At 63.6% G+C, this 56,812-nt stretch carries 55 protein-coding genes and 1 pseudogene (2 of these 56 cut by a window edge); 17 read left to right on the plus strand and 39 right to left on the minus strand.

The features are described 5' to 3' along the window. The 7 genes from NCR93_RS18490 to NCR93_RS18520 form a co-directional block, all read right to left on the minus strand. A protein-coding gene (locus NCR93_RS18490) for an amylo-alpha-1,6-glucosidase (protein WP_250497288.1) crosses the window boundary here: on the minus strand, positions 1-276 show its 5' end (the start). 1,662 nt of this gene lie to the left of the window's left edge; only the first 276 of its 1,938 coding nucleotides appear in the window; it begins with the start codon at positions 274-276; its stop codon lies beyond the left edge, outside the window. Positions 277-1,138: 862 nt separating this feature from the next. Continuing rightward, positions 1,139-2,419, minus strand: a complete 1,281-nt coding sequence (locus NCR93_RS18495; RefSeq protein ID WP_175979501.1) for a DUF445 domain-containing protein — start codon at positions 2,417-2,419, stop codon at positions 1,139-1,141. Between the two features lie 11 nt (positions 2,420-2,430). Beyond that, entirely contained in the window at positions 2,431-2,850 is a 420-nt protein-coding gene (locus tag NCR93_RS18500; protein ID WP_175979502.1) for an ACT domain-containing protein, read from the minus strand. Further along, positions 2,840-8,653: an excinuclease ABC subunit UvrA gene (gene uvrA, locus NCR93_RS18505; protein ID WP_175979503.1), complete on the minus strand. Its 5,814-nt coding sequence runs from the start codon at positions 8,651-8,653 to the stop codon at positions 2,840-2,842. Before uvrA ends, NCR93_RS18500 begins: the two co-directional genes overlap by 11 nt. Positions 8,654-8,830: 177 nt before the next feature. Further along, a complete protein-coding gene (locus NCR93_RS18510) occupies positions 8,831-9,721 on the minus strand; it encodes an alpha/beta fold hydrolase (RefSeq protein WP_008352942.1) in 891 nt (296 codons plus the stop codon). Positions 9,722-9,784: 63 nt separating this feature from the next. Continuing rightward, positions 9,785-10,909 carry a succinylglutamate desuccinylase/aspartoacylase family protein gene (locus NCR93_RS18515; RefSeq protein ID WP_175979504.1) on the minus strand — a complete coding sequence of 375 codons (1,125 nt, stop codon included), beginning with the start codon at positions 10,907-10,909 and terminating at the stop codon, positions 9,785-9,787. A 2-nt stretch (positions 10,910-10,911) separates the two neighbouring features. After that, on the minus strand, positions 10,912-11,682 hold the full coding sequence (locus tag NCR93_RS18520; protein WP_008352936.1) for a transporter substrate-binding domain-containing protein: 771 nt from the start codon (positions 11,680-11,682) through the stop codon (positions 10,912-10,914). A gap of 114 nt (positions 11,683-11,796) precedes the next feature. Between NCR93_RS18520 and NCR93_RS18525 the strand changes: the two genes are divergently transcribed. Continuing rightward, positions 11,797-12,720: a LysR family transcriptional regulator gene (locus tag NCR93_RS18525; RefSeq protein ID WP_175979505.1), complete on the plus strand. Its 924-nt coding sequence runs from the start codon at positions 11,797-11,799 to the stop codon at positions 12,718-12,720. Here NCR93_RS18525 and NCR93_RS18530 read toward each other — a convergent pair. The 9 genes from NCR93_RS18530 to NCR93_RS18570 form a co-directional block, all read right to left on the minus strand. Then, positions 12,705-13,208 carry a DUF6496 domain-containing protein gene (locus NCR93_RS18530; protein ID WP_008352931.1) on the minus strand — a complete coding sequence of 168 codons (504 nt, stop codon included), beginning with the start codon at positions 13,206-13,208 and terminating at the stop codon, positions 12,705-12,707. The two genes, NCR93_RS18525 and NCR93_RS18530, sit on opposite strands and share 16 nt — an antisense overlap. A gap of 73 nt (positions 13,209-13,281) precedes the next feature. Further along, complete coding sequence (locus tag NCR93_RS18535; RefSeq protein WP_239294391.1) at positions 13,282-15,093, minus strand: TadE/TadG family type IV pilus assembly protein; 1,812 nt, start codon at positions 15,091-15,093, stop codon at positions 13,282-13,284. Beyond that, positions 15,069-15,815: a TadE/TadG family type IV pilus assembly protein gene (locus NCR93_RS18540; RefSeq protein WP_239294390.1), complete on the minus strand. Its 747-nt coding sequence runs from the start codon at positions 15,813-15,815 to the stop codon at positions 15,069-15,071. Before NCR93_RS18540 ends, NCR93_RS18535 begins: the two co-directional genes overlap by 25 nt. Next, the gene (locus NCR93_RS18545; protein WP_008352927.1) at positions 15,812-16,306 is read right to left on the minus strand and encodes a TadE/TadG family type IV pilus assembly protein; all 495 of its coding nucleotides are present in this window, start codon (positions 16,304-16,306) and stop codon (positions 15,812-15,814) included. Before NCR93_RS18545 ends, NCR93_RS18540 begins: the two co-directional genes overlap by 4 nt. Continuing rightward, the gene (locus NCR93_RS18550) at positions 16,303-17,178 is read right to left on the minus strand and encodes a tetratricopeptide repeat protein (RefSeq protein ID WP_175979506.1); all 876 of its coding nucleotides are present in this window, start codon (positions 17,176-17,178) and stop codon (positions 16,303-16,305) included. The genes NCR93_RS18545 and NCR93_RS18550 overlap by 4 nt, the downstream gene beginning before the upstream one ends. Further along, positions 17,175-18,140 carry a type II secretion system F family protein gene (locus NCR93_RS18555; protein ID WP_175979507.1) on the minus strand — a complete coding sequence of 322 codons (966 nt, stop codon included), beginning with the start codon at positions 18,138-18,140 and terminating at the stop codon, positions 17,175-17,177. Before NCR93_RS18555 ends, NCR93_RS18550 begins: the two co-directional genes overlap by 4 nt. Then, a complete protein-coding gene (locus NCR93_RS18560; RefSeq protein WP_175979508.1) occupies positions 18,137-19,111 on the minus strand; it encodes a type II secretion system F family protein in 975 nt (324 codons plus the stop codon). Before NCR93_RS18560 ends, NCR93_RS18555 begins: the two co-directional genes overlap by 4 nt. Continuing rightward, positions 19,108-20,532: a TadA family conjugal transfer-associated ATPase gene (locus tag NCR93_RS18565; RefSeq protein WP_008352923.1), complete on the minus strand. Its 1,425-nt coding sequence runs from the start codon at positions 20,530-20,532 to the stop codon at positions 19,108-19,110. Before NCR93_RS18565 ends, NCR93_RS18560 begins: the two co-directional genes overlap by 4 nt. Next, positions 20,532-21,752 carry a CpaE/TadZ family protein gene (locus NCR93_RS18570; protein WP_008352922.1) on the minus strand — a complete coding sequence of 407 codons (1,221 nt, stop codon included), beginning with the start codon at positions 21,750-21,752 and terminating at the stop codon, positions 20,532-20,534. Before NCR93_RS18570 ends, NCR93_RS18565 begins: the two co-directional genes overlap by 1 nt. A 101-nt stretch (positions 21,753-21,853) precedes the next feature. Here NCR93_RS18570 and NCR93_RS18575 point away from each other — a divergent pair, with 101 nt between their 5' ends. After that, the gene (locus NCR93_RS18575; RefSeq protein ID WP_250532274.1) at positions 21,854-22,828 is read left to right on the plus strand and encodes an IS5 family transposase; all 975 of its coding nucleotides are present in this window, start codon (positions 21,854-21,856) and stop codon (positions 22,826-22,828) included. Positions 22,829-22,963: 135 nt separating this feature from the next. On the opposite strand, the gene NCR93_RS18580 is transcribed toward NCR93_RS18575, so the two are convergent. The 6 genes from NCR93_RS18580 to NCR93_RS18605 form a co-directional block, all read right to left on the minus strand. Then, positions 22,964-23,350, minus strand: coding sequence for a CpaD family pilus assembly lipoprotein (locus NCR93_RS18580; protein WP_175979509.1), 387 nt, complete (start codon positions 23,348-23,350; stop codon positions 22,964-22,966). A gap of 10 nt (positions 23,351-23,360) precedes the next feature. Further along, on the minus strand, positions 23,361-24,749 hold the full coding sequence (locus NCR93_RS18585) for a type II and III secretion system protein family protein (protein WP_372492487.1): 1,389 nt from the start codon (positions 24,747-24,749) through the stop codon (positions 23,361-23,363). Positions 24,750-24,994: 245 nt separating this feature from the next. Then, a complete protein-coding gene (cpaB, locus tag NCR93_RS18590; protein WP_008352917.1) occupies positions 24,995-25,957 on the minus strand; it encodes a Flp pilus assembly protein CpaB in 963 nt (320 codons plus the stop codon). A 12-nt stretch (positions 25,958-25,969) separates the two neighbouring features. Then, the gene (locus NCR93_RS18595) at positions 25,970-26,479 is read right to left on the minus strand and encodes an A24 family peptidase (protein WP_008352914.1); all 510 of its coding nucleotides are present in this window, start codon (positions 26,477-26,479) and stop codon (positions 25,970-25,972) included. A 32-nt stretch (positions 26,480-26,511) separates the two neighbouring features. Continuing rightward, positions 26,512-26,697: a Flp family type IVb pilin gene (locus NCR93_RS18600; protein ID WP_175979510.1), complete on the minus strand. Its 186-nt coding sequence runs from the start codon at positions 26,695-26,697 to the stop codon at positions 26,512-26,514. A gap of 473 nt (positions 26,698-27,170) precedes the next feature. Beyond that, on the minus strand, positions 27,171-27,602 hold the full coding sequence (locus NCR93_RS18605; RefSeq protein WP_008352912.1) for a low affinity iron permease family protein: 432 nt from the start codon (positions 27,600-27,602) through the stop codon (positions 27,171-27,173). Between the two features lie 54 nt (positions 27,603-27,656). Between NCR93_RS18605 and NCR93_RS18610 the strand changes: the two genes are divergently transcribed. Beyond that, positions 27,657-28,229, plus strand: a complete 573-nt coding sequence (locus NCR93_RS18610; RefSeq protein WP_008352911.1) for a DNA-3-methyladenine glycosylase — start codon at positions 27,657-27,659, stop codon at positions 28,227-28,229. A 4-nt stretch (positions 28,230-28,233) separates the two neighbouring features. Here NCR93_RS18610 and NCR93_RS18615 read toward each other — a convergent pair whose 3' ends face one another. From NCR93_RS18615 to NCR93_RS18630, 4 genes are read right to left on the minus strand one after another with little or no spacing between them, the layout of a single operon-like run. Beyond that, entirely contained in the window at positions 28,234-29,424 is a 1,191-nt protein-coding gene (locus NCR93_RS18615; protein WP_175979511.1) for an ABC transporter substrate-binding protein, read from the minus strand. Positions 29,425-29,455: 31 nt separating this feature from the next. Beyond that, a complete protein-coding gene (locus tag NCR93_RS18620; protein ID WP_249798690.1) occupies positions 29,456-30,163 on the minus strand; it encodes an ABC transporter ATP-binding protein in 708 nt (235 codons plus the stop codon). Next, complete coding sequence (locus NCR93_RS18625) at positions 30,160-30,945, minus strand: ABC transporter ATP-binding protein (RefSeq protein ID WP_175979512.1); 786 nt, start codon at positions 30,943-30,945, stop codon at positions 30,160-30,162. The genes NCR93_RS18620 and NCR93_RS18625 overlap by 4 nt, the downstream gene beginning before the upstream one ends. Next, on the minus strand, positions 30,942-32,822 hold the full coding sequence (locus NCR93_RS18630; RefSeq protein WP_175979513.1) for an ABC transporter permease: 1,881 nt from the start codon (positions 32,820-32,822) through the stop codon (positions 30,942-30,944). Before NCR93_RS18630 ends, NCR93_RS18625 begins: the two co-directional genes overlap by 4 nt. A gap of 201 nt (positions 32,823-33,023) precedes the next feature. Between NCR93_RS18630 and NCR93_RS18635 the strand changes: the two genes are divergently transcribed. The 3 genes from NCR93_RS18635 to NCR93_RS18645 all read left to right on the plus strand — a co-directional run bounded on the left by NCR93_RS18635 (position 33,024) and on the right by NCR93_RS18645 (position 36,087). Continuing rightward, positions 33,024-33,215, plus strand: coding sequence for a hypothetical protein (locus tag NCR93_RS18635; RefSeq protein WP_008352906.1), 192 nt, complete (start codon positions 33,024-33,026; stop codon positions 33,213-33,215). 147 nt (positions 33,216-33,362) lie between these two features. After that, positions 33,363-34,697 (plus strand): glutamine synthetase family protein, encoded by a 1,335-nt coding sequence (locus tag NCR93_RS18640; RefSeq protein WP_008352904.1) that lies wholly within the window; start codon positions 33,363-33,365, stop codon positions 34,695-34,697. Between the two features lie 13 nt (positions 34,698-34,710). Next, positions 34,711-36,087 carry an aspartate aminotransferase family protein gene (locus tag NCR93_RS18645; RefSeq protein ID WP_175979514.1) on the plus strand — a complete coding sequence of 459 codons (1,377 nt, stop codon included), beginning with the start codon at positions 34,711-34,713 and terminating at the stop codon, positions 36,085-36,087. Here the strand turns inward: NCR93_RS18645 and NCR93_RS18650 are convergent. Next, positions 36,071-36,967 (minus strand): LysR substrate-binding domain-containing protein, encoded by an 897-nt coding sequence (locus tag NCR93_RS18650; RefSeq protein ID WP_175979515.1) that lies wholly within the window; start codon positions 36,965-36,967, stop codon positions 36,071-36,073. The two genes, NCR93_RS18645 and NCR93_RS18650, sit on opposite strands and share 17 nt — an antisense overlap. Positions 36,968-37,034: 67 nt before the next feature. After that, entirely contained in the window at positions 37,035-37,988 is a 954-nt protein-coding gene (locus NCR93_RS18655) for a 2-hydroxyacid dehydrogenase (protein WP_175979516.1), read from the minus strand. 254 nt (positions 37,989-38,242) lie between these two features. On the opposite strand from NCR93_RS18655, the gene NCR93_RS18660 reads away from it, so the two are divergent. After that, on the plus strand, positions 38,243-39,625 hold the full coding sequence (locus tag NCR93_RS18660; RefSeq protein ID WP_175979517.1) for an MFS transporter: 1,383 nt from the start codon (positions 38,243-38,245) through the stop codon (positions 39,623-39,625). Positions 39,626-39,677: 52 nt separating this feature from the next. On the opposite strand, the gene NCR93_RS18665 is transcribed toward NCR93_RS18660, so the two are convergent. Further along, positions 39,678-40,313, minus strand: coding sequence for a TetR/AcrR family transcriptional regulator (locus NCR93_RS18665; protein ID WP_175979518.1), 636 nt, complete (start codon positions 40,311-40,313; stop codon positions 39,678-39,680). Between the two features lie 151 nt (positions 40,314-40,464). Here NCR93_RS18665 and NCR93_RS18670 point away from each other — a divergent pair, with 151 nt between their 5' ends. The 4 genes from NCR93_RS18670 to folE all read left to right on the plus strand — a co-directional run bounded on the left by NCR93_RS18670 (position 40,465) and on the right by folE (position 42,372). Further along, positions 40,465-40,896, plus strand: coding sequence for a YybH family protein (locus NCR93_RS18670; RefSeq protein ID WP_008352894.1), 432 nt, complete (start codon positions 40,465-40,467; stop codon positions 40,894-40,896). A 14-nt stretch (positions 40,897-40,910) separates the two neighbouring features. Continuing rightward, complete coding sequence (locus tag NCR93_RS18675; protein ID WP_008352892.1) at positions 40,911-41,354, plus strand: VOC family protein; 444 nt, start codon at positions 40,911-40,913, stop codon at positions 41,352-41,354. A gap of 72 nt (positions 41,355-41,426) precedes the next feature. Continuing rightward, a complete protein-coding gene (locus tag NCR93_RS18680; RefSeq protein WP_008352891.1) occupies positions 41,427-41,630 on the plus strand; it encodes a hypothetical protein in 204 nt (67 codons plus the stop codon). 91 nt (positions 41,631-41,721) lie between these two features. Then, a complete protein-coding gene (folE, locus tag NCR93_RS18685) occupies positions 41,722-42,372 on the plus strand; it encodes a GTP cyclohydrolase I FolE (RefSeq protein WP_008352890.1) in 651 nt (216 codons plus the stop codon). An 81-nt stretch (positions 42,373-42,453) separates the two neighbouring features. On the opposite strand, the gene epsC is transcribed toward folE, so the two are convergent. Together epsC and NCR93_RS18695 are read right to left on the minus strand one after the other, a co-directional pair. Continuing rightward, the gene (epsC, locus tag NCR93_RS18690) at positions 42,454-43,446 is read right to left on the minus strand and encodes a serine O-acetyltransferase EpsC (RefSeq protein WP_239294389.1); all 993 of its coding nucleotides are present in this window, start codon (positions 43,444-43,446) and stop codon (positions 42,454-42,456) included. Between the two features lie 111 nt (positions 43,447-43,557). After that, positions 43,558-43,791: a hypothetical protein gene (locus NCR93_RS18695; RefSeq protein WP_008352888.1), complete on the minus strand. Its 234-nt coding sequence runs from the start codon at positions 43,789-43,791 to the stop codon at positions 43,558-43,560. Positions 43,792-44,078: 287 nt separating this feature from the next. On the opposite strand from NCR93_RS18695, the gene NCR93_RS18700 reads away from it, so the two are divergent. Then, the gene (locus NCR93_RS18700) at positions 44,079-44,693 is read left to right on the plus strand and encodes a DUF3005 domain-containing protein (RefSeq protein ID WP_175979519.1); all 615 of its coding nucleotides are present in this window, start codon (positions 44,079-44,081) and stop codon (positions 44,691-44,693) included. Between the two features lie 75 nt (positions 44,694-44,768). Here the strand turns inward: NCR93_RS18700 and NCR93_RS18705 are convergent, their stop codons facing one another. Beyond that, entirely contained in the window at positions 44,769-44,921 is a 153-nt protein-coding gene (locus tag NCR93_RS18705) for a hypothetical protein (protein ID WP_008352886.1), read from the minus strand. A gap of 152 nt (positions 44,922-45,073) precedes the next feature. Here NCR93_RS18705 and NCR93_RS18710 point away from each other — a divergent pair, with 152 nt between their 5' ends. The 3 genes from NCR93_RS18710 (at position 45,074) to NCR93_RS18720 (ending at position 46,744) form a co-directional block, all read left to right on the plus strand. Next, positions 45,074-45,526: a hypothetical protein gene (locus NCR93_RS18710; RefSeq protein ID WP_175979520.1), complete on the plus strand. Its 453-nt coding sequence runs from the start codon at positions 45,074-45,076 to the stop codon at positions 45,524-45,526. Between the two features lie 107 nt (positions 45,527-45,633). Beyond that, entirely contained in the window at positions 45,634-46,236 is a 603-nt protein-coding gene (locus NCR93_RS18715) for a short chain dehydrogenase (protein ID WP_175979582.1), read from the plus strand. 82 nt (positions 46,237-46,318) lie between these two features. Beyond that, on the plus strand, positions 46,319-46,744 hold the full coding sequence (locus NCR93_RS18720) for a GNAT family N-acetyltransferase (RefSeq protein WP_034473104.1): 426 nt from the start codon (positions 46,319-46,321) through the stop codon (positions 46,742-46,744). Here the strand turns inward: NCR93_RS18720 and NCR93_RS18725 are convergent. The 5 genes and pseudogenes from NCR93_RS18725 to NCR93_RS18745 all read right to left on the minus strand — a co-directional run bounded on the left by NCR93_RS18725 (position 46,741) and on the right by NCR93_RS18745 (position 52,484). Then, on the minus strand, positions 46,741-47,679 hold the full coding sequence (locus NCR93_RS18725) for an SMP-30/gluconolactonase/LRE family protein (protein WP_175979521.1): 939 nt from the start codon (positions 47,677-47,679) through the stop codon (positions 46,741-46,743). The two genes, NCR93_RS18720 and NCR93_RS18725, sit on opposite strands and share 4 nt — an antisense overlap. Before the next feature lie 28 nt (positions 47,680-47,707). Continuing rightward, positions 47,708-48,761, minus strand: a pseudogene (locus NCR93_RS18730) (HipA domain-containing protein). A 103-nt stretch (positions 48,762-48,864) separates the two neighbouring features. Beyond that, the gene (locus tag NCR93_RS32135) at positions 48,865-49,017 is read right to left on the minus strand and encodes a helix-turn-helix domain-containing protein (RefSeq protein ID WP_372492479.1); all 153 of its coding nucleotides are present in this window, start codon (positions 49,015-49,017) and stop codon (positions 48,865-48,867) included. Positions 49,018-49,152: 135 nt separating this feature from the next. Beyond that, complete coding sequence (locus tag NCR93_RS18740; RefSeq protein ID WP_175979522.1) at positions 49,153-50,730, minus strand: aldehyde dehydrogenase (NADP(+)); 1,578 nt, start codon at positions 50,728-50,730, stop codon at positions 49,153-49,155. 224 nt (positions 50,731-50,954) lie between these two features. Then, on the minus strand, positions 50,955-52,484 hold the full coding sequence (locus NCR93_RS18745) for an MFS transporter (RefSeq protein ID WP_008352874.1): 1,530 nt from the start codon (positions 52,482-52,484) through the stop codon (positions 50,955-50,957). A 338-nt stretch (positions 52,485-52,822) separates the two neighbouring features. Here NCR93_RS18745 and NCR93_RS18750 point away from each other — a divergent pair, with 338 nt between their 5' ends. Next, on the plus strand, positions 52,823-53,542 hold the full coding sequence (locus NCR93_RS18750; protein ID WP_008352872.1) for a helix-turn-helix domain-containing protein: 720 nt from the start codon (positions 52,823-52,825) through the stop codon (positions 53,540-53,542). A gap of 165 nt (positions 53,543-53,707) precedes the next feature. Next, positions 53,708-55,006, plus strand: coding sequence for an SUMF1/EgtB/PvdO family nonheme iron enzyme (locus tag NCR93_RS18755; protein WP_175979523.1), 1,299 nt, complete (start codon positions 53,708-53,710; stop codon positions 55,004-55,006). Between the two features lie 18 nt (positions 55,007-55,024). Here NCR93_RS18755 and tatA read toward each other — a convergent pair whose 3' ends face one another. Both tatA and NCR93_RS18765 read right to left on the minus strand, forming a co-directional pair. Next, on the minus strand, positions 55,025-55,228 hold the full coding sequence (gene tatA / locus NCR93_RS18760; protein WP_008352869.1) for a Sec-independent protein translocase subunit TatA: 204 nt from the start codon (positions 55,226-55,228) through the stop codon (positions 55,025-55,027). Positions 55,229-55,462: 234 nt separating this feature from the next. Continuing rightward, positions 55,463-56,812, minus strand: the 3' portion of a protein-coding gene (locus NCR93_RS18765) for a TonB-dependent receptor (protein WP_239294388.1). It continues 867 nt past the right edge of the window; 1,350 of the gene's 2,217 nt are visible here — the last part of the coding sequence; its start codon lies off the right edge, out of view; the stop codon is at positions 55,463-55,465.

Genomic DNA, 56,812 nt, shown 5'->3' on the forward strand with positions numbered 1-56,812 from the left:
GGTCGTGTCGGGATAGAGGATGTCGGGGGCGTAGCGCTGCATCGTCAGAGGGATACGCGCGTTGCCCGTTTCGATCCATGCTTCCATGCCGTTGATGAGCACGACACGGCCGGCGGGCGGTTGAGTCGCCGTCAGCAGCAGCGCTTGGTAGCGACGTGTGCGCATCGTGCCGACCGTGCCGGAGGCGAAACCGCCGTAAGCATCGGGTTCGAGCCATTCGTCTTCCAGACGCGCAGCGTCGATCGGCGATTCATCGGTGCGTTCGATGCGTGTCATGGTTTTTGTTTTTTTGCTGGATTGCGTGTTCGTGGCGGCTCGGGGTTTCGCCGGATCCCGGTTTCGTGGCGGCTCGGGGTTTCGCCGGATCCCGCTTTCGTGGCGGCTCGGGGTTTCGCCGGATCCCGCTTTCGTGGCAGCTCGGGGTTTCGCCGGATCCCGCTTTCGTGTCGGTTCGGGGTTTCGCCGGATCCCGGTTTCGTGTCGGTCTATTAGCACTGCCCCTGTGCGGGGCGGCAGTCACTTTCTTTGCTGCTGCAAAGAAAGTAACCAAAGAAAGCAGCTTCCGATACGCCCGCGGTCACACGCAATTTGGGTAGTCCTCTCGTCCATCGTGGGCTGCCTAAAGAGTGCCCTCATCACAATCACCGGGCTTGGCTCGCGCACGGTCTGACTAGCTAGTAGTTACAACGCGCGGGTCCAGCAATCATACATCCGGCACAGCGCTACGCGCTGCCGCCCGGTATGCGAGGGAAACCAAAGGGCGGCGATTGCAGTGAGATGGAGACGTTAGTAGAGAAGCACATGCATCCCCGATTGACCGGTCGGCCGCGAAGCGGGCTGGAGCTATTTGGTGCTGAACCCGTTTGGTGTGTGGTGCGATGAGACGGACCGTGCGCGAGCCAAGCCCGATGGGGCCTATGAGGGCACTCTTTAGGCAGCCCACGATGGACGAGAGGACTACCCAAATTGCGTGTGACCGCGGGCGTATCAGGAGCTGCTTTCTTTGCTTACTTTCTTTGCAGCAGCAAAGAAAGTGAGTGCCGCCCCGCACAGGGGCAACGCTAATAGACCGACGCGAAAACGGGATCCGGCGAAACCCCGACCCGACACAATCACAGGATCCAGCGAAGAAACAAAATCAACCAAGAACCGCACTCACAGCGTGAATCAAAATCCCGACAGCGCCTCCCACAAGCGTCCCATTCACGCGAATGAACTGCAAATCCCGCCCAATATTAAGCTCAACATCCCTGACGAGCGTCGCATCGTCCCACTGCTTGACGGTGGCGGCAATATGCTTCGCGATCCCATCGCGCAACTCCGGCGCAAGCGCCTTCAAAGCATCGCGCATATGCTCGTTAATCGACTCGCGTAATGCCGGATCGCTGCCGAGCGCCTCGGCAAAACCGCCCGCCATCGCGACGACCTTCGCATGCAGCGCCGAATCCGGCCGCTTGATATCCGCATCGAGCCACGCGATGAACTCGTCCCACAGCCCGTTCACGTATGTCCGCAACTCGGGCCGCTCCAGCCACTCACGCTTGTGCTCGTCGATGCGCGCCTTGAACGCCGGATCCGTCTTCAACCGCTCGACAAACCGCTCCACGGCCGCATCGAAAGCCTTGCGACGCTCGTGCTCGGGATCGCTGCTTACATCGTGCAGCCATTGATTCGCGCCGCGCACGAGACCGGCCGCAAACTTGTTGCCAAGGTCTTCAGCATTCAGTCCGACGAATCCCAGCATACCGACGAGCTTCGGATACTCCTCGCCCGCCACCGCGACGATGCGCGTCGCGAGCATCTCCTGCACTTCGGGCTTGTCGAGCCACCCGGCCAGTTGCTTCAGGCCCTCATCGAGCAGCAACTGATGACGCCGGTCCGATATCAGCGTCGACAGCACGCTTCCCGTCGCGCTCGCCAGATCGAACGACTCCGCGCGACGGCGCAGCGTCTCGTAGAGCATCGACTTCACGCGCTCGTCATCGACGAAAGACAGCAGTTGCCCGACCGCGCCCACGGCCTTCTTGCCGAGCAACTCGGCATTGGCAGGCTCGGCCAGCCACATCGACAGACGGCTCGCCGGATCGAACGCATTCACGCGCGCGACGAGCGCATCGGTGCCGAGAAAACGGTCGCGAACGAACACGGCCAGGTTGTCCGCGACGCGCGCCTTGTTCGCGGGCAGGATCGCGGTGTGCGGAATCGGCACGCCAAGCGGATGCCGAAACAGCGCGACCACCGCGAACCAGTCGGCGAGCGCGCCGACCATCGCGGCTTCCGCGAACGACGACACCCACGCCCACGCGCCCGCATCGTGCTGGCTTTTCGCGAGCGCGAACAAGGCGCCGGCCGCGACGAGCAGCCCGGCGGCGAACCATTTCATTCTTCTCAGCGCGACGGCTTTGTCCTGCGTTTCCATCTATGTCGGTTTCATGGTTTTGATGAGGCCGAAAGCTTACCAGCAGCGCGTTGCAAATCCCGAAGGACTTCGACGGCGCGTTCGCCCTCTTCGACCGGAACGAAGATGTGATCGTGATACGCCGCCGCAATCACATTGCGACTGATGTTCGCCTCGCCGAGCGCACGCGCGAACGCCGCCGTCAAACTGACCGCGTTCAGATCCGAATGAACGGTCAGCGTGATCCAGGCCGCGCGAAAGAGCGGCGCGACGCCGGCCGCCTGCGCCGCGCTTTCTTCCATCACGACCGTCAATCCCTCGCGCTCGCGGAACGTCGCGACGATGCCCGCGCCGCTCGCCACCGCATCGTGCGGCAGCGACGTGAACACGTACGCGCCCGGCTGCAATTCGGGCTCCATCGACGCGATCAGCGTATCGAGATCACGCAGCATTTTCGGTCTCCCGCGTCCGCGCCAAAACCGGCCGCAGCGCAGCGCCGGTATGACTGCGCGGATGCGTCGCGAGCGTGTCCGGGTCCGCCGCCGCGACGATCGTGCCGCCATTCACGCCGCCTTCCGGGCCGAGATCGAGCACCCAGTCGGCTTCGGCGATCACATCGAGATCGTGTTCGATGACGATCACGCTATGCCCGCCATCCACCAGACGATGCAGCACGCGTATCAGCTTCGCGACGTCCGCCATGTGCAGGCCGACGGTCGGCTCATCGAGCACATAAAGCGTGTGCGGCGGCTTCTGGCCGCGCCGCGTGACGTCGTCGCGCACTTTCGACAGTTCGGTGACGAGCTTGATGCGCTGCGCCTCGCCGCCCGACAGCGTCGGCGACGGCTGGCCGAGCGTCAGATAGCCGAGGCCGACATCGCGCAGCAATTGCAGCGGATGCGCGATGCTCTGCATCGACGCGAAGAACTCGACGGCTTCGTCGATCTCCATCGTCAGCACTTCGCCGATGTTCTTGCCGCGCCATGTCACCGCGAGCGTTTCCGGATTGAAGCGCTGGCCGTGGCACACGTCGCACGGCACTTTGACATCGGGCAGGAAGCTCATCGCGATGGTCCGCACGCCCTGGCCTTCGCATGCCGGGCAACGGCCATCGCCCGTGTTGAACGAGAAACGCGACGGCGTGTAGCCGCGCGCGCGGGCTTCGAGCGTATCGGCGAAAAGCTTGCGGATCGTGTCCCACATGCCGATGTAGGTGGCCGGGCACGAACGCGGCGTCTTGCCGATCGGCGTCTGATCGACTTCGAGCACGCGATCGATAGCCTCGAAACCGGTGACGCCCGCGCAACCCTGCCACGCATGCGCGACATCGAACGTCGGACGCGGCGCTTCGCGCGCGAGCACGCTGGCGCGCGACCCGGCAGCGGGCTTGTCCGCTTGCGCGGCCTTGCGCGCGCGCCGCACCGCAGGCGACGACAACACCGAACGGCCGACGGCATCGAGCAGGTTCGTCATCAGCACGTCGCGCGCGAGCGTCGATTTGCCCGAACCCGACACGCCCGTAATCGCCACGAGCCGATTCAGCGGCATCGTCGCCGTCACGTTGCGCAAGTTGTGCAGCGTCGCGCCTTCGACCGTCAGCCATTGCTCCGGCACGGCGGCGCGCTTCGCGGTCGCCGCGCGCACTTCGCGGCGCGGCTGCAATGGATGCACGATCGGATTCGCGAGGAACTGGCCCGTGAGCGACGCCTTGTGCGCCGCGAGATCCGTCACGTTGCCCTGCGCGACGACCGTACCGCCGCGCTTGCCCGCGCCCGGCCCGATATCGATGATGTGATCCGCGCGGCGAATCGTGTCTTCGTCATGCTCGACGACGACGAGCGTATTGCCCTTGTCGTTCAGCTTCTTGAGCGCGGAGAGCAGGATCAGGTTGTCGCGCGGATGCAAACCGATGGTCGGTTCATCGAGCACGTAACACACGCCTTGCAGATTGCTGCCGAGTTGCGCCGCGAGACGGATGCGCTGCGCTTCGCCGCCGGAAAGCGTCGGTGCGGCGCGATCGAGGCTCAAATAGCCGAGCCCGACTTCTTCGAGGAATTGCAAGCGCCCTTCGATTTCACTGACCACGTCACGCGCGATATCCGCATCGCGGCCCTTGAGCTTGAGCGATGCAATCCACTCGCGCGTATCGCTGACGGTCCATCGTCCGACTTCCGTGATCGGATAATTGCCGAACGTGACGGCGCGCGCAACATCGTTCAGACGCGTGCCTTCGCATTCCGGGCAGGGCTGATCCACGATATCGTCCGGTTCCTGATCGACCGAGCCGATGCTCTGCTCGCGTCCGCGATCGTCCTGCGCGAAGAGCGTGTCGTCGAACGCGGCGCGCTGTTCGCGCGTGAGCTTCACGCCCGTCCCGACGCATGTGTTGCACCAGCCGTGTTTGCTGTTGTACGAGAACATGCGCGGATCGAGCTCCGGATAACTCGTGCCGCAAACGGGGCACGCGCGCTTCGTCGAGAACACGCGCGTTTCTTCCTTGCCGCGACGCGCGCCGTCGTGCCACGACCCATGCAGTTCATCGAGCGGCGCGCAAAGATGCATGACGCCCTTGCCGATTTCGAGCGTGTCGTCGAGCAAACGCCGCAGTTCCGCTTCGTTGTCCGCCGACACGACGAGATCCGCAACCGGCAATTCGATCGTATGTTCACGGAAGCGATCGAGCTTCGGCCACGGACTCACGGGCAGAAATTCGCCATCCACGCGCAGATGCGTAGTGCCGCGCGCCTTCGCCCATTTCGCGAGATCGGTATAGACGCCCTTGCGATTGACGACGAGCGGCGCGAGCAGTCCGACATGCTGCCCCTTGAAATCGCGCATGATCTGCGCGGCGATCGATTCGGAACTTTGCGACTGGACCGGCGTGCCATCGTGAATGCAATGCTGAATGCCGAGCTTCACGTACAGCAAGCGCAGGAAGTGCCAGACTTCGGATGTCGTCGCGACCGTCGATTTGCGTCCGCCGCGCGATAGGCGCTGTTCGATCGCGACGGTCGGCGGAATGCCATAGACGGCATCGACTTCCGGACGGCCCGCCGGCTGCACGATGGAGCGCGCATACGCGTTCAGCGATTCGAGGTAACGGCGCTGACCTTCGTGGAAAAGAATATCGAATGCGAGCGTCGACTTGCCCGAACCGGACACGCCCGTCACGACGTTGAACTTGTTATGCGGAATATCGACATCGAGCGACTTCAGATTGTGCTCGCGCGCGTTGACGATCCGCACCACGTTCTCGCCCTGCAACGCACGTCGCGCGCTCGCGACTTCCGCCGCGAGTTGCAGCGGCACGCCCGCGCGCTTTTGAGCCGCGCCGGGCGCCATCGCTTCTTCGTATTCGACCAGCGCGCGGCCCGTATGCGATTGTTCGCATGACGAAACATCGTCCGGCGTGCCGACGCATACGAGCTGCCCGCCGCCATCGCCGCCTTCCGGACCGAGATCGATGATCCAGTCGGCCGCGCGAATCACATCGAGATTGTGTTCGATGACGATCAGCGAATGACCGCGTTCGAGCAGGCGCCGCAGTGCCTGCATCAACTTCGCGATGTCGTCGAAATGCAGGCCCGTCGTCGGCTCGTCGAACATGAAGAGACGGCTTTCGCTCTTGCTGGTCTGCGACGTTTCCGCGAGAAAGCCCGCGAGCTTCAGACGCTGCGCCTCGCCGCCCGAAAGCGTCGGCACGGGCTGGCCGAGCTTCACGTATTCGAGACCGACATCGACGATCGGCTGCAGCACGCGCAGCACTTCCTTGTCGCCGGCGAACAGCGCGACGGCTTCGCTCACCGTCAGCTCGAGCACATCGGCGACGCTCAACTGACGATCGCCGCGCTCGATCTTCACTTCGAGGATTTCCGCGCGATAACGGCGTCCGTCGCAATCGGGGCAACGCAAGTAGACATCGCTCAGGAACTGCATCTCGACGTGCTCGAAGCCCGAGCCGCCGCACGTCGGGCAGCGTCCATCGCCCGAGTTGAAGCTGAACATGCTCGCGCTATAGCCGCGCTGCAACGCGAGCGGCGCCTTCGCATAGAGCTTGCGAATTTCGTCGAACGCGCCGACATAGCTCGCCGGATTCGAGCGCGCCGTGCGGCCGATCGGCGACTGATCGACGAACACGACGTCGCTCAAATGCTCCGCGCCCTTCAGGTCGCGATACGCGCCGGGCGCTTCCGTCGCCTTGCCGAAGTGACGCATCAGCGCGGGCGCGAGCACGTCCTGGATCAGCGTCGATTTGCCCGAGCCCGATACGCCCGTCACGCACACGAGACGTTGCAGCGGAATGTCGACCGTGACGTCGCGCAGGTTGTGATCGCTCGCGCCTTCGAGCGTGAGGCGCGGCGTGTTCGCATCGACGACGCGGCGATTCCAGTTCGACGCATGCGCGACATGCTTGCGGCCGCCGAGATACGCGCCGGTGAGTGTGTCGGTGACTTGAATGTCGTCGGGTGCGCCGTCATAGACGATCTGCCCGCCGCGCTCGCCCGGACCCGGTCCCATGTCGATGAGACGATCGGCCGCGAGCATCACCGACGGATCGTGCTCGACGACGACGAGCGTATTGCCCGCGTCGCGCAGACGATGCATCGCTTCGACGATGCGGTTCAGATCGCGCGGATGCAAACCGATGCTCGGTTCATCGAGCACGAACAGCGTGTTCACGAGCGACGTGCCGAGCGCGGTCGTCAGATTGATGCGCTGCACTTCGCCGCCGGACAGCGTGCGCGACTGGCGATCGAGCGTCAGATAACCGAGACCGACATCGCAGAGATATTTCAGGCGCGTGCGGACCTCGGCGTGCAAGAGCTTGAGCGCTTCGTCGAGCAAGGTCGATGGCAGCGTCAGCGAATCGAAGAAGCGGCGGATGCGCTCGATCGGCATCAGCATCAGATCGTGCACTGTGAGGCCCGGCAGCGCTTCGAGTTGCGCGCGCGTCCAGTCGACGCCTTCCGGCATGAAGCGATCGTGCGGCGCAAGCACTGCGTCGGCCTGTTCCTTCGTGCCGAGACGCCACAGCAGCGATTCGGTTTTCAGACGCGCGCCGGCGCACACCGGACACGTCGTATAGCTGCGATATTTCGACAGCAGCACGCGGATGTGCATCTTGTACGCCTTCGACTCCAGATAATCGAAGAAACGCTGCACGCCGTACCACTGGTTCTGCCACTTGCCCGTCCAGTCCGGCGAGCCCTTGATGACCCAGTCGCGCTCCTGCTGCGTGAGATCCTTCCACGGCACGCCGAGGCGAATGCCCGCCTTCGCGCCGTAGCGCACGAGATCGTCCTGGTTCTCTTTCCACGCGGGCGTCTGCAATGTCTTGATCGCGCCTTCGCGCAGCGTCTTCTTTTCATCGGGGATGACGAGACCGTAATCGACGCCGATCACGCGTCCGAAGCCGCGGCACGTCTCGCAAGCGCCATACGCGGAATTGAACGAGAACAGCGCCGGCTGCGGATCGGCGTAGCGCAGATCGCTTTCCGGGCTGTGCAGGCCGGTGGAAAAACGCCAGATCTCCGGCTCGCCTTCGTCTTTCAGCACATAGACGTCGACGCGGCCCGTGCCGCGCAGCAACGCGCTTTCGATCGCCTCCAGCGCACGCGAACGCTCGATGTTCTGCAAGCGAAAACGATCCGCGACGACATCGAGCATCTGCCGTTTGCCGCTTGCGGTTTCGACGTGGCGTTTCGCCTGCACGCGCGTATAGCCGCTCGCGGAGAGCCACTGCTCGACCTCCTCGTCGCTCGCGGTGTCGGGCAATTCGACCGGAAACGTGATCGCGAGACGCGGATCATCGGCCCGCGTGCGTTCGAGCAGTTCGGCGTAGATCGTCTCGGGCGTGTCGTGACGCACGCGATGCGACGTCTTCTTGTCGAAAAGTTCGGCGGCGCGCGCGTAGAAGAGCTTCAGATGATCGTTCAGTTCGGTCATCGTGCCGACGGTCGAACGCGAACTGCGCACCGGATTCGTCTGGTCGATGGCGATCGCGGGCGGCACGCCGTCCACGCGATCGACCTGCGGACGGTCCATCCGGTCGAGAAACTGGCGCGCGTACGCGCTGAAGGTTTCGACGTAGCGCCGCTGGCCTTCCGCGTAGAGCGTGTCGAACACGAGGCTCGACTTGCCGGAACCGGACGGGCCGGTCACGACCGTCATCTGGCCGGTGTGCAGGTCGAGATCGAGATTCTTGAGGTTGTGCTGACGTGCGCCGCGAATGCGGATTGCGTTATTCGATGCCAATTTTTCAACCGGTTCAATAAGTTAGGCGGCACCCTCGAAGTGTTCGACGAGGTCGCACGAGTGTTCGGAAGTGCGTGGCCGCCATAGCGATCAGTACTGTACACGCATACAGTGTTTGCCGCCAAACGTGTCGGAAGTGTCCGGTGACACTGCGCAAGGCGCTCGCCTGCTCGGCGATCACTTCAGATGTTCGATGACCGCATCCGCGACGGCATCCGGCGCCTCGCGCAGCGGAAAATGGCCGGCGCCATCGATAACGACGCGCCGATAGCCCGCCGTAAAGTAGCGCGCTTGGCCTTCCGAACTCGCCGGTTCGTCGCAGGCGTCCGCGCCGCCTTGAATCATCAAGGCCGGTACGCCGATGCGATCGATCGTCGCAAGCCGCGCGTACAGATCGGCGAGCGCCGGATCGGACGGCTGATCGCTCCGCCAGCGCCGGCGATACGCGTTCAGCGTGATCGGCACCCAGTCGGGATTGTCGAATGCGCGCGCCGTCGCCGCGAATTCGGCTTCGTCGAACCAGCCGGGCGGCGACCATGTGTCCCACTGGATGCGCGCGAAGCCTTTGGGATCGGCGGCGACGGCGTCCGGGCCGCCGTCGAGCGACATGAACCATTGGTACCAGAAGCGCCGCGCCTGCGAGAAGTCGGGCAATTCGAAGACGCCGCGCGGCTGATACGCCAGCGCGAGCGCGGCCATGCGGCGCACGCGCTCGGGAAACAGCGTGGCGATCGTGTAGGCGGCGCGCGCGCCCCAGTCGTGGCCGACGACATCGAACGTGGCGATGCCGAGCGCATCGGCGAGATCGACGGCGTCTCGCGCGAGCGCGACGCCCGAGCCGTCGCGCACGGCGTCGTCGCGCAGGAAACGCGTGCCGCCCGCCCCGCGCAACTCCGGCACCACGGTTCGATAGCCGGCGTCGTTGAGCCGCGCGGCCACGGCATTCCACGCGCGCGCCGCATCCGGCCATCCGTGGATCAGCAGCACGACGGGCGCGTCGGCGGGACCGGAATCGGCGTAAGAGATATCGAGCGTCAGCGTGCGCGCGTGGCGTGCGAAATCCAGCATGGCGAGACTCCTCGAAAGGGAGGAGTCATTCTAGCGAGCAGTGAAAACACGCGCTCGGCGCGCTCACGCCCCGATCAACACCCCGCTCCTGATCGCCTTCTCACCCGTTACGCGCCCCATCGGCGCGCCCGCGTACACGAAGCGGACCGCGCGTCGCATGTAGAACACGCCGTCGTTGGCCGTCGTGACGGTCGTCACCGAGTCGGTGACCGGATCGACGATATCGAACACCGGATCGCCCGCTTGCAGCCGCGCGCCCACTTTCGCGCGATACACGACGATTCCGCTCGCCGGCGCCGTCAGTTGCTGGCTGCCCGCGAGCGGCGTCGCGGCCTGCGCGAGCGGCGGCGCGTCCTTCGCCTCGCCTTCGATCACGCCGCGCGCGATCAGAAAATCGACGATGGCCTCCGCATCCTGCGACGCCGTGTCGTAATCGACATCGCGCTGGCCGCGATGCTCGATCGTCGCCGCAATGTTCGGCGCGCCGAGCGGCGTTGCATCGCCGAGGCGCTCGCGCAGCTCGTTCCACAAAAGCGCATGAACCTCGTCGAAAGATTGACCGCCCGAATCCGTCGCCAGCAGCACGCCGTTCGCGCCGAGATAGCGCGCGAGCGGCTCGATCGCGGGCCAGCTCGCGGGACTCGTGTAGATGTGCATCGTCGCTTCGAGCGAGCAATGCAGATCGAGCACGACATCCGCTTTCGACGCCAGCCCGAGCAGCGCAAGCCGCAGCGATTCGAACTCGTTCTTCGCGGTCGTTTCGCCGAGCATCTCGACGAGCGCGCCGCGCAGCAGACGCGCGTTGTGCGCGGCATCGCCGGACGATAAGCGCGCGCCCACGCGTTCGATCAGCGCGGCAGCGGACGGCATCGGAAAATTGCGGTTGAAGTTGTGGCCGCTGTTCGCCTCGAAGCGCCCGAGGAATTGCCCGAGCACATGCTGCGACAAGCCGATGGGATTCGCCACCGGCACCAGCACGATTTCGCCGCCGATGCGCCCTTCGGCTTCGAGCGCGGCGAGACGCTGCTTCAAGGTCCACGCGGTGAGCATGGCGGGGGTTTCGTCGGCGTGCAGCGACGCTTGCAGATAAACGCTTTCGCCATTCGCGGCATCGCCGAAATGAAAGCTGGCGAGTTCGCGCGACGTGCCGAGCGTCGTCGACACGAGCGGATGACGTTGAGTGTGCATGTTCAGTCGCCGTAGACGTCGAAATCGAAATACTTGCGCGCGATTCTTTGATACGTGCCGTCCGCGCGCATGTCGCCCACGGCCTTGTCGACCTGGGCCTTCAGCGCCGCATCCTCCTGCCGCAGACCCATGCCGACGCCGTGATCGCCCATCGACAGCGGCTCGCCGACGAACGCGAAGCCCGCGCCGCGCGGCGTCTTCAGAAAGCCGTGCTCCGCTTCGACGGAACCGAGCAGCGCGGCATCGATGCGTCCCGCGGTCAGATCGTTGAGCACGCCGTCCATGCTCTGATACGCGACCACTTCGACGCCGCCCGGCTGCCAGTTCTTCATCGCGTAGGTTTCGAACTGGCTGCCGCTCTGCACGCCGATGCGCTTGCCGCGCAAGCCCTGCGCGCTCGCCGTGAGCGGCGCGCCCTGCTTCGCGATCAGCCGCGAGCGGAACTGGAAGAGCTTGGTGGAGAAAGCGATCTGCTTCATGCGCTTGTCGGTGATCGCCATCGACGACATGATCCCGTCGATCTTGCGGGCCTGCAGCGCGGGAATCATCCCCGAGAACTCGAGTTCGACCCACTGGCAGCGCATCGCGATGCGGCGGCAGATTTCATCGCCGAGATCCACGTCGAAGCCCGCGACGTGGCCATCGGGCGTCTTCACGTCCATCGGCGGATAACCGGGATCGATGCCGAGGCGCAAGGTGTCGGCGTCTTTAGCGTGAACCGGCGCGGCGGCGGCGAGCGCGGCGGCGAGAAAAAGCGTGCTGAGTCTGAGCATGAACGCGGTGCCTCCTGATTGTGGCCACCGATGGTACGGGCCCAAAACGCTCGTAAAAAGAGGCGTTTTGCTTATCATGTTCAGTTTTCGAGATCACCGACGGAGACGCCGAACGTGGATCTGACTCTCACGCAGTTGCGCATGTTCGTCGCCGTCGCCGATGCGGGCAGCGTGCGCGCCGCCGCGCGCCGGCTCGACGTTGCGCAAAGCGGCATCACGCAGCAGTTGCAGAAGCTCGAAGCGATCGCGGGCGGGCCGCTCTTCGAACGCGACGTGCGCGGCGCGCGGCTCACGCCGATCGGCGAGCGCTTGCGTGTACGCGCCGACTTGATTCTGGGGGAATGCCGCAAGACGGAAGACGAGATGCGCCAGTTGCGCGGCGAACTGACGGGTCGCGTCGCGCTCGGACTCGCGGCCGAAGCGACGATGCGGCTTTTTCCCGCGCTGCTGGCGAGCTATCGGGAGCGCTGTCCGCGCATCGATGTGCATCTGACGAGCGCGACGTCGCGGATGCTGACTTCGTGGGTACGCGACGGCAGCCTCGATTTCGCGCTCGCGCTCATCGCACCGGGCGCGGACATCCACGACATGGAAACGACGCCGCTCTTCGATTCCGACGTCGCGGTGATCGCGCGGCGCGGTCATCCACTCGCACGTTCGCGCGCACTGGCCGACTTGCAGAACGCCGAATGGGTCAGCACACGCCAGCGCGGCGGCGGCGCGCCGGCCAACAAGCTATCGGCGCTCTTCGAGCACGCGAAGCTCGCGCCGCCGCGCATCGCCGCGACGACCGAAGCGGTCTTCGACACGCTGCATTGCATTGCGTCGAGCGATTATCTCGGGCTCGAACCCGCGAGCCTCACCGGACATCCGTTCTTTCGCGAGCACGTCGAGATCGTGCCGATCGCCGAACGTGCCGGAAGAACGCCCGTCTGCCTGCTGCGCCGCGCGGGCGTGCCGCTCACGCCCGCCGCGCAGGAACTCGCGACGATGGCCGTGTCGTACGCCCGGATGCTGCCGACTCAACGCGATGCGTGACGCGCATGCGAGCCTTTGGACTTCGCGGCCGCGTTCCTGCGGCGCGTCGCCCAGCCCTTCTTCGCGGCTGCCGAGCGATCCGCCGCCGAGCGCCGGCTCGCGGCTGCATGCGTCTGCCGCGACAGCGACTTGTGCGAAGCGGCCTTGGTGCTTTCGCGCTTGAGCACGCGCGTGGACGTTGCCGAGCGCTTCGCCTTCGACTCCGTGCTCGGGCTCTTCTTCGTCCGATGCGCGGCCTTGGTGTCCTGCGCGGCCTTCTTGCGTGTCGCCTCGGACGCCGTGCCCTTCTTCGGCGGCTTCATCTTCACGCCTGAGCGACGCGCCTCGGACAAACCGATGGCGATGGCCTGCTTCGCCGATTTCGCGCCGTGCTTGCCCTCGCGAACGTGATCGATCTGCTCCTTCACGAATGCGCCGGCTTGCGTGCTCGGGGACTTGCCTTCGCGTTTGGCTTTCGCCGCGCGCTCGAGAGTTTTCTTTTCGGGCATGTCGGACCTCCTTGGTGAAGTGGACTTGCCCTGACGAAGCGAGCAACGTGCGTGCCCGCCTCGCCCGAAAACCTTACTGTGTAAGACGCAGCACGCCTAGATTGCCCGCGATCTGCTGGAAGATCTGATTGAGCGTCGTGTTGCTCGGCGCGTGATAGTAGTTGCCGGGGCTCGCGCAGTTCTGCATCGTCGTCTGCGCGCTCACGCTGGCCGTATCCGTTCCGTAAGTGCCGAACGTAATCGAATAGATGATGATGCCGTCCTGCTTCATCGCCGAGCACACCGCGAGCTGGTACGTATTGATGTCGTCGACGGAGCCCATCGAGCCGGGGCCTTTGGGGAACACCGTGCTCGACGTCAGATCCGCGCGGCCCACGCCCGACAATCCGTTGAATGCCTGCGGCGGCATGAAGCCCGTCGATCCGCCCGGATCGTTCTCGCCGTCCGTCAGCACGATGACCACGCGCTGCAAGCCCTGCGTCGTCTCCGGGCGCGGCAAGGACGTGTCGGTCGAAATGAAGCCGTTGCCCGCGCCCGCCACATTGTCCGACCACGACGACTTCAGCATGCGCCAGCCCCACAGGAGACCGGTCGGGATCAGCGTCGAGCCGGCCGCCTTCATGTTGGTGATGGCGGTCGTCAGATCGCTCTGGCTCTTCGTGAGAAAGAGCGCAGGCGCGATGTTGCACGGACCGTTGGTGCCGTAGTTGGTATTGCCGTTCTGATCGTAGGTCGTGGTTGAAGTCGAATTGCTGCTCGAATTGACGTACCACTGGTCGTAAATCGCGGGCGGCGTTGCGCCCGAGTATGTCGTACCGCACGAAGTCGTCACGCTGCCGCTCGTGAGATACGTGAGCGGCGCGCCGACCGTGACGGTCGGGTTGCTGTTGATCGTGCAGGTGGTGATCTTGTTCTTCGTCGATTTGGTGTACGTGTAGACCGAGAAGCTGTTCTTCGGCACGTTCCAGAAGAAGGGCCTGAAGTTCGGCGACGACGCCGGCTCGTAGGCCTCCGCGCGCAGGTTGCCGCCCGCGTCGCGCGGCTCGACCGCGCAGCCGCCCCAGCCCGAACCCTTCCAGTTCTTGCTGGCGGTCATCGACATATGCTGGGCGTTGTAGTTGTCGAACAGCGGCGTGATCCACTTGCCGGTGGGCTGCAACGCATTCTTCACGTTGACCATCGTCGTGAACGGCACGAGGCCGACATACGAATCGGTCGTGGACGACTGGAAGATGCTGGTGACGAGATTCTGCGCGGCCGCGCGCAAGCCCGTGATCTTCGTGCCCGCCGTGTAGTCCTTGGTGTTCGCGTAGTCGGACATCGAGCCGGTATTGTCGAGCACCATCACCAGTTCGAGCGTGCTCTTGGGCAGGCGCAGCGCCGCGTTGCTCGCGCTGACGGTCGCCGTGTCGGGATTGGTCTGGTTGTTGCCGCTGTCGGAACCCGTGTCCGTCTTGGCCTTGCCGAAGAAGACCGGCGCGAGCAGCGGCATCGAGCCGGATGCCGAGAGCTTGATGGTCTGCCCCGTCGCGGGCGCGCCCGTCACCGACGCCGAGAAATTCGCGTTGGGGATGTTCAGCGCCAGATAGCCGGACGGCATGTTGACGTCGTAGAACGCGCGAGCGTCGGTCTTCCAGTTGGCGAGATCGGCGGGCTTGGTGGTGTCGTAGTGCGCGAGATCCGCGCCCGCCGAGAGCGTCGCGACGTCGAGCGCCATCTGCATGCGCGCCTGCGTCATTTCGTAGTGGATCGAGTCGATGGCCATGCACATCGAGCCGATCATCATGCTCGCGCAGATCGCGAACATCATCGTGACGGCGCCCTCGTCGCCGCACACCAGATTGCGCGCGCTGCGCGCGCTCAGAGGGCCGTGCTGCTTTCGCATTGCGATGTCGACAAGGTCGAGGATGGGTTCGAGAGCGCCAGCACCTGCCCGTTGCGCGGACGAACGAAGACGCGCTCGTAGATCGTCGTCTCGCCCGGTGCGCTGCGCCAGAACGGCGCGGTCATCGAGAACGGCGTGTAACGGTAGAAGACTTCGATCGCCACCGCCGAATCGCCGTAGCGGAACGGCCAGTTGCTCGGCACGACCTTCGTCGCCGTGACGCTCGACGTCATGCCCGTCGGCTGCCATTTCGGCTTCGCGCTCCACATGATCGCCGGCGTGCCCTTGGTCTGCGCGAGCGTTCCGCCCATCTGCGTGCAATTGCAGTTCACATTCTGGTCGCAGATCGCCGTGATGATGACGCCGCCCTTGCTGTCGAGCGTGTTCGGCTGCGCGAGCGTGACCGCCGCCGCCCAGATCGACGTGAGGCTGTTCGCGTTGGTCGCGTTGTTCTTGTCCGACGTGTCGTCGATGACGTTGCTCATCTGGCCGATCGAATCCGCGAGCGTGAACGCCGTATGCTCGACGAGACTCACGGCGCGCATGTACAGATACAGCTCGGTGAAGCCGAGCAGGATCAGCAGCATCACGGGCACGACGATCACGAATTCGATCGTCACGGCGCCGCGCTCCGAGCGCATGAGCCGTTTCGACACCGAGCGCGCGCGTCGCGTGACGGCCGCCGCGAACAGGGATCGCATCGTTGCGCTGACGGGCTTCATTTTTCGTTCTGCACGAGATAGTTGCGTTGGAAGGTCATCGAGTTGATGCCGAAGAGCTTCGGAATGCCCGAGAAGGTCGGCATCGTCACCGTGATCTGGTAGAGCACGACATCGCCGAAGCCGCCCATCGTGTCCTCGTAGTTGCCTGCGGAAATATCGTTGTACGAGTCGTACGCGTAGGTCTTGATATCGACGGTGCCGTTGATGTTCTTCCAGCCGCCGAGAATGTTGTTGACGATGCGCGCCGCCTCCTGGCTGCGCGTGCCGCTCGACGGATCGGTCGTCGTGAGCCCCGCGCGCGAGGCCTGCTGCGCCGCGTATTGCACGGAGGCGTCGACGATCATGTCGAGCGCGACTTCGACCGTGCCGAGAATCAGGATGAACAGCACCGGCGCGACGATCGCGAACTCGATCGCCGATACGCCGCGCTCGTCGCGCGCGATGCGCTTCCAGAAGCGGCGGTTTCCGAGCGACCGCGCGCGCAAGATCATTTCACGCTCGCCGTCTGGACCTTGGGCGTCGCGATCGCGGAGACGGCGACGCTCTTCGACGGCTGCGCGCTCGTCTGTCCGTCGCGCTCGCGCTGCAGTTCGTAGTAACGCAGGTTGTCGCGCACCGACGCCTTCGGCAAATCGCGCGACAGGATCGCGGCGGCGGCTTCATCGTTGCCGAGCAGGCCGTACGCGAGCGCGAGATTCTGGCGCGCTTGCGGCGGCGCGGCGGGAAAGCGCGTCACGTCGAGCAGCACGTTCGCGCCCTGACGCGGATCGCCCGACAGCGTGAGCGAAAGACCGAGATTCAGCGACAGCATCGGATCGCCCGGATTCGCGATCAGCGCTTCGCGCAGCAGCGCTTGCGCGCGCGCGTGATCGCCGGAGAGATCGAGCGCCGCGCCGAGGCCCGCGCAGGCGAGCGGATCGTTCGGCGTGATCGCGAGCACGCGATGATACGTCGCGATGGCGTCGGCGAAACGTCGTTGATGAATCGCCACGCGCGCGATGCCGATGAGCGGCGGCGTCGCCTTCGGATCGATCTGGCTCGCGCGCTGATAGTAGACGCCCGCGCGCGTGAAATCGCCGACGCCGTACAGCGTGTTGCCGAGACCCGTCAGGCCGGGCACGGACTTCGGATCGGCCTGCACGATCTTTTCGTACAGCGAAGTCGCGAGCTCGAAGTTGTTCGATTCGAGCGCCGTGTCGGCGATGCGCAGTTCGCTCATCGTGCTCGGCGCGGAGTTGCGCAGCACGGGGCGCGTTTCGGTCGCCTGGCGCACGGTGGTCGTGCAGCCGGTGGCGGCCAGCATGAGTGCGAGCATGGAGGCGAGTGCCGCGATACGCGCGGTGCGTTGGATGGATGGCTTCATTTATTTCCCGCGATGAACGCAAGCAACTGAATGACGGCAGGGCCCGCCGCGATCGAGATGATGGCGGGCAGAATGAACAGCATCATCGGCACGACCATCTTCGGCGCGAGCTTCGCGGCCTTCTCTTCGAGCGAGACGATATGCGCGAGACGCTCGGTGCGCGACAGCGTGCGCAGCGCCTGCGTGATGGGCGTGCCGTAGCGCATCGACTGCGTGAGCGTCGAGATGAGCGCGCGAATCGACGGCAGATCGATGCGCTCGGCGAGATTGTTGAGCGCGCGCGTGCTGTCGCCGGATAGCTTGAGCTCGTCGGCGGCGAGCGCGAATTCGTCGGAGAGCGGCGGGCAGATCGTCTTCAGCTCGTTGGCCACGCGCCGGATCGACACGCCCAGGCTGTTGCCCGCGTTCGTGCAGATGACGAGCAGATCGAGCGCATCGGGCAGGCAGCCGGCCATCATCTTGCGGCGGCGCGACGCCCGGAACGCGACCACGTACTCCGGCAGGATCATGCCGACGATGAACACCATCAGCATCGCGATGCCGCGTGCGGCCGGATACGCGCCGACCATCGGAATGCGCGAGCCGAGCATCACGGTGGCCGCCGCGCAGGCGAGCCCGCAGAAGAATTTCACCGCGAGCAGGATCGACACCGCGAGGTTGCTGCGATAGCCGCTGCGCACCATTTCCTTCTGCAGCTTGAGCCGATATTTCGCATCGAAGAACGGGATCTTGTCGCCGATGCGCGCGAGCCGGCGCATCACGCGCTCGCCGCGCGTCATCGTATCGCCGTCGTCGTCCGTCGCGACGTTGTCGGAGCGGTGCGTGGCCGCGGCCATGCGCGCGCGCTCCGCGATGCGCCCGCGCGTGCCGCCGTGCTTGGTCATCCACCAGATGGCGAGCGCGGCGAACAGGCCGAACAGCATCAGCAGATTGATGAGCGTTTCGAACTGGTTCTGGTTCATCGCGAGGTATCGAGTTTCGACATCTTGCCGATCACGATCAGGCCCACGACGATGGAAATCACGCCGAACGTGAGCACGTTGTTACCCGAATCGGTGTTGAACAGCACCATCAGATAGTCGCGGTTGAGCGCGTACATCGATCCCATGATGACAACCGGAATCGCCGCGAGAATCTTCGTCGTGATGCGCGCCTCGCCCGTCAGCGCCTTGGTTTTCTGGCGAATCTCGCGGCGCGTGCGAACGATGCCCGACAGGTTTTCCAATGTCTCGCCGAGCTGGCCGCCGGTTTCGCGCTGCAGCAGCAGACATACGCAGAAGAACGAAAAATCCGCGATCTCGATGCGCCGCATCGCCACCGCGAGCACTTCTTCCAGATCGAGGCCGACCTGCAGCGAGTCGGCCATCAATTGGAACTCGCTCTTGAGCGGCTCGCGGCATTCGCTCGCCGCGCTGCCGATCACCTGCGTCACGGGCACGCCCGCACGCACCGCGCGCACGATCATGTCGATGACATCGGGGAAGCCGTCGAGAAAGCGCTTGCGAAAACGCTCGACGAGAAAGCGGTACGACTGGGTCAGCGCGAGCGCCGGCAGGCCGATCGACACGAGCGGCGGCAGAAAATCCGGCATCGGCGCGAAACGGTTGACGATGACGGCGACGAGCTCGCCCGCGAGCGTCGCGACGATCACGATACGAAGGCCGTTCGCGCCCGCGACCGTGCGCAGGCGCGCGAGGCGCGGCCCGGTCCAGCGCGTGAAAGCGTTCTCGTGGCGATTGACGTGGAAGATGTCGAGATCGTGCTTGCTGGCCTTCGCCACGTTCGCGCCGCGCCCGGCGAACGATGTCTGCATGCGTTGGCGGATACGCGACGGCGGCTGATTGTTGCGCATGTCTTGCACGATGACGACCATCACGCCGAACAGCATCACGCAGACGAACGAAGCGACGGTGATGAGATTGACGAGGTTCATGGCTTCATCGCTTCCAGAAGCGCATCTTCGAGGCCGTAGTACGCGGCGCGCTGCGCGAAGGCCGGACGCACGGCGGCGGTTTCGAAGACGCCCTTCACTTCTTCGCTGTAGGCGCTCGCGTCGTAGCGGAACGTGAACAGATCCTGGGTGATGATGACGTCGCCTTCCATGCCGACGAGCTCGGTGATGCGCGTCACGCGCCGCATGCCGTCGCGCATGCGCTCGATCTGCACGATGAAATGCACGGCGCTCGCAATCTGACGGCGGATCGACAAGAGCGGCAGGTTGCCGTTCGCCATCATCACCATCGATTCGAGACGCGTGATGCCGTCGCGCGGCGTGTTCGCGTGGATCGTGGTCATCGAACCGTCGTGGCCGGTGTTCATCGCCTGCAGCACGTCGAACGCTTCGGGGCCGCGCGTTTCGCCGAGGATGATGCGGTCCGGGCGCATCCGCAGCGCATTGCGCACGAGATCGCGCTGCGTCACGGCGCCGAGACCTTCGGCATTCTCCGGCCGCGTCTCCAGACTCACGACGTGCGGCTGCACGAGTTGCAGTTCGGCCGCATCCTCGATCGTCACCGTGCGCTCGCCGTGGCCGATGAAATGAGACAGCGCGTTGAGCAGCGTCGTCTTGCCCGAGCCGGTCCCGCCCGACACGATGATGTTGAGGCGGCATGTGCTCGCGAGCTTGAGCACGGTCGCCATTTGCGCGGACAGGTTGCCCTGCGTCGCCATGCGATGCAGCGTGATGTTGCGCTTCGAGAACTTGCGGATGGAGATCGACGCGCCGTGGATCGCGAGCGGCGGCAGCACGACGTTTACCCGGCTGCCGTCGGCGAGACGCGCATCGACCATCGGACTGCTTTCGTCGACACGACGTCCGACGCCCGCCGCGATGCGCTGCGCGACGTTGACGACGTGCGCGTTGTCGCGGAACTTGCAGTTGGTCAGTTCGAGCCGGCCGTGCCGCTCGACCCAGACCTGATCGGGACCGTTGACGAGCACGTCGGTGATGGTTTCATCGGCGAGCAAGGGTTCGATCGGGCCGAGACCGAACATGTCGTTCAGCAGCTCGCCGACGATCTGCACCTGCTCCGCGATCGTGACGTTCAGGCGCTCGCGCTCCGCGACATCGAGCACCAGCGTTTCGACCGCAGGCTTCATCTGCTCGCGCGTCTTGCCGACGGCCGCCGACGGATTCATCGCCGCGAAGACGCCCGCGCGGATCGTCTTGAAGAGATCGGAGCGCACGAGCGCTTCGTTGCCGTCCGGCTGCTGCGAGCGCACGGGCGCAGGCGCGGGCGCGGCGGCCTGCTTCTCGACGAGCGAAAGCGGCGGCGCCTCACCTTGCGGCTGTCCGTTCGCGCCGTCGCGGGAATCGGACGGCGGCTCCGCGCGCACCTGCTTTTGCCCGAACATCACGCCCTCCGGAGCTTGAACTTGCTCAGGAACGAGCGCTCGACCGTCGCGTGCTGGCCGGTGAGGTCATTGGCGATGCGCGCGATAGTCTGCGTGAAGCCGTTCTGCGCGCGCTCGACCGGCGCTTCGCCAAGGTTCTCGGCGGTCGCGAGCGCTTTCGGCTCGAACTGCACTTCGTGCAGCACGGTGCGGCCGATCGCCGTCATGAAATCCGTTTGCTGCACCTTCCCTGCGGCCGCCGCGTTCGGATTGTTGAGCACCACGGAAGTCGGCGGATTGTTGTCGCGATCCTCGATGTAGCGCAGCATGCGGATCGTCTCGCGGGTCGCATGTACCGAGCGGTCCGCGACGAGATACACGCGCGACGCGTGATCGAAGGCTTCGGCGGCGAGCGGGCCGTTCGGATCGCCGATATCGAGAATCACGTAATGGAAGCTGTCGCACAAGAGCTCGACGACGCGGCGCAGCGCGCCCGGCTCGAACTGCTTCGTCGTGCCGTAGTCGATATCCGCCGACAGGATGAAGAGGCGGCTGCCGTTCGAGACCAGCGTGCGTTCGACATATTGCGGATCGAGACGATGCACGTTCTGCAGCACGTCGACGAGGCCGTTGTTGCTCTGCGTGCCGAGCATGCTGTTGGCGGCGCCGCCGCACATCTTCAGGTCCACGTACGCCACGCGGCGATGCGTGTCCTCGGCGAGATAACGCGCGAGATTGAGCGCGAGCGTCGTCACGCCGACGCCGCCGCGCGCGCCCGCGAACGCGATGGTCTTGCCGGCGCGCGCGAGCGTCACCGGGCTCACCTTGCCCTCGGAGACGTTGACGGTGCGCTTGAGCAGCTCGACCGTCAGCGGCTTGACGAGATAGTCGCGCACGCCGATCTTGAGCAGGCTGCGGAACAGGCCGACGTCGTTGCGCTCCCCGATCGCGACCACCTGCACCGAGGGCTCGCACACTTCCGCGAGACGGCCGAGGTCGGAGAGCGGCATCACCGATCCTTCCAGATCGACGAGCAGAAAGAGCGGCGATCGCTCGATCTTCGACAGATGCGCGATGGCGTCGTCCACGTTGCCGACGGCGATGTGAACGTGCGGCATCGCCTGTTCGAGCACGAAGCTCTTCAGGACCTGCTCGGTCTTGCGGTCCGCCACGAACGCGATGAAGTCGGCGATCCGGACGCCCTGCTTGCCTTTGAAGAAGCTGATCTCGGTGGTGCTCATGTTCTCGGTCCGTGAAGGCGCTAGGGCAACGCTGATTAAGTCCACCGCTTGTGCGGGTCAAGCGTTATAGAGCGCACAAGCAACGAGTAAGCCAAAAGACAATGAAACAGCAGACGCTCGCGATGGCCGCGGATCAAGGTGCGGGTTTCGAGACTCGGCGCAAACGCACGCGACGCGACGAGTTTCTCGACACGATGAACAGGATCGTTCCGTGGACCGAACTGTGCGCGGTAATTGAACCGTATTACCCGAAACGGGGTAACGGTCGCCCGCCGATTGGTTTGGAACGCATGCTGCGGATTCACTTCGTGCAGCACTGGTTCAATCTGGCCGACTTCGCTTGCGAAGAGGCTTTGTATGACAGCACCAGCCTGCGTTGCTTCGTGGGCATTGATCTGGGCTGCGAAGCCGTCCCGGATGCGACAACGCTGCTCAAATTTCGGCGCCTGCTTGAGAAGCACCAACTGGGTGAACGGCTCTTCGCGGAGGTGGGGCGGATGCTGCAAGCCAGCGGTATGAAGCTTGCCAGCGGCACGATCGTGGACGCGACGTTGATCGCCGCCCCCAGCTCGACCAAAAACAAGCAGCAGGCGCGCGACCCCGAGATGCATCAGACGCGCAAAGGAAAGCAGTGGTATTTCGGCTTGAAGTTGCACATCGGGGTCGATAGTCAAAGCGGCCTGGCACATAGCGCGGTGGTCACGTCGGCCAACGTGCACGACAAACATCCGCTGCCGAAATTGCTGCATGGGCAAGAGCAACGCGTCTATGGAGATAGCGCCTATGCGAGCCAGAAAGCGCTGATCCGTGACAAGGCCCCCAAGGCACGCGACTTCACCAATCAGCGTACGCGCCGCGCGGGTAAAGTTGACGAGGTAGCGCGCGGCAAGAATCGCAACAAGTCGAAGATCAGGGCTCGGGTTGAGCACGTGTTTGCTGTCGTCAAGCGCCTGTGGGGCTTCTCGAAGGTACGCTATCGCGGTCTGGCGAAGAACGCCAATCGCGCCTTCGTCGCGCTGGCGTTGAGCAACGTCTATCTCTCGCGCAGGCGATTGATGGCACAGGTACGCCCGTAATGGGCGAAAAGCGGGCCGCAGGCCCGTGCGCAACGCCCAGGTGGGCAAGAAATGCAGCGGCAAAGCTTCGCTCACGATAAACCCACCTGTGTTCGCGCCCAATTTGATAAATACAACGGCTTGTTCAGCGTTGCCCTAGTTCGAATCGCGCGTCGACGACTTGTCGAGCTGGAGGACGTGGCCGGTTTCGTAGCGGCGCATCGCGCTGGCGGCGGTCGCGCCGTCGGCGGGGCCGAGCGGCTGCGGCGCGACGATATCGGCCGGATGCGCGAGCTGCGCCGCGAGATTCGTGTAGGTCGCGCAGCCCCATTGCATCGACGGGCGCTGCCTGCCGGCATCGGAGAGAACGGGCGGGCGCGAGAGCGCCGCGCAATCGGGCGGCACGGCGCCGGTGCCGTCATAGCCGATCACCGATTCGTTGGGCATGTTGCGCGGCGGGTGGAAACACCCGGACAGGCCGCACGCGAGCGCGAGCAGCACGGCGAGGGTCGAGACGCGGGTCGGGCGAAGTGCGAGTTTCATGGCTGGGCGCTCAGTAGACGTAGCCCGCCGCGCCGACGAGACGCGGTTCGGATGCGGACGGCTGCGCGCCCGCCTTGCGCTGGAAGCTGTATTCGACGTCGCTCGAAGGCGAGATCAGCGAATCGAGCGGCGAACGCAGCTTCGCGGGATCGGTCGGCTCGACGAGATACGGCGTCACCATGATGACCAGCTCGGTCTTGTTGTTCTGGTAATTCGACGACGAGAACAGCTTGCCGAGCACCGGAATCGAGCCGATGCCGGGAATCTGCGAAACGATGTCGGTGGTATTGCTCTGCAACAGCCCGCCGATCGCGAAGCTCTGGCCGCTCGCCAGCTCGACGGTCGTATCGGCGCGGCGCACCGAGAGGCCCGGCACGGTCACGCCGCCGGTCGTCACGCTCGCGGTCGAATCGATCTGGCTCACTTCCGGGCGCACCTTCAGGCTGATGCGGCGTTCGTTGAGCACGGTCGGCGTGAAGTCGAGCTTGACGCCGAACTGCTTGAATTCGACCGAGATCGCGCCGTTGGTCTGCGAGACGGGAATCGGAAACTCGCCGCCCGCGAGGAAGCTCGCGGTCTGGCCGGACATCGCGACGAGATTCGGCTCGGCGAGCACGGTGAGCAGGCCTTCCTGATTCAGTGCGTCGATGAGCGCGCGAATGTCCGTATTGCCCGCCTTGAAGCCCGCGAGAACCGAGAACGCGTTGTTGGACGGCAGGTTGATCGGATACACGACGCCGCCGTTCGAACCGACGATCGGCTGGCTCAGATTCTGGATCGCGCGGCCCGCGAAGAGCCCGCCGAGCCAGTTGCCCGAATTGCCGAGCGCCTGCCAGTTGATGCCGAGCTGCTGCGTCACGTTGCGGTCCACTTCCGTGATGCGCACGCGCAACTGCACCTGCAGCGGACGGTCCACCGTCAGGCGGTTGATGAGCACTTCCTTGTCGGCGAGAAACGGCGTCAGCGCCTGCACGATCGCATCGGCATCGCTGGAAGTCGGCACCTGGCCGGAGACGAGCAGCGAGCCCTGGCCCGAGCTCGTCTGCAGGTTCAGGTTCGGAAAGCGCGCGGCGAGCATGTTGCGCACCGAGAGCATGTCGCGCGCGACGACCACGGTGCGCTGAAGCAGCGTCTTGTTGCCCGGCCCGAGCACATACAAGGTCGTCGTGCCGTTCTTCTTGCCGAGCACGAACACGGTCTTGGGCGAAGGCACATGCACGTCCGCGATCGACGGGTCGGCCACGAACACCGAAGTCGCATCCTCGGGCAGGCGCAGCATCGTGCCCTTGCCCGCGTCGAGCGTAAGCGGGCCGAGCGTGACGGCGGCGTCCGCCTGGGCGGCGAGCGCGGTCCGCGCAGACGCCGCGGCGCGCACGCGAGGCTGCTGCGCGAGCTGCATGGCGGGCGCGGCGTCATCGCCCGGCTTCGTGGACATGACCGGCTGCGCCGCCGCTACGGACCCCGCCAGCAGCGCGCCGGCGCACGCGAGCGCGATTCGTGCGTTCTGCACGGTTCGCGCGCTCCGTCTTTCGATGCTGCTGAAGTCCAACTGCGTTCTCATGAGATTCGATCCTGGCACTGTGCTGCCGTGACTTGATGCTGCTGCTCCATATCGGCGCCGCGTTCGGCCGCGGCGGACGATGCTCATCGGGCCGGCACGCTCGGAATCGGCGGCGCGGCGTCCGACGATCCGCCGACCTGCGCGACCGTCGCACCGGCTTCGCCCTTCTCCGATCCGCGATAGATCGTGACCGGACGCGCGGGCGCCGCCACGCGAACCGGCGCGCTGACCTGCGTCTGGCGCGAGCGCGGCAGATCCCGCACGGCGCGCGAGATGTCGCCGGCCCAGATCGGCGCGTGCTGCGCGGACGATGCAGGCGCCGCCGCAGTCGCCGATGCGTTCGGATCGCGCTTGTCGGTCGCGAAGCTGCGCAGCGCGAGCGAAAGGGAACCGAGGCGCGCCGCCACGGCGACGACCTCGCCCATGCGCGGCGTCACTTCGAGCGTCACGGTGCGGGCGCGCGCGATGGGCTCGCTGCTGTCGCCGTTGTTCTTGGGCCGCTTGATCTCCGAGCCGACGGCCAGCACGCGTACGTGCTCGACCACGGTTTCGCTCGATACGGCCATGTCCGGCGAATCGGTGCGGCGCTCCATTTGCTGCGTCAGCAACAGATCGACGTAATCGCCCGGCTGAATCAGACCTGCGTTGCCGGAGACGTCATCGACCGCGACGGACACGGCGCGCATGTCGGGCTTGAGCGTCGCGGCGAGAAAGCCGGGTGCGTTCGGCAAAAAGACATCGGCCGCGGTCAGCACCGCGCCGCTCGCGGCCGGATGGCGCAGCAGCGCGCCCTTGAGGTCGGGCGCGTTCTGCGCGCCCGAAATGATCGCGTTGGGCGGAATCTGGTTGGCGGGCATCGCCTTCCACGCGAGGTCTTCGTCGCGCAGAAGCAGGCCTTGGGGCAGATCAGCGGCGCTCACCTGCACCTTCTCGGTCGTCACGGGCTGATTGGCCGGGCGCGAAGCGCTCGCGACCACGACGCGCACGATGAGCGCGATGAGCAGCGCGCCGATCAGAAGCATGGCGAACTTGATGATGTTGGACATGAGCGCGCCGTCCTATCGGATCGCAAAGAAGGGCATGAGCGCCGGCAGCACGATCACGAGACCGCCGCCGAGCGCGAGGGCCACGCCGTACGGAACGCCGCGCGCGCCGGAGAACATCGCGAGCGCTTTCATGGGCATGAACCGTTGCACGGGGTCCATGTGGCGCGTCGCGAGGCTGATGAGGGACACGACGGTCCCGATCACGGAAATCAGGGTTAAGGCGGGCAAGGACAAAGCGAGTCCGGCCCAGAGAAAAATCACGGAGGCGAGTTTCGCATCGCCTCCGCCCAGCATTTTCGCCGCGAACAGCACGGCGCAGACCAGGAATACGCCAATCGCGAGCAGCAGATGCACGATGACATCGTCGACCGGCATGCGGCGCGCCAGCGCGTCGGCAAAGAAGAGCGCCCCGACGACCAGCACGATTTTGGTCGGCAGGCGTCGGGAGCGCACGTCGATGACCGCGAGCCAGAGCAGCACGCAGAGCACGATCAGGCGGATGGCAAGAGACAAGAGCTGCACGTTGGTCTCGTTGTTGTGTGGGCCGGCGCTTGTTAGTTCGCGCTGCTTTGTGCCGTCGTGACCTTGTCGAACAGGGTCGAGAACATCGTTCCGACACTGGTGCTGAACGTGCTCGCCATCGCGCCGAGCGCCAGCACGACGATGCCGGCCAGGACTGCATACTCCATCGCGCTGACGCCGCGCTCGTCGCGCACGAATGCCTTCATCAGTTTGCGCATTTTTCTTTCCTTCAAGGGTTTAGGTAGGTGTGGACCCGGCAAAAGGAATACCGGGCAGGACCCATCCTAGCCATTTTGGGAAGGAATAACTTCGCGAATTAAAGCCTGAAATGGCCTCTTTCCGAGGTTTAGAAAAACGATGCGCGCGCCCTTTGTCGGCAACAATCCGAAATACTTTAGAGAGTGGATTTTTTCTTTTTTTATTTTTAACCAATCGACAAGACGGGCGCCCTATCGTTTTAAGCAGATCCCGCAAACTTTAGAGAAACCGTCTACTGATTTCTGGCGAAATGCGCTCGTAAGAAACGGCTCGACAAAACCTGAGCGATCCGGAGCCAAGCGCGCGGCGCAGCGCGAACCGCGCCGCCGCGAAAACGCAAGATTACCTTTTATTACCTGCTTTTGTCACGCAGTTTGCGCAGCTCGCAAGATTATTATCCAGGGCCGCTCTTTCATGCCTTTCCATGCAAGCTTTATCCATCGCGCTTCTCGTCTTGTGGAAAAGAAGGCATGTCGATATCGCTGCTTGCCGAGCGGAAATTATCGCGCGCTTCTTGCGCGAGCTTTTCATAACGCTTGCGAAAAACCGTGAGTTCCTTTTCATCGAGCTCTTCGAGATCGAGCAGCGCGTTATGCGCCTTGTCGATTGCGCGAATCAGTTCGTCGAGCTTGATCTGCATCGCTGCGGTGTCGCGGTTCTGCGTGTTCTGGATCAAGAACACCATCAGGAAAGTGACGATCGTCGTCGACGTATTGATGACGAGCTGCCATGTATCGCTGAAGTGAAAGAGCGGTCCCGAGACGGCCCAGACGATCACGAGCACCACGGCGATGACGAAGGTCGATGCGCGGCCCGCTAATTGCGCGAGCGCATTCGAGAACCTGAGAAACCACGAAGTCTTCATTCGGCGTCTCCTGAGCTTGAGGATCTGCTACGGGGCGCGGCTAGAATACCGCTTGTGAACACGAAGCCCAAACCCATCGATTTCTACGCGCCGTCCGAGATCGTCGCGCAACGCCTGATCGGCGCGATCGTGACCGTCGACGGTATCGGCGGCCGCATCGTCGAAACGGAAGCGTACGACCGCGAAGATCCGGCCTCGCATAGCTTCTCCGGTCCGACGCCGCGCAATGCAGCCATGTTCGGGCCGCCCGCGCATGTCTATGTCTATCGCTCTTATGGCATTCACTGGTGCATGAATTTCGTGTGCCGCGAAGCCGGTCATGGCGCGGGCGTGCTGATTCGCGCGATCGAACCGCTCGTCGGCATCGATGAAATGCGCGAGCGGCGCGGCCTTGCGCCGATCAAACTGCTGTGTTCGGGACCGGGCCGCGTCGCGCAGGCGCTCGGCATCACGCACAAGAACAATGGCATGTCGCTGCTCGAAGCGCCGTTTCATATCGAGCCGCCCGAGGAAGAATGCGCGATCGTTCAAGGACCGCGCATCGGCATCAGCAAGGCGATGGACGTGCCGTGGCGTTTCGGGCTTGCCGGTTCGAAATTCGTCAGCAAGCCCTTTCCGAAGGATTGACGCTTCAGTCAGCCGGACGCAGCTTCTTCACTTCATCGTCCGATGGCTGCACGCTCGCGCCATCGACATAACGGAAGGACGTCATCACGCCCTTGCCGTCTTTCAGCCCGGTTACGCCGACATACGCGCCCATCGTCGATTGATTGTCCTCCTTGCGATACGTGATCGGACCGAACGGCGTATCGACAGGCAAGCCCTTGAATGCGGCCGCGAGCTTGTCGGCGTCGGGCGAGCCCGCTTTCTTCAGGCCGTTCGCAATCGACATCATCGCCGTATAGCCGACGACCGAACCGAGGCGCGGATAGTCGTGATACTTCGCCTCGTAAGCGGCGACGAACTTCTTGTTCGCCGGCGTATCGATCGAATACCACGGATAACCCGTCACGATCCAGCCGACCGGCGCTTCCTTGCCGAGCGGATCGAGATAATCCGGCTCGCCCGTCAAAAGCGATACGACCGCGCGATTCTTGAACAGGCCGCGCGTATTGCCTTCACGCACGAACTTGCCGAGGTCCGCGCTGAAGAGCACGTTGAAGATGCCTTCGGGCTTTGCATCGGCGAGCGCTTGCGTGACCGCGCCGGCATCGATGTTGCCGAGCGGCGTCGCCTGCTCCGCGACGAACTCGACATCCGGCTGCGCGGCCTTCAGCAAGCGCTTGAACGTGGCCACCGCCGATTGCCCGTACTCGTAGTTCGGATAGACGAGCGCCCAGCGCTTCTTGCCGAGCTTCGCGGCTTCGGGCACGAGCATCGCGACCTGCATGTAAGTCGAAGGACGCAGCCGATATGTGTACTTGTTGCCGTCCTGCCAGACGATCTTGTCGGTGAGCGGCTCGGCTGCGAGGAAGAAGATGCGCCGTTGCTTGGCGAAGTCCGCGAGCGCGAGACCCGTATTCGACAGATAACCGCCGAACAGCAATTTCACCTGCTCGCGCGCGACGAGCTCTTGCGCGACGCGCACCGTATCGCCGGGATTGCCGTTGTCGTCGCGCGAGACGACTTCGAGCTTGTTGCCGTTGATGCCGCCCGCCGCGTTGATCTCGTCGAGCGCGAGATTCCAGCCGTTCTTGTACGGCATGAGAAACGCGGGCTGCGCCTTATAGCTATTGATCTCGCCGATCTTGATGGTGTCGGCGTGCGCGGCGAACGCCATGCCCGCTGCGATGGCCGCGATAGTGAAGCGCATTGGCGCCATTGAATCTTCTCCTCTCCGTTTGAATGATCGTTTAAACACCGAGCAACTCGCGGCGCGCGGCATCGTCGCTCGCGAATGCGTGCATCGGGCCTTCATGGCGAATCTGCCCTTTTTCCAGCACATAAACGCGATCGCTGACGAGTTCCGCGAAATGCAGATTCTGTTCCGACAGCAGTATGGCGAGCCCTTCGCGCTTCAGTTCGAGAATCATATCGGCCATTTGTTCGACGATGACAGGCGCGACACCTTCCGATGGCTCATCGAGCAACACGAGGCGCGGATTGCCCATCAGTGTGCGCGATACGGTCAACATCTGCTGCTCGCCTCCGCTCATGCGGCTCGCGCGGCGATTGCGCATTTCGCCGAGATTCGGGAACACGCGAAAGAGCTTTTCGGGCGTCCACGATGGCGCATCTTCGCGCGGCGGCTGCCGGCCCGTGTCGAGGTTCTCCATCACGGTGAGATCGCCGAACACGCGGCGATCTTCGGGCACGTAACCCAGCCCCTTGCGCGCGATGCGATGCGGCGCCATGCCCGCGATGTCTTCGCCCATGAACGACACCGCGCCCGATATGCGCGGCAGAAGACCCATGACGGCTTTCATCGTCGTGGACTTGCCCGCGCCGTTGCGGCCCATCAGCGCGACCACTTCGCCTCGTCCGACTTCGAAGCCGACATCGAACAGTATTTGCGCGCGGCCATGGAACGCATTCAACGCATCGACTTTGAGCAGCGTCATGACGATGCCCCCGCATTCAACGCCGCACGCGGCGCATACGATGCGCCCGTGCCGAGATAGACCTCGCGCACGCGGGCATCGTCGCGGATCGCTTCGGCATCGCCTTGTGCGATGAGACGTCCGCGCGCGAGCACGATCAGCTTGTCCGCATGTGAAAAGACCACGTCCATGCTGTGCTCCGTGAACAGCACGCCGATGTTGCGCTCTCTCGCTAGACGCGCGGTAAGCGTCATCAATTCATTGCGTTCCTGTGGCGCCATGCCAGCGGTCGGTTCGTCCATCAACAAGAGCTTCGGATGATTTGCAAGCGCGATAGCAAGCTCGACGCGCTTCACGTCGCCGTATGCGAGCACCGCGCAACTGCGGCGCGCATGCATCGCCATGCCGACGAGATCGAGCAACGCCATCGCTTCGTCTTCCCTCCACGATTCGACGCGCCCGAACAGCCTGTAGATGCGCCGCTCGCGCGAAAGCAATGCCATCTGCACGTTTTCGAGTACGGTCATCGAACTGAAGGTCGCGGCGATCTGAAACGTGCGCGCGACGCCACGCCGCCAGATATCGCGTGGACGCATGCCCGCGATATCGTGACCGTCGAAGCGGATCGCGCCGGAAGTCGGCTTGAGCTGACCGTTGATCATGTTGAAGCACGTCGATTTGCCCGCACCGTTCGGACCGATGAGCGCGAGCAATTGACCGGCTTCGAGATCGAATGAAACGTCGTCGACGGCGTGCACACCGTCGAACGACTTCGAGAGATGCGCGACGGATAGCAGGCTCATTGCGCCTCCCTGAAAAAGCGCTCGCGCACGAAACCCGCGATGCCTTGCGGAAACGCGATGACGAGCACGAGGATCGCCGCGCCGAGCAGCGCTTGCCAGTAGTCGGTCTGACGCGCGACGGCATCCTGCAGCCAGGTGAACACGCTCGCGCCGACGATCGGACCGGCAAGCGTCTGGATGCCGCCGAGCAGGACCATCACGAGGCCGTCGACGGAGCGGCCGACGCTGATCGCTTCCGGCGAGATGTTGCCCTTCGAGAACGCATAGAGCGAACCCGCGAGCCCGCACACGAGCGCCGCGACGATGAACGCGGCCCACTGCACGCGCGCGACGTTCACGCCGATCGCTTCGGCGCGCAACGGCGAATCGCGACCGGCGCGCATCGCGAGACCGAGCGGCGAGAAAAGCATGCGCCGCAAAAGCCATACGCCGATGACGGCGAAGAAGAGCGTGAGGTAGTAGAACGCGACGGGAGACGATAGCCACGGCGACGGCCAGATGCCCAATATGCCGTTGCTGCCGCCCGTCACGGCATCCCATTGAAAGACGACGGACCAGACGATCTGCGCGAACGCGAGCGTGAGCATCGCGAGATACACGCCCGATAAGCGCACGCAAAACCAGCCGAACACGATCGCGCCGATGCCCGCAATCAGCGGCCCGAGCACGAGCGCGGCTTCCATTGGTAACGCGAATACCTTGAGAAACAGCGCCGCGCCGTATGCGCCGAGGCCGAAGTACGCCGCATGACCGAACGAGTGCATGCCGCCCGGTCCCATGATGAAGTGCAGGCTCGCGGCGAACAGCACCGCGATCATGATCTCGACGAACAGCACGGGCATGTACGGAAACGCATCGGCGGCGAGCGGCGCGAGCGCAAGCGCGATCACGGCGATGAACGCCGCGATCCTCATGTTTCGCGTGGCGGGTAGCAAAGGCCGGTCGGCGGGCGCGGCGGAACGTGCGATCGTCTGCGGACGGCCGAAGAGTCCCCACGGACGCAGCACGAGCACGACCGCCATTACGACGAACTCGGCGACGAGCGTGAACTTCGACAGCGAGAAGCCGACGCCCATGATCGTTATGTTCCCGATGCCGATGCACATCGCCTTAATTTCGGCGATCAATAGCGCGGCGACGAACGCGCCCGGAATCGAGCCCATGCCGCCGACCACGACGACGACGAACGCATTGCCGATGGTCTCCATATCGAGCGAAAGATTCGCCGACATGCGCGGCACCTGCAGCGCGCCGCCGAGTCCCGCGAGCATCGCGCCGACGAAGAACACGCCGGTAAAGAGCCACGCCTGATTGACGCCGAGCGCGCCGAGCATCTCGCGATCCGCGCTCGCCGCGCGCACGAGCGTGCCCCAGCGCGTGCGCGTGAGCGCATACCAGAGCATGAACAGCACAAGCGGGCCGATGACGATCAGCGCGAGATCATAGGTGGGCAACGCATGACCGAGCAGCTGCACCGCGCCTTCGAGATGCGGTGCGCGCGGGCCGAACAGATCTTCCGGTCCCCAAAGCCACAGCGCCGCATCGCGAATGATGAGCACGAGCGCGAACGTGGCAAGCAGATGAAACAACTCCGGCGCGCGATAGATGCGCCTCAGCACGCTCACTTCTATTACTGCGCCGATCGCGCCGACCAATAGCGCGGCGCCCGCGATCGACGCCCAGAACCCCGCGACGCTTTCGCCGAAGCGGCTCGCTAGGCTGTACGCGACATACACGCCGAGCATATAGAGCGAGCCGTGCGCGAAGTTGACGATGCGCGTGACACCGAAGATCAGCGACAGTCCCGAAGCGACGAGAAAGAGCGCAGAAGCATCGGCGAGGCCGTTGACGAGTTGAACGAGCAGGTTGGAGAGCATCGGCTCTGTGAGCATTTCGGCGGAAAGAGCCGACATTATCGATGAATTGCGCAACCTTCTCGTGGCGCGACAGAAACATCCCGCGTGAAAACCACTGGAAAAAACGTATTGACGGCGTTTATGTCTCGTATATGCTCGCTGAAGGGCAATTGTCGGCATGGGCAATCGCTCTGCAAATCCACTCGACCAACGAGTCTTATCGTGAAAGTCCAAAGCCCTCTGGCACGCAGGAGCCATCACTCCCGCGCCGATCGCTGCGGCAAGCTTCCCGATCGCCGCTTCCTGTCGGTTCTGACTGTCCTCTCCCGCCGCTGCGTGCGGCGTCGCAACGCGATTTCCGCGCGCGCGTTCATCGCCGTGCATTGCGTCGGCGCGGCTTCGCTGCTGCCGTAGCGCCTCCTCTCGTTTTCTTCTCCATCAGTTGTTGGTCCGCGCGCGTGCGCCCGCACGCGTGAACGCGCGCGTCCTGCTTCTTCGCGCATTCGCGATGCATCGCGAAGGCCGTGGACGCGTGCGCCCTATCGAAACGTGAGAACGAACATGGAACGCATCGACGAATTCCTGCGAAAACATCGCATCACCGAAGTTGAAGCGATCATTCCCGACATGGCCGGCACCGCGCGCGGCAAGATCATTCCGCGCAGCAAGTTCGAATCGGGCGAAGCGATGCGCCTGCCGCAAGCCGTGATGATCCAGACCGTGACGGGCGACTATCCCGTCGATGGCAGCTTCACCGGCGTCACCGATCCCGACATGGTCTGCGTGCCCGATCCCGCGACGATCCGCCTGATTCCGTGGGCCACCGATCCGACCGCGCAAGTCATCCACGATTGCGTGCATTTCGACGGCACGCCTGTCGCCATTTCGCCGCGTCGCGTGCTGCGCGAAGTGCTTCATAAATTCGCCGCCAAGGGCTGGCGGCCTGTCGTCGCGCCCGAACTCGAGTTCTTTCTCGTCGATATGAATCGCGATCCCGATCTGCCATTGCAACCGCCGGTGGGCAGAACGGGGCGCGCGGAAACGGGGCGTCAGGCGTACTCGATCGATGCCGTCAACGAGTTCGATCCGCTTTTCGAAGACATCTATGAATACTGCGAGATGCAGGAGCTCGAAGTGGATACGCTGATTCACGAAGTGGGCGCGGCGCAGATGGAAATCAACTTTCTGCATGGCGATCCGCTCAATCTCGCGGACCGCGTGTTTCTTTTCAAACGCACGGTGCGCGAGGCCGCGCTGCGCCACAAGATGTACGCGACCTTCATGGCGAAGCCGATGGAAAACGAACCCGGTTCGGCGATGCATGTGCATCAGAGCCTCGTCGATGACGAGACCGGCCGCAATCTCTTCACCAATCGCGAAGGCGAACCGACGGGACTCTTCTATAGCTACATCGCCGGCTTGCAGAAATACACGCCCGCGCTCATGCCGATCTTCGCGCCGTATATCAACTCTTATCGCAGGCTATCGCGCTTCATGGCCGCGCCGATCAACGTGCAATGGGGCTATGACAACCGCACCGTCGGCTTTCGCGTGCCGCACTCGTCGCCGCAGGCACGACGCATCGAGAATCGCATTCCGGGCGTCGATTGCAATCCGTATCTCGCGATTGCCGCCACGCTCGCCGCGGGTTATCTCGGCATGACGCAACATCTCGAACCGACCGAACCGCTCGCGAGCGATGGTTATCGCCAGCCTTATCAATTGCCGCGCAATCTCGACGAAGGCCTCACGCTGATGGGCGCTTGCGAGCCGCTTGCCGAAATGTTCGGCGAGAAGTTCGTGCGCGCCTATCTCGCGCTGAAGGAAACCGAATACGAAGCGTTCTTCCGCGTGATCAGTTCGTGGGAACGCAAGCATCTGCTATTGCACGTTTGAAGGAGCCGACAACATGAACGATCGAATCGATTCGACGGCGCATTACCGCGCGCTCGACGCCGCGCATCATCTGCATCCGTTCTCCGATATGGGCGCGCTCAATCGCGCGGGCAGCCGCGTGATCGTGAAGGCCGAAGGCGTGTATCTGTGGGATTCGGAGGGAACGCGCATCATCGACGGCATGGCGGGCTTGTGGTGCGTGAACGTCGGCTATGGACGCCGCGAACTCGCCGATGCCGCACTGAAACAGATGCAGGAACTGCCTTACTACAACACCTTCTTCAAGACGACGCATCCGCCGATCATCGAGTTATCGGCGATGCTTGCCGACGTCGCGCCCGCGAAGTTCAATCGCTTTCTTTATTGCAACAGCGGATCGGAGGCCAACGATACGGCGCTGCGCGCCGTGCATCGCTATTGGGCCGTGCAAGGACAAACGAAAAAACGCTATGTCATCGCGCGTGCGAATGCGTATCACGGCTCGACGATCGCGGGCGCAACGCTCGGTGGCATGCGCTATATGCACGAGCAGATGCCATCGAAGATGGAGCATGTCGCGCATATCGATCAGCCATACTGGTTCGGTGAAGGCGGCGCGATGAACGAAGAGGAATTCGGCATTGCGCGTGCGCGTCAGCTCGAAGATATGATCGTCGAACTCGGCGCGGAGAACGTCGCCGCTTTTATCGGCGAGCCGTTTCAGGGCGCGGGCGGCGTGATCTTTCCGCCATCGAGTTATTGGCCGGAGATCGCGCGCATCTGCCGCAAGCATGACGTGCTCTTGATCGCCGATGAAGTGATCGGCGGCTTCGGCCGCACAGGCGAGTGGTTCGCGCACGAGCACTTCGGCTTCGAGCCGGATGTCATCACGATCGCAAAAGGTCTTACGAGCGGCTATGTGCCGATGGGCGCCGTCGCGCTGTCGGATCGCATCGCGAATGCAATCGTGAATGGCGGCGAATTCAATCACGGCTTCACGTATTCGGGGCATCCGGTCGCGGCTGCGGTGGCCGTGGCTAACCTCAAGTTGCTGCGAGACGAAGGCATCGTCGCGCGCGTAAAGCACGATGCGGGGCCGTACTTTCAAAAGCGATTGCGCGAGGCGTTAAGCGATCATGCGATCGTCGGTGAAATTGCGGGCACGGGGCTCGTCGCCGGCATTCAGCTTGCCGAAGACCGCGCGACGAAAAAGCGCTTTGCCAATGGCGACGATATCGGCACGATATGCCGCGACTTCTGTTTCGCGGGCAATCTCGTGATGCGCGCGAGTCACGATCGCATGCTGCTTTCGCCGCCGCTCGTCGTCACGCATGACGAGATCGACGAAATCGTCGATAAAGCTCGCGCCGCCATCGATGCGACCGCGCGCGCGATCACGCACGCCGCGTAGCGAAGTACTCCGCCGCCATGTGCCTAAACGCCGTGACGGCGGGATTGTCTTGATCGGCACGCCACGCCATGCTCATTTCGGCCTGAACGGCGTTGCCCGCAATTTCCCTGAACTCGACACTGTCGTAATGAAACCGTTGCGACGATGCGGGCAGAATCGATACGCCCAGCCCTGCACGCACGAGCGAAAGAATGGTCGGCGTCTGATCGATGTATTGCGTGAAGTGCGGCTTCACTTCATCGGCGACGAGCATGCTCATGATGCGGTCGTAGAAGTATTTGCCGTGCGTGGGCGAATGCATGATGAAGGGCTGCTCGTGCAACTGCGTGAGTTCGAGCCGGTCGAAACGGCGCAGCGCGTGTCCCGCAGGCAATGCGACGATCATCGGCTCGCGGTCGACGAGAAGAAACTCCACTTTCTGCCGCGAAGGCAGCGGCCGCATGAAGCCGAGATCGATCGCGTTTGCCTCGAAGGCTTCGATCTGCGCGACGGAAATCATCTCGAGCAGCACGACGTCGATATCGGGCAAATCGCGCTTCGCAGCGACGAGCAGTTCGGGTATCAGCTCATAGCCCGCCGCGCCCGTGAAGCCAATGCGTACGCGCCCGGTCTTGCCCTTGCTCGCGCGCCTCACGGTGCTTTCGGCTTGCTCGGAAAGATTGAGCAGGCGCGTTGCATCGGCGAGAAACACGCGCCCTTCGGTCGTCAGCTTGACCGTGCGCCCGACGCGCTCGAACAGCTTCACGCCGAGGTTTTCTTCGAGCAGATGAATCTGTCTGGAAAGCGGCGGCTGCGTCATGTTGAGCAGCGCGGCCGCGCGCCTGAAGTTCAGTTCCGTCGCGGCCGCAACGAAGCAACGTACTTGTCCGAGATCGAGCATTCGTAATCGACGTTGAGGTGATGGCCGATCATTATATGTTCGCCCCGGACGCGTTCATGCGCGTGCGTCAGGTCGTGAGGCTGCCTTCGGGGCGCTGTCCCGCAAGAGCCTGAGCGAGACTCGCGAGCACCATCTCGCCCATCGCCGTGCGCGATTCGACCGTTGCGCTCGCGCGATGCGCCTGCAGCACGACGCGATCCATGCCGAACAATTCGGCCGGCACATTCGGCTCATCGACGAAAACATCCAGGCCCGCGCCCGCGATCACGCCACGCGACAGCGCTTCGACGAGATCGCTTTCCTTGACGAGCTTGCCGCGCGCGATGTTGATGAGATAACCGTCCTTGCCCAACGCATCGAGCACGGCCGCATTAACGATGCCCTTCGCTTTATCGGCTGCAGCGGCGAGCACGAGAATGTCGCTTTCGCGCGCAAGCGACAGCAGATCGGGCACGAAGCGATAGTCGATATCGTCCATCGCGCGTACATCGGTATAAGCGATCGGACAACCGAACGCGGCGGCGCGTAGCGCAATCGCGCGGCCCACCTTGCCGAGGCCCACGATGCCCACGCGCTTGCCGCTGAATCGGCGCGACAACGGAATCGCGCTCGGGCTCGGGTTGTTCACCCACTTGCCGGTCTTCACGAAATCGTTGCCGGGGCAGATCTCGCGCAGCGTGGTCAGGATGAGACCGATGGCGAGATCGGCAACATCTTCGGTCAACGCGCCGAACGTACCCGTCACCGGCAACCCGCGCGAGCGCGCGAATTCGAGGTCGACGGCATCGGTGCCGACGCCGTTCACCGCGATCACCTGCAATGCAGGCAAGCGTTCGATGAGATCGTTGGCGATGCCCGTATGTCCGCCGGTAATCACGCCGCGAATCGAAGCGCCGTGTTCGCGGATATACGCGTCCTTGTCTTCCTGCTCGAACAGCCGATGCATCGTATAAAGCGCATTCAGCTTTTCATTGATGGCCGGTACGAGGATGGGATTGAGTTGCAGAATGCTCGGCTTCAATTCGCGTGCTCCATGGTGTTCGTTGCGATGTGGAGCGGATCATGTCTGCTTTCGGCGATAACGTCCAATCCCAAAACGCTATCAATTGATCCACGAATCGACGCATTGCATGCCGCGCTTCGATCGATTCAATCCGGGAATCAGGTAATAGCAATAAAAGATTGGACGCTCTTGTCCACGCTCCCCACAATTCGAAGCATCGGAAGGCACATCGACAATAAAGCCTTGCACATAACATCGGAGACAACAGCGCAATGGACAACGCTGACGGCATCGTCGCTTCCTCGAAAGCGGAACCTGTTGCGGAGAAACACACGAAACACCGCTGGGTCGTGATGGGACTGATCTTCTGCATCTGGGCGATCGCGTGCGCGGATCGCGCCAACTTCGGCATCGCGCTGCCGTATCTGAAGAGGGAATATCACATCACCAATACCGAGGCCGGTCTCATCGTGAGCCTGTTCTCCTTCGCTTATGGCTTTGTGCAGATTCCCGTCGGCCTCCTCTACAAGCGACTCAGCGAAAAGACCACCGGCCTGCTGTTTTCCGTCTTCATGATTCTCACGTCGGTATTCACCGGATTGATGGGCACGACATCGTCGGTGTTTCTGCTGATGGCGTATCGCGTGGGTCTCGGCTTGTCGGAAGGACCGCTCGGCATCGGCTGCACCAACGTCATCAACCGATGGTTCCCCGCAAGGGAAAAAGGCACGGCCACCGGCCTGTGGATCGCCGCATCGAAGCTCGGGCCGCTGATCGTGCCGTCGGTGTGCATCATCGTGATCCAGTTGTGGGGATGGCGCGAGATCTTCTATGTGTTCGCGGTGCCGGGCATTCTGCTCGCCGTCGTATGGATGTTCTTCGTGACGAACTCGCCCAGCGAGAATCGCTTCTGCTCGCCCGCCGAGCGCCGCTACATCGCCGATGAAACGACCGTCGGCAGCAACGGCGGCAAGTCGCTGTCGCGCGCGCGCATGACGCCGATGCCCCGGCTCGACGCTATCAATCGCACGAAGCGCGTGCCGCAGCTCGAAACGATTCGCCAGGTCTTCGGCTCGTGGAATATCTTCGGTATCGCGCTGGGCTATGGCTGCATGATCGGCATCAGCAACATCTTCATCTCGTGGATTCCCACTTATCTCGTGACAGTGAAGGGCTTCGCTTCGGTGAAGATGGGCTTCCTTGCATCGGCGCCTTTCATCGGCGCGGTGACGGGCAACATGCTCGGCGGCATCATCTCCGATCGTCTGCTTGGCGGACGCCGCAAACCGATGATGATGCTCGGCGCGCTCGGCACCATGGTGATGACCTTCCTGCTGATCGATGCGCCCGACAGCGTCGCCTATCTCGGCGCGGCGCTGATGCTCGCGGGCCTGATGCTCGGCATCGGCTTCGCAGGCTACTCCGCGTATCCGATGGGTCTCGCAACCAAGGCCACCTATCCGACGGCGTTCGGCATCGTGAACTCGGTCGGACAAATCGGCGGCGCCTGCGCTCCGCTCGCGGTCGGCCTGCTGCTCGACAGCTATAACTGGACCGCGGTCTTCCTGTACATGGTCGGGACCGCGACGCTGTGCCTGCTCTTGTTACTCAGCGTGGTCGAACCGATAACCGACTCATCGGAACCGGCGAAATGAAATTCAGTTGATTCGATGATGCTTCGCGCCGCTCCTCGCGGCGCAATTTCTTTCAAAGACCGCTCTCGACCATATCGAGAAGCCGCTCGGCAAGCGGTTCGATCTGCGTGCGCTTCAGCCCCTGCAAAGGGCCTTCGATCAGCAAGAGCGCGAAGCCGTGCACCGCGCTCCATGCTAGATATTCCGCTTCGGGCCGGCGTTTCGCTTCGAGCGCGCCCGCCTCGACCATGTCGTCCAGCGCGCGGCTCAGCAACTCGAACGGATCGAGACCGCCCGGCCCCGCGCCATAGGTTTCCTCGTGTTCCGTCCATTCCGTTTGCGGCGCCGCGAACGCCGTGCGAAACAATCCCGCTTCCTTTTGCGCAAAACGAAGATATCCCGTGCCGATGGCGCGCAAACCCGCGCGCGCCGCATCGGCACGGCGGCGCTTCTTCGGGCGCGACGCGAGTTCCTCTTCCATTGCTTGCGCGACGAATGACAGCGCCGCCGAGCGTACCGCCGATAGCAATTCCTGACGGCTCCCGAAGTGACGATAGGCCGCGTTCGGCACGACGCCCGCCCGGCGCGTGGCTTCCCGCAAGACGATCGCATCGGGGCCGCCTTCGCGCGCGAGTTCGATTCCCGCATCGATCAGCGCGCGTCGCAAATCGCCATGTCGATAGGTGCTGCGCGGCTTGCCATTTGTCATTTTGATTCGTGTGACTTCGATTATGTGGACACTGTTCATTATCTCTGCTACTTTTTGTGGACGGTGTACACAACACAAAAAATAGTTCTGCATCGGTGTTTGCCGTTGCATTGTCACGACGCGGCGGCATCGTATGCGAAAGGAGGTTCGCATGGCGAATACAAATGATCGTACGGATCCGCATGACGATATCGCGCGCATCCGCGAAATGATCGAGGCGTGGCGGCAGGCAGTGCTGGCGAAAGACGTCGATACGCTCGTCAGCCACTACGCGCCGGATGTCGTCGTGTTCGACGTCGTGCCGCCCGCGTCGATCAGGGGCATCGAGCACTATCGCGAGAACTGGCGGCGCTGGTTCGACAGCATGAAAGCCCCGCTCTCATTCGAAATGCGGGAAGTGGAAGTCGCCGCGAGCGGCGATCTGGCTTACGCGCACTCCGTCAACCGCGTCGCCGTGGGCGAACAGGAGGACATCGTGCGCGCGACCGTGTGCTTCAGAAAGATCGATGGCGACTGGCGTGTCGTGCACGAGCACGCATCGGTGCCGCTCATGATGGATATGGACCCTGACGAAACGTCATAACTCAAGGAGCAGTCATGCAAGTGCAACCCTATCTGTTTTTCGAAGGCCGCTGCGAGGAAGCGATCACGTTCTATCGCGAGAACCTGGGCGCGCAAGTCGTCATGATGATGCGCTTCAGCGAAAACCCCGACGCCGGCAAGGCCGAAGCCGCGAGCGGTTGCGGCGTGCCGTCGGGATCGGAAAACAAGATCATGCATGCGGCATTCACCATCGGCGATTCAATGGTGATGGGCTCCGACGGCATGTGCAGCGGCAACACCGAGTTCAAGGGCGTATCGCTTTCGCTCACGGCCGATGACGAACAGCAGGCGGAAAAATACTTCAACGCGCTATCGAACGGCGGCCAGGTGCAGATGCCGATGACGCAAACCTTCTTCGCCAAGCGCTTCGGCATGGTGACGGACAAATTCGGCGTCAACTGGATGGTGCTCGGCGGCGTCGAAGGTCAGCCGCAATAAGCACGCGACGACCGTCCGGCTGGAACGCGGCTTGCGCGCCTTTCATCGCATCAATTCGAAAGGAGGCGCACCATGAGCAACTACGCCGGACGTTCTCAGGAAGACCGTATCGCGCAACGCAAGGGCAATAAGCAGACAGCGCAGGAACAGCCGGGCGGGAACATGGCCGAACCCGGCACGGAGCCGAACAAGGACCATAGCAGCGGCGTGCTGACGGAAGAAGGCAAGCAGGTGTGGCGCACGGGTTCGGGCATCGACGGTGGGGGAAAGACCTGACATCCGTATCGGCCTTCTGAAACGTGAAACAATGGCGGGGTGCCAAAAATATCGCATGTACTATTTGCACCTTGACTCATAGGAGCTTTCGATGAGCGCCCCGCGCAAAAACAATCTTTCAGGTTCGGACATGCCTGCTGATGGAGCCGATCGTCCGACCCGCGAGGAAGCCGAAGCCGCTGTCCGTGTTCTGTTGCGCTGGGCGGGCGACGATCCGCGCCGCGAAGGCCTGCTCGATACACCGGGCCGCGTCGTGCGCGCATATGAAGAGTTTTTTGCGGGCTATACGCAGAATCCGCATGACATCCTCGCTCGCACGTTCTCGGAAGTGCAAGGCTATGACGAAATGATCGTCCTGAAGGACATTCGTTTCGAGAGCTATTGCGAGCATCACATGGTCCCGATCATCGGCCGCGCGCATGTCGCTTATCTGCCGAACAAACGCGTCGTCGGCATTTCGAAGCTCGCGCGTCTCGTCGACGCCTTCGCGAAGCGTCTGCAGATTCAGGAGAAGATGACCGCGCAGATCGCCGATACGCTGAACGAAGTGCTGCAGCCGCTCGGCGTCGGTGTCATTCTGGAAGCCGCGCATCAATGCATGTCGACGCGAGGCGTGCACAAGGCGGGCGTGTCGATGGTCACCTCGCGCATGCTCGGCTCATTCCGCGACGATCCATCGACGCGTCGCGAGTTTCTTGCCATCGTCGGCAATCAGAACGCGTTCAGCGTGTCGAATACGTAAGGCCGCCGCAAGCAAAGCGCACGCGCGAACGCGAATGCAAGCAAACGCAAGCAAACAAAAAAGGGCCTCGCGGCCCTTTTTTCATGCGCCGAATCCGTTGCCCGGCGTGCCCGGTCCCGAACCTTCGCGAATCTTGCCCTGCGATACGTTGCTGCCCGGCGGCACGCTATGCGTGAGCCACACATTGCCGCCGATGACCGAGCCTTTGCCGATGGTCACGCGGCCGAGAATTGTCGCGCCCGCGTAGATGACGACATCGTCCTCCACGATCGGATGCCGTGCGTTGCCTTTGACGAGCGCGCCATCGCTCGTCGAAGGAAAGCTCTTCGCGCCGAGCGTCACGGCTTGATAGACGCGCACATGCTGGCCGATCACCGCCGTCTCGCCGATCACGACGCCCGTGCCGTGATCGATGAAAAAGCTCGGCCCGATGGTCGCGCCCGGGTGAATGTCGATGCCCGTCAGCGAATGCGCGATCTCGTTGATAAAGCGCGCGAGCAAGGGCACGCCGAGCTTGTGCAACGCATGCGCGAGACGATGATGCGTCATCGCCCAGACGCCCGGATAACACAGCAGGATCTCGGTGATGTGCTGCGCCGCCGGATCGCCGGTGAAAGCAGCTTGTATGTCGCTTACGAGCAGCGCGCGGATATGCGGCAACTGCGCGCCGAACTCGCGCGCGATCGCGAAGGCTTGCGCCGAGAGATCGGCTTCGCTCGTATCGCGATGTTCGGGCAGGAAGCGCAGCGCGCGGCGAATCTGTTCGCGCAACAGACGCAAGTTGGTTTCGAGCGTTTGCCCGACATAGTAGTCGACGCTTTCGTCGGTCAGATCGGGCGCGCCGTAATGCGTGGGAAAGAGCGCCGAGCGCAGGCCGTTGACGATCCCGACGATGGCCTCGCGTGAAGGCAGTTCACGTATGCCGAGCGGATGCCGCGTGCGATGAAGCTCTTCGCGCGACTGGCGCAAGTCCGCGACGATGCGGGCGAGGCCCCATTCCTGAGGCGTGTCGAGCGCGGTGTCGCGGGATGTTTCGAGCGGCGGTACTGCGCCGAACGTGGGCATGTTCTGCATGTCGGGCAAGAAGCGAGGGACGGATTAAACGACAAGCGTAACCGGTTTTGCGAAAGCCTGCCGTCCGGCCGATCGCGCACCCGCGTCCCCGATGCTCGCGCGGAACATCGCTCAGGCTGTGACGTTGCTTGCGTCGATCCAGCGCACGGCCCAGTCGCGCGCGTGCGCGATGGCTTCGCCTTCGTTGCGGAATCGCAGCTCCGAAGGAAAGAATCGGTTCGCGACGAGCTCGCCATCGCTCGATCGCGAGATCACCACGTACGGCTGGTAGCTGCCATCTCCGGCCCGGGCGGGCGCGCAGTTTAGAAGGTAGCCTCGATGTGAAAAGGCTGCATCGTGTTGCATGAGTCACCTGTGTGAAAGTGCCCTGCTCGTTCGAATCGCATTGCTCTTTTTCGACGGCAAGGTAACGCGCCCTCCTGATTGCTCGAGTTTCGCGTATTGCGCTTTGCCGCCGACAGGTTCCAAATAATACTTGCAGGAAATCGGCTTGGGGTCGAAAAAAGGCCTGAAATTTTAAGTATCTCCGAAGGCGCTCTCCGGCAAGGCTCGCGGTTCCGTCGCCAAATATCCGGAACGAGTCTTGCGTGAGGGCTTGGTCAATTCAGGTCCAACTGCAACGGAGCAATGCGATGAACAACGCTGAATCAAACGATCCGCAGAACAAGCAGAAGGAGCAGGTCGCCGACAGTCCGATCAAGACGCCCGGCGCGGAAACCGCTCACGTGAAGATGAGCGATGCGAACAAGGCCGCAGCGGGCGGCGAAGCGCACGCGGGCGCGGGCGCCGGTGCGAAGACGGAGACGACGAAGGCAGGCATGCATGTCGGCCCGCAAGGTCTCTATGAGAAGCCGCCGCGCGGCGTCGATGTCGCCAACGACGACGGACTCGACGACACCGTCGATGCCGACGCGAAGAGCATTCATGCGCGACGCGAAGCGGAAATGCTCGCGCGCGAGCCGGATTCCGTCATCACTTCGAATGCGACGACCGTGAACTTCGTACCCGAACCGGGCGATGGTCTCGGCGGCTTCGACAGCCGTCCCGGCCGCAATGGCGTGTTGCTTGCGCTGGAGCGGGGCTATCGCCTGATCGATCGCGGCATGGTCGCGCCGACGGTGCCCGAGGTCGAAGACAAGGTGCGTTTCGAAGGACGCGACCCGCACGGCCACACCTTGCGCGGACGCAAGCACTACGCGCTGAATCATCTGCGTCCGTCGCGGCTCTTCGAGCTCGAACGGAAATGAGCACGACCGCCGTCGCGCATAAGCAAAGAGCCGCATGGACTATGCGGCTCTTTTTACTTGCGTGGGCTTCGCGCGTTACTTTTTTTCTTCCTTCTCGTCATCGGTTTCGATGCGCGTCACGCCGCCCGTTGCAGGCGGATCGCTCGCGGGGAACGTGTCTTCGACTGCCTTGTCGAGATCTTCGTCGTCACGTTCCGAATGCGGATTCTGTTCCTTCAGATTGCCCATCGTCTGCTCCTTTGCTCGTTGCTGATCGACGTAATGCGAAGCAACGCGCGTTCCTTGAACGTGGCACGGCGTATGCTCACGGACACGGCGAACGAAGCGCCGCAGCGCAACATACATCGCCGGCGCACGAGAGTCGATAAAGGGGAAACCACATGACGACCCACGCATACGACGGTTACACGCAAGAGACCGAAGAGACCACGCAACTTGAACCGGCTACGCGCCACGCCGTTACGCCCGAGCAGCGCTTTACATCGGCGATCGCGTGTCTCGGCGCGGCCTGGGCGCTGTCATGGGCCGAGTTCGCATTGACGCTCGCCATCGGGCTTCCAGGCGATGCATCGAGCCATCCGCTCGCCGCGATGGTCGCGTCGCGGGTGCTCGTCGGCCTGCTCTATGTGTGCGTTGCATCACGCCTGCAATGGGCGCGCTGGCTGACCGTCGTGCTCGGATTCGTGTCCGTCGCCCTCGTCGCGCCGACCCTTGCGCTGCAATGGCATATCTTTCCGGCGGCCGCGTTCGTCTGCGGCGTCGGACTCGTCTGCAAGTTCGCGGCGTCGCTCTATCTTCTTTCGCCGATGCCAGGACGCCTCGCGACGCACTAGCCATTCGAAACTCGCGGTTTGCAATCCTTGAAGCGGACGCGGCTTTTTCGCGCGTCCGTCCGCTCGCACAATGCATGACCACCTTCAACGTCATCCATGCGAGCCCGATCATGAAAATCGCTGTCATTGGTGCAACCGGCACGGTCGGCCAGGCGGTCGTCGCCGAATTGAAAGCCCGTCACGAAGTCATCGAAATCGGTGCGACGCGCGGGGCGCATCGCGTCGATCTGCTCGATCTCGACAGCATCAGAAAGCTCTTCGAAACCATCGGCAAAGTGGATGCGATCGTCGCGACCGCCGGTCATGTGCACTTCGGCCCGCTCGTGAAGATGACGCCGGAGCAATTCCGTCTCGGTCTCAACGACAAGCTGATGGGCCAGGTCAATCTCGTGCTCACCGCGCGCGATTACCTGAACGACGGCGGCTCGTTCACGTTGACGAGCGGCATCGTCGGCGCGGAGCCGATTCGCGAGGGCGCGAGCGCGGCGGCGGTCAACGGCGCGATCGAAGGCTTCGTGCGCGGCGCGGCGATCGAACTGCCCCGCGGCCTGCGCATCAACGTCGTGAGTCCGACGATGCTCGAAGAGGCGCGCGAAAGCTTCGGCCCGTATTTTCGCGGTTTCGAGGCCGCGAGCGGCGCGCGCGTGGCGCTGGCGTACAGCCGCAGTGTCGAGGGCGCGGAGACGGGGCGCATCTATACCGTCCACTGACACTTGCGCGCGCGAAGTGTGCATGGAGCGCGACGCATCGATCGCTTATGCTCGGCGCTTCGAAAAACTCATGGAGCGCGCGATGCAATGGACCCGGGACGGCTATCGGCTGAGCACGGACATCGACGAATTCGACTTCGATGTCGTGCATCGCTATTTGAGCGAAGTGGCGTACTGGTCGCCGGGCATCGCGCGAGAAAAGGTCGAGCGCGCCGCGCGTCATTCGCTCGCGTTCGGGCTCTTTCACGGCAACGCGCAGATCGGCTATGCGCGCATGATTACCGACACGACGACATTCGCCTATCTCGCGGATGTGTTCGTGCTGCCCGAGCATCAAGGCGCGGGCCTCGGCACATGGATGATCCAATGCGTGATGGCGCATCCCGATCTTCAGGGACTGCGCCGCATGATGCTCGTCACGTCCGACGCGCACGGGCTCTACGCGCGCTTCGGCTTCGCGGCGAGCCAGCATCCCGAGCGCATCATGGAGAAGATCGGCAAGGCTTAACCGCCCTTCACGCCCTGCGTGTTGACGTAAAGCGCATAGAGCCCGTGACTCGCCGCCATGAACAACCGGTTGCGATGCCGTCCGCCGAAACACACGTTCGCGCAACGCTCGGGCAAGTCGATGTGGCCGATCGCTTCGCCTTGCGGCGTGAAGACGCGCACGCCGTCGAGTTCGGCGTCGCCCATGCCCCAGCCGCACCACAGGTTGCCGTGAATATCGACGCGAAAGCCATCGGGGGTGCCGGGGCCCGCATCGATGAGCGGGCGCGGCTCGCCTAGCCTGCGACCGCCGTCGAGCACGTCGAACGCGTAAATCTTGCGCGGCGTCGCGCGCGATTCCACCACATACAGCACCGATTCGTCCGGCGAGAACGCGAGACCGTTCGGGCCCACGAAGGCGTCGATCATCATCGTGATTTCGCCGCTCTGGCCATCGACGCGATAGACGCAGGGCTTCAGTTGCGCCTCGTTCTTTTCGCCTTCGTAGAAACCGTCGATGCCGAAGGTCGGATCGGTGAACCAGATCGAGCCGTCCGACTTCACGACGACATCGTTCGGCGAATTGAGCGGCTTGCCGGCGTAGCGATCGGCGATGACGGTGATCGATCCGTCGTATTCGGTGCGCGTCACGCGCCGCGTCAGATGCTCGCAGCTTACGAGCCGGCCTTCGCGATCGCGCGTGTTGCCGTTCGCGTTGTTCGACGGCTTGCGAAACACGCCGACTTCGCCGCTCTCTTCGTCCCAGCGCAGGATGCGATTGTTCGGGATGTCGCTCCAGAGCAGATAGCGGCCGTCGCCGAACCAGACCGGCCCTTCGGACCAGCGCGCGCCCTGATACAGACATTCCACCGACGCCGATGCGATGCGCAGTGCATTGAAACGCGGGTCCAGCACGCGCACGGCGGGGTCGGGATAGCGGCGGTCGGGGTGGGTCATCTTTCTTGTCTCCGGTTGGGGGTTGTCTTCACGGTTCGCCGGCGGCCACGCCGGTCAACTCGGCGATCGATCTGTTCAGGCCATCGAAGATACGCTCGGCGACCCGAGGCGGAAAATCGCCGGGCAATTGCGCTGTCACTTCGTCGATGACCGTCGGCGCGCGTTCGACGATGTGCCGGATGATCGGCTCCGCGCTGTCGCCGAAACCGCATCTCTGCGCCATCGCGTCGAAGTGCCGGCGCTTGATCTCGCGAAACGCGTAGCGCCTGCTCGCACCGGGGATGGCCATCGCCAGCTTCGCCTTGTCCCACGACCATTGGTTGGCGCCGTCGCCTTCCACTGGCCAGATCGACATGACGTCATAGAGCGGCGTGAGGCGGTATTGTCCGCCCCTCGCCAGATGAATGCTGAAGTTCTTCGCGTGACCGTCGGGCGCGGCCAGCAGCCAGGACAGGATCTGCGCGCTCACGAGCGTTTGCACGGCCCGGCGCGCTTCGGTCGACTGTTGCAGCACGCGCGCGAGATCGCGTCGGCGTCGCGCCATGGGGCTTGAGCCATCGTCCGCCGTGCCGCAGCAGCGCGGTCTTTTCCTGCGCGCCCGCGAGCGAAATGCGGAAGTCGTGGTCATGGTCGGTGCCCAAGGGCATGCCGCCGGCCACCTGATTCAGCCGGCTTTCGACGTCATCGTCGCTGAACGGCGTTCCTTCGATGCTTTCGATGTCTTTCGGCGCTTCGTCGTCGGCAAGCAGTTGCACGGCACCGACACAATCGCGACCGATGGCCCGCAGCAAGTCGAACGCATCGGCGCTGTCGGTCTGGAAGCGCTGCGCGATGCGGCGGCGAATCGGCTCGCTGTCGGGCAGAAGATTGTCGAAGTAGTTGAGCACGCCGTCGCCTTTCAGCGGCGCGCCGTCGAGACCGATCGGCAGCGACAGCGAGAGCGGACGTGCCTCGTCCGAGCGAATCCACTCGGTGTCGTATATGAGTTCTGCCGGTCCGCGCGTAGGCAGATTCCACGTTGCCACGCGCTTTCCGTTGGCCCATACGAACAACGCGCGGGAACGAAGCCGACGCCCGGCCATTACCAGTCGGCCTCGTTTGCTTCGAGCAGCGACGTGTCGGGCCGGGCCTGCACCAGCAACTGGAGGCCGTAGACGCCGAACATCGCGAGGAGTTGATCGAGCGTCAGCGAGCTTGAATCGTGCTCCAGGGTAGAAAAAGCCGGCTTTGGCTGATGCCGAGGCGCGCCGCCGCCTGCGTCTGCGTCAGTCCGGCCTGCTTGCGGCCGGCCGCGAGCACATGGCCCATCTGCGCGACTGTCACGATAACTTGTTGCATGGCGCAAATTATCTGTGTGGCGAATAAAAGCAGTTTATTCGCCACACAGATAATCGGTCACCTACAAATCAGAGCGAGTATCTGCGAGAAGAATAAATACCGTTTATTCGTCCCGCAGATATTCGATGCCGGCGCTCAGTTCGGCCCCAGCTCTCCATCCCTCAGACGCCACAAGTTCAATGGATTGTCGTCCGCCAGCGCAGCCGGCAACAGCGCCGCCGGCAGATCCTGATAGCACACCGGGCGCAGGAAGCGCTCGATCGCCATCGCGCCGACCGACGTGGAACGGCTGTCCGATGTGGCCGGGAACGGCCCGCCGTGCACCATCGCGTAGGACACTTCGACGCCCGTCGGAAAACCGTTCGCGAGAATCCGGCCCGCCTTGCGCTCGAGCACCGGCAACAAGCGCCGCGCAAGCTCGACGTCGCCCTTTTCCATCAGCAGCGTCGCGGTGAGTTGGCCTTCGAGATGGCGCGCGACGGCGATCATCTCGTCCTCGTCGCGGCAAATGACGATCACCGACGTCGGTCCGAAAATCTCGCCCGACAGTTGCGGCTTGGCCAGAAATTCCTCCGCATTCACGCGATACAGCACCGGCAGCGCGCCGCTCGATGCGTCGCCCTTCACGCCGGTCGCGATATTGCGCGCGCCGGAGGCGTCGCGTTCCTGGATCCCGCTCGCGTAGGCCGCGGCGATCTGCGCGGTGAGCATTGTCTGCGTTTCCTTCTTCATGATCGCGGTGGCGGCCAGATCGATGAAGTCGTCGAGATCCGGCCCCTCCAGCGCGATCACGAGGCCCGGATTCGTGCAGAACTGGCCGACGCCGAGCGTCACCGAATCGATGTAAGCCGCCGCCAGCGTGTCGCCGCGCGCTTCCAGCGCGCCCGGCAACGCGAAAACCGGGTTCACGCTGCTCATTTCGGCGAAGACGGGAATCGGCACCGGGCGTTTCGCCGCGATATCGACGAGCGCGAGCCCGCCGCGCCGCGAGCCGGTAAAGCCGACGGCCAAAATCGCCGGATGCGCGACGAGCGCCTCGCCGATCGCATTGCCCGCGCCGACGACGAGCGAAAACGTGCCCTCGGGCAAGCCGTTGTCGGCGACCGCCTTCTGCACCGCGCGGCCGACGAGTTCGGATGTGCCGAGATGCGCCGGATGCGATTTCACGACCACCGGACAGCCCGCCGCGAACGCCGAGGCGGTATCGCCGCCCGCCACCGAAAACGCCAGCGGAAAATTGCTCGCGCCGAACACGGCGACCGGGCCGAGCGGAATCTTTTGCAAACGCAGGTCGGATCGCGGCAGCGGTTTTCTGTCCGGCTGCGCGGAATCGAGCGTCGCCGAGAGCCAGCGGCCCTCGCGCACGAGCGATGCGAAGAGCCGCAACTGCCCGACCGTGCGGGCGCGCTCGCCTTCGAGACGCGCCTTCGGCAGCGCGGATTCGGCCATCGCGCGCTCGATCAGCGTATCGCCGAGCGCGATGATGTTGTCCGCGATCGCTTCGAGAAACTGCGCGCGCGTTTCGAACGGCGCGTGGCGATAGTCGTCGAACGCCGCTTCGGCCAGCTCGCACGCGCGCGCCACTTCCGCCGCGCCGCCGCCGCCGAACTCGGGTTCGAGATCGGCGTTGCGCGCGGGGTCGAACGCGCGGAGCGTGGCATCGGTGCCCCGCACGGCCGATGCCCCGATCAGCATCTCTCCGGTGATCTTCATTTCAGCTCCTCATCTCTTGTTGGCGATGGGCGGCGAGCGCTAGGCGCGGCCGCCCGCTAAAGCGAGTGACCCGCGCCCCGCGCAAGCGTTCCGCGCGAGGCGTGCGAGTGGTCATCGAGAGCGGTGAAGCAAATGCGGTGCGCGGTCGAAGCCGAAGCGAAAACCGGTCTTGCGTTGACGCCAGAAACTATAGGCGCGACGCACCACTTCCGAAAGGAAGCGCCTCAGGTTTTGGCGACGGGCGTCGCGGACTTCCTGAACGTGATGTGCGCGATGCGCCGCACCAGCAGCGCCGCCACGAGCGCGGCGACGGCCGTCAGCAGCACGCCGATGTGGATCGACTGCACGAGCGCGTCGCGGGCGGCATCGAAGAGCGCGGGCCCGTCGAGGCCGGCCGCGCCCAGTTCGGCGAGGATGCGCTCGCGCAACGCTTCATCGACGAGAATGCGCGGATCCGACAGCCGCGGCAGCCACTGCGCCGACACCGACGGCCCGAGCACGCTCACCGTGCGCGCCACGACGCTCGCATAGTGATGCGCGACGATCGTCCCGACGATGCTCGTGCCCATCATCCCGCCGACCATGCGCGTCGATTGCAGGAGCGCCGTCGTGATGCCGAAGCGCTCGCGGCCCGCGATCTCCTGCCCGAAGATATTCATGTTGTTGAGGATGAAGCCGAGGCCGATGCCGGTCGCGGCCATCGGCAATTCGATCCACACGTGCGGCGTCGATTCGCGCGCGAACGCGAGTCCGACCGACGCGATCAAGAGCAGCGTGAAGCCGATCGACAGGATATTCACCGGCTTCTTCATGTGAATCACGATGCGCGTGTTGATGAAGCTGCCGAGCGCGATGCACGCGGCGATGGGCGTCGCGAGCAGACCCGCGGCCTGCGGCGACAGGCCGAAGCCGCCTTGCAGCAGGAGCGGCGCGAAGAAGATCAGCGAGAACATCACGAAGCCCGCGAGAAACGAGAGCGTGAAGAGCGTGTTCATCTGCGCGTCGCGGAAAATGTCGAGCGGGATGATCGGATGCGTCGCGCGCCGCTCGCAGATCAGGAGCGCCACCGCGCACACCGCTACGCCGATGCCGAGCGCGACATTGGCGGCCGTCAGCCCGTCCTGCGGCAGCGCCTCGATCAGCGCCTGAAAGCCGCCGAGCACCAGCGCGACGAGCGCCGCGCCCGTCCAGTCGATCTTCACGCCGCCCTCGCGCGGCCGATGCAGGTTCGGCAGATGCGCCCAGATGAAATACAGCGCCGCCGCGCCGACCGGCAGATTGACGAGAAACGTCGAGCGCCAGCCCCAGTGCTGGCTCATCCAGCCGCCGAGCGACGGCCCGGCCGCCGTGCCGATGCCGTAAGCCGCCGCGAGCACGACCTGCCAACGCACGCGGGCGCGCGGATCGGGGAACAGATCGGGAATCGACGCGAACGCGGTGCCGACCATCATCCCGCCGCCGACGCCCTGCAGCCCGCGCGCGAGCACGAGGAACAACATGCTGGGCGCGAGGCCGCACAGCACCGACGCGACCGTGAACGTAATCACCGCGGCGATCACGAAGCGCTTGCGGCCGAAGTAGTCGCCGAGCCGCCCGAACACCGGCACCGTCACGACCGACGCCAGCAGATACGCGCTCGCGATCCACGCGTAGAACTCGAAGCCGTGCAGCTCCGCCACGATCGACGGCAGCGCGGTGCTGACCACCGTCTGATCGAGCGCAACGAGCATGTTGACGAGGCCGATGCCGAGCATCGCGTAGAGAGCGGTTCTGAACGGTAAAGCAGGCGGCGATTGAGTCACGGTCGGGCGGGCGGGATGGAGAAGTGCTAAAAAGAGATCGCGCCGCCGTTTGTTAAGCGGACGCTGATGTAGAAGAACCACGAATTGTACGGCCTGCCTTGCGCCAGATCGACCTATCGCAAAAAAGCATCGGCGCTGATTCCGTCGACCATTGGCGATCTCGGTAAAAAAGCAACCCAGTAAGGTAAAAAAGTTTGACCGATGCCGTGCCCGCGTCAATTTTTCACGCGGGCCAATGGTTGCCCTATGGGAGAATCGTTTTGTCATTCATCAACAAAACGAAGCCCAAAATGTCCGTCGTGTCCGAACTTTCCCGTGCGCGCCGCAATTCGGCGCACTGCTCCACGTGCGCGATGCGTCATCTGTGCATGCCCGAAGGCCTGTGCGCGAACGACATCGCCAAGCTGGAGAACATCATTTCGGTGACGCGCAAGGTCAAGCGCGGCGACGCGCTCTTTCGCGCGGGCGACCGCTTCGATGCCCTGTTCGCCGTGCGCTCCGGGTCGATCAAGACGGTCATCACGCACGACGGCGGCCGCGAGCAGGTGACGGGGCTGCTGCTCGCGGGCGATGCGCTCGGTTTCGAAGGCATCGAGGAAGGCGAGCATACGTGCGATGCGATCGCGCTCGAAGACAGCTCCGTCTGCGTCGTGCCGTATTCGCTTTTCGAGCGCATGTGCCGCGAAACCGACGCGCTGCAAAAGCGCCTGCATCGCATGATGAGTCACGCGGTGAACCGCGAGGCGAATCACGTCGTGCGGCTCGGCATGCTGCGGGCCGACGAGCGCGTCGCGCGGCTGCTGCTCGATCTTTCGTCGCGGCTGTCGAAGCGCGGTTACGCGTCGTCGGAATTCACGCTGCGTATGACGCGCGACGACATGGGCAGCTATCTCGGCATGACGCTCGAAACCGTGAGCCGCACCCTGTCGCGTTTCGACAAGGCGGGCCTCATCGAGACGCAGGGCAAGTTCATCCGCATTCGCGACTTCGACGCGCTGCGCGCCGTCTGACGGGACATCGTCTGCGATTATTGCGTCGGCCCGAATAATCGCCGCCTATTTTTCTGTTGGCATGCGCTTCGCTACGGTTTAGTCTTTTCGATTCGACCGGCGCGCGCTACGGCGAGCGTTTTGGTCGATTGCGAAGCCACTGGCCAGCCACGGAGATTGGGCGACATGAACCGCGAACCTTCCCTGCGTCATCCGCTGCTCGAGCGCCTCGCCGAAGCGCGCCGCGTCACCGACGAGCTTTTCGATGTCGTCAAGCCCGAGCACCTTTACGACAGGCCGATCGCCGAGCGGCATCGCATCGTTTTCTATATCGGGCATCTCGAAGCCTTCGACCGCAATCTGCTCGATCAGCGGCTCTTCGATCTGCCGAGCCCGAATCCCGCCTACGACCAGCTTTTCGCTTTCGGGATCGATCCGGTGGACGGCGGCCTGCCGACCGATCAACCGTCCGACTGGCCTTCGCTCGACGAAGTGCGCGCGTATCGCGACACGGTTCGCGCCGAGATCGACGCGCATTTCGATCCGATCAGGATCGCCGCGGCGCCGCTTTCGGCAGACGAGCCGCCCGCGAAGCTGCTCGAAGTGGCGATCGAGCATCGGCTGATGCACGCGGAAACGCTCGCGTACATGCTGCATCAATTGCCGGTCGATAGAAAAATCGCGCCATCGAATGCGTTTTCGGAACGTTCGTCGGATCGCGATCTGTCACACGAAAGCGTGCGCGTGCCGGCGGGCAGCACGACGCTCGGACTGACGCGGGAAAGCGGCCTGTTCGGCTGGGACAACGAGTTCGGCGAGGAACGCATCGAGGTGCCCGCGTTCGAGATAGACCGCCATATGGTCACGAACGGCGACTATCTGCGTTTCATCGATGCAGGCGGTTACTGGAATCGCGATTACTGGGACGACGCCGACTGGGCGTGGAAGGAAGAGCAGCGCATCGCGCACCCGGCGTTCTGGATTCCCGGCGACGACGCGAACGCATGGCAGCTACGCACGATGTTCGACGAAATCGCGCTGCCGCCCGACTGGCCCGTCTACGTGAGCTACGCCGAAGCGAAGGCGTACGCGCGCTGGGCGGGCAAGTCGTTGCCGACCGAGGCGCAATGGCAGCGCGCCGCATCGGGCGCGCCGCATGTCGCGGAAGGCAACTTCGATTTCCGCCGATGGGACCCGGCGCCGGTGCAGGCGCATCCGGAGAATCGCAGCGAGTTCGGCGTCGAAGGGCAATTCGGCAACGGCTGGGAATGGACGTCGACGGAATTCGGCCCGCTGAACGGCTTCGAGCCGTTTCCGTTTTATCTCGGCTATTCGGCGAATTTCTTCGACGGCAAGCACTTCGTGATAAAGGGCGGCTCGGCCCGCACGGCGGCGTGCATGTTGCGGCCGAGCTTCCGCAACTGGTTCCAGGGGCATTACCAGTACGTCTATGCGGGATTTCGCTGCGTGAAGAACATCGATTGAGCGATCACCGCGCGCAACTTATCGTGCGGTCACATCCTTGGCCGGGACGTCGATGGTCGCCGTTGCATTGGCGGCCGGCGTCGCGCTTTCGCCCACGCCATCCTTGAAAGCCTTGACCGCGCCGCCGAGATCGGAACCGACGCTACGCAGCTTTTTGGTGCCGAAAACGAGCGCGACGATAGCCAAGACGATGAGCCAATGCCCGATGCTGAGACTTCCCATATCACCTAACCTCACAGAGATAAACGTTGAAACCGAGCGGAATGCGCAAGACTTACTCGACGCCCCGCTCGCACTTTGCGTATTCTGTCATAGAAATCAACAACTTATGTGACCCCGTTTTGAACTGCGCTCGGTAAACGGCCGGCTCCCGAGTACTTATTGCCTCGGGCCCCAAAATGGAAACGCCGCGCGTCCTCACGAACGCGCGGCGTTTTTCGCTTGCTATCGACGCGATCAGAAATCCGTTGTCACCGACAGCAGCACCGTGCGCGGCGCGCCTTGCGTCAGATAACCGCCGATCGTCGAAGCCCAATACGACTTGTTCGCGACGTTGAGCACGCTCGCGCGGAACGTCGTCGGCTTGCCATAGATCACGGTCGCGTAACGCGCGCCGAGGTCGAAGCGGTTCCAGTGCGGAATCGACAGCGTGTTGGTCGTGTTCAGATACTGCGACCCGGTGTAGATCCAGCGCGCCGTCAGCGTGAGGCCGTTGAGCATCGGCACGTCGTACTCCGCGTTCACGTTGAACATGAACGTCGGCACGCCGATCGGCTTATTGCCGTCCAGGGAGGCGTCGCCGAGACCGTATTGCGTCGCGTGGATATACGTCGCGCCCGCGATCAGGCGCACGCCGCGCACCGGTTCGCCGAACACCGACGCCTCGATACCGCGATGGCGCTGCGTGCCGTCCGAGACAAAAACGTTCGACGTGTTCGTGTAGGTCAACGGCTTTTCGATCTGGAACGCCGCGATCGACGCGCCGTACTGACCGTTGTCATACTTTGCGCCGACTTCCCATTGCTTCGACTTCTCCGGCGGCAGCAGTTGCCCGGTGTTGACCGCGGTTGACGGCGCCGCCTCGCCGATCGTCAGCGCTTCGCTATGGTTCGCGAAGAACGACACGTTCTGCCACGGCTTCACGACGAGACCGAACAGCGGCGTCGTCACCGAGTCGTTGTAGGCCTCGGTCTGAACGCCCGTGTAGTCGAAGTTGTTCGCGTGGATGTCCTGATGACGCACGCCGACCGTGAACAGCACGCGGTCGTTGAGGAAGCCGAGCGTGTCGGAGATCGAGACGCTGCGCAGCAGGCTGAGCGACGTGGTTTGCGGATCGGCGAGATTGCCCGCCTGCCCGATCGTCGCCGGATACGGAACCTGCGGCGTGTCGTAGATGCTCGACGCCCACGAGCCGCTGTACGTGTACGCCGACCTCGAATCGACGCGCACGATCGACGCGCCCGCCGTCACGAAGTGCGACACCGGGCCGGTGTTGAAGTGACCGCGCACGCCGGCTTCGGCGGAAGTGCCGTCTTCCTTGTGCGGCACGCCGAGACGCGATTGCGTGACGCCCGTCGTATTGATGCTCGGCGACGAATACTCGCCGTGCTCGTCCGTATGACGCGCGCCGCCCGTCACGTAAGCCGTCCAGCCGGGCAGGAAATCGTATTCGGCGCGCAGGATGCCGACCGTGTCTTCGATCGAACTGTAGTTCCACGACTGCCCGTAGTTGTACGACGCCGACGGCGGTTCGGGAATGTAGTTGGCGTAGTCGTAGACCGTCGAGCGGCCGCCGTTCACGCGCTG

The organism is Caballeronia sp. ATUFL_F1_KS39 (assembly GCF_023630985.1).
Lineage (GTDB): Bacteria > Pseudomonadota > Gammaproteobacteria > Burkholderiales > Burkholderiaceae > Caballeronia > Caballeronia zhejiangensis.

Coding starts and splice junctions, on each gene's coding strand:
- NCR93_RS18550 (WP_175979506.1), bottom strand. CDS start 17,178: ATGAAGCCATCCATCCAACGCACCGCGCGTATCGCGGCACTCGCCTCC.
- NCR93_RS18535 (WP_239294391.1), bottom strand. CDS start 15,093: ATGCGAAAGCAGCACGGCCCTCTGAGCGCGCGCAGCGCGCGCAATCTG.
- NCR93_RS18675 (WP_008352892.1), top strand. CDS start 40,911: ATGCAAGTGCAACCCTATCTGTTTTTCGAAGGCCGCTGCGAGGAAGCG.
- NCR93_RS18755 (WP_175979523.1), top strand. CDS start 53,708: ATGAACCGCGAACCTTCCCTGCGTCATCCGCTGCTCGAGCGCCTCGCC.
- NCR93_RS18545 (WP_008352927.1), bottom strand. CDS start 16,306: ATGATCTTGCGCGCGCGGTCGCTCGGAAACCGCCGCTTCTGGAAGCGC.
- NCR93_RS18680 (WP_008352891.1), top strand. CDS start 41,427: ATGAGCAACTACGCCGGACGTTCTCAGGAAGACCGTATCGCGCAACGC.
- NCR93_RS18720 (WP_034473104.1), top strand. CDS start 46,319: ATGCAATGGACCCGGGACGGCTATCGGCTGAGCACGGACATCGACGAA.
- NCR93_RS18620 (WP_249798690.1), bottom strand. CDS start 30,163: ATGACGCTGCTCAAAGTCGATGCGTTGAATGCGTTCCATGGCCGCGCG.
- NCR93_RS18705 (WP_008352886.1), bottom strand. CDS start 44,921: ATGGGCAATCTGAAGGAACAGAATCCGCATTCGGAACGTGACGACGAA.
- NCR93_RS18580 (WP_175979509.1), bottom strand. CDS start 23,350: ATGAAACTCGCACTTCGCCCGACCCGCGTCTCGACCCTCGCCGTGCTG.
- NCR93_RS18540 (WP_239294390.1), bottom strand. CDS start 15,815: ATGAAGCCCGTCAGCGCAACGATGCGATCCCTGTTCGCGGCGGCCGTC.
- NCR93_RS18740 (WP_175979522.1), bottom strand. CDS start 50,730: ATGAAGATCACCGGAGAGATGCTGATCGGGGCATCGGCCGTGCGGGGC.
- NCR93_RS18665 (WP_175979518.1), bottom strand. CDS start 40,313: ATGACAAATGGCAAGCCGCGCAGCACCTATCGACATGGCGATTTGCGA.
- NCR93_RS18650 (WP_175979515.1), bottom strand. CDS start 36,967: ATGCTCGATCTCGGACAAGTACGTTGCTTCGTTGCGGCCGCGACGGAA.
- NCR93_RS18725 (WP_175979521.1), bottom strand. CDS start 47,679: ATGACCCACCCCGACCGCCGCTATCCCGACCCCGCCGTGCGCGTGCTG.
- NCR93_RS18565 (WP_008352923.1), bottom strand. CDS start 20,532: ATGTTCGGGCAAAAGCAGGTGCGCGCGGAGCCGCCGTCCGATTCCCGC.
- NCR93_RS18600 (WP_175979510.1), bottom strand. CDS start 26,697: ATGCGCAAACTGATGAAGGCATTCGTGCGCGACGAGCGCGGCGTCAGC.
- NCR93_RS18615 (WP_175979511.1), bottom strand. CDS start 29,424: ATGGCGCCAATGCGCTTCACTATCGCGGCCATCGCAGCGGGCATGGCG.
- NCR93_RS18495 (WP_175979501.1), bottom strand. CDS start 2,419: ATGGAAACGCAGGACAAAGCCGTCGCGCTGAGAAGAATGAAATGGTTC.
- NCR93_RS18660 (WP_175979517.1), top strand. CDS start 38,243: ATGGACAACGCTGACGGCATCGTCGCTTCCTCGAAAGCGGAACCTGTT.
- NCR93_RS18750 (WP_008352872.1), top strand. CDS start 52,823: ATGTCCGTCGTGTCCGAACTTTCCCGTGCGCGCCGCAATTCGGCGCAC.
- NCR93_RS18630 (WP_175979513.1), bottom strand. CDS start 32,822: ATGCTCTCCAACCTGCTCGTTCAACTCGTCAACGGCCTCGCCGATGCT.
- NCR93_RS18500 (WP_175979502.1), bottom strand. CDS start 2,850: ATGCTGCGTGATCTCGATACGCTGATCGCGTCGATGGAGCCCGAATTG.
- NCR93_RS18670 (WP_008352894.1), top strand. CDS start 40,465: ATGGCGAATACAAATGATCGTACGGATCCGCATGACGATATCGCGCGC.
- NCR93_RS18745 (WP_008352874.1), bottom strand. CDS start 52,484: ATGCTCGGCATCGGCCTCGTCAACATGCTCGTTGCGCTCGATCAGACG.
- NCR93_RS18645 (WP_175979514.1), top strand. CDS start 34,711: ATGAACGATCGAATCGATTCGACGGCGCATTACCGCGCGCTCGACGCC.
- NCR93_RS18515 (WP_175979504.1), bottom strand. CDS start 10,909: ATGCACACTCAACGTCATCCGCTCGTGTCGACGACGCTCGGCACGTCG.
- NCR93_RS18510 (WP_008352942.1), bottom strand. CDS start 9,721: ATGCTGGATTTCGCACGCCACGCGCGCACGCTGACGCTCGATATCTCT.
- NCR93_RS18640 (WP_008352904.1), top strand. CDS start 33,363: ATGGAACGCATCGACGAATTCCTGCGAAAACATCGCATCACCGAAGTT.
- NCR93_RS18710 (WP_175979520.1), top strand. CDS start 45,074: ATGACGACCCACGCATACGACGGTTACACGCAAGAGACCGAAGAGACC.
- NCR93_RS18695 (WP_008352888.1), bottom strand. CDS start 43,791: ATGCAACACGATGCAGCCTTTTCACATCGAGGCTACCTTCTAAACTGC.
- NCR93_RS32135 (WP_372492479.1), bottom strand. CDS start 49,017: ATGCAACAAGTTATCGTGACAGTCGCGCAGATGGGCCATGTGCTCGCG.
- NCR93_RS18585 (WP_372492487.1), bottom strand. CDS start 24,749: ATGCAGCTCGCGCAGCAGCCTCGCGTGCGCGCCGCGGCGTCTGCGCGG.
- NCR93_RS18530 (WP_008352931.1), bottom strand. CDS start 13,208: ATGCCCGAAAAGAAAACTCTCGAGCGCGCGGCGAAAGCCAAACGCGAA.
- NCR93_RS18605 (WP_008352912.1), bottom strand. CDS start 27,602: ATGAAGACTTCGTGGTTTCTCAGGTTCTCGAATGCGCTCGCGCAATTA.
- NCR93_RS18570 (WP_008352922.1), bottom strand. CDS start 21,752: ATGAGCACCACCGAGATCAGCTTCTTCAAAGGCAAGCAGGGCGTCCGG.
- NCR93_RS18575 (WP_250532274.1), top strand. CDS start 21,854: ATGAAACAGCAGACGCTCGCGATGGCCGCGGATCAAGGTGCGGGTTTC.
- NCR93_RS18555 (WP_175979507.1), bottom strand. CDS start 18,140: ATGAACCAGAACCAGTTCGAAACGCTCATCAATCTGCTGATGCTGTTC.
- cpaB (WP_008352917.1), bottom strand. CDS start 25,957: ATGTCCAACATCATCAAGTTCGCCATGCTTCTGATCGGCGCGCTGCTC.
- NCR93_RS18700 (WP_175979519.1), top strand. CDS start 44,079: ATGAACAACGCTGAATCAAACGATCCGCAGAACAAGCAGAAGGAGCAG.
- NCR93_RS18625 (WP_175979512.1), bottom strand. CDS start 30,945: ATGAGCCTGCTATCCGTCGCGCATCTCTCGAAGTCGTTCGACGGTGTG.
- folE (WP_008352890.1), top strand. CDS start 41,722: ATGAGCGCCCCGCGCAAAAACAATCTTTCAGGTTCGGACATGCCTGCT.
- NCR93_RS18520 (WP_008352936.1), bottom strand. CDS start 11,682: ATGCTCAGACTCAGCACGCTTTTTCTCGCCGCCGCGCTCGCCGCCGCC.
- tatA (WP_008352869.1), bottom strand. CDS start 55,228: ATGGGAAGTCTCAGCATCGGGCATTGGCTCATCGTCTTGGCTATCGTC.
- epsC (WP_239294389.1), bottom strand. CDS start 43,446: ATGCAGAACATGCCCACGTTCGGCGCAGTACCGCCGCTCGAAACATCC.
- NCR93_RS18560 (WP_175979508.1), bottom strand. CDS start 19,111: ATGAACCTCGTCAATCTCATCACCGTCGCTTCGTTCGTCTGCGTGATG.